This is a genomic window from Streptomyces sp. A18 (assembly GCF_059026065.1).
The window spans coordinates 223927-281597 of sequence record NZ_JBWLKL010000008.1; the positions used below are offsets into that span (position 1 = coordinate 223927).

The 57671-nt window shown below is 71.1% G+C and carries 41 protein-coding genes and 1 riboswitch (1 of these 42 running past the window's edge); of the genes, 14 read left to right on the forward strand and 27 right to left on the reverse strand.

Annotated features, from left to right (window positions below; translation table 11 throughout):
• Positions 1-41: 41 nt before the first annotated feature.
• Positions 42-1601 (reverse strand): cell division protein PerM, encoded by a 1560-nt coding sequence (locus AC5P1C_RS16315; protein WP_493866543.1) that lies wholly within the window; start codon positions 1599-1601, stop codon positions 42-44.
• Between the two features lie 158 nt (positions 1602-1759).
• Between AC5P1C_RS16315 and AC5P1C_RS16320 the strand changes: the two genes are divergently transcribed.
• A complete protein-coding gene (locus tag AC5P1C_RS16320) occupies positions 1760-2989 on the forward strand; it encodes a sigma factor-like helix-turn-helix DNA-binding protein (RefSeq protein ID WP_493866544.1) in 1230 nt (409 codons plus the stop codon).
• Positions 2990-3085: 96 nt separating this feature from the next.
• On the opposite strand, the gene sucD is transcribed toward AC5P1C_RS16320, so the two are convergent.
• The 7 genes from sucD to AC5P1C_RS16355 all read right to left on the reverse strand — a co-directional run bounded on the left by sucD (position 3086) and on the right by AC5P1C_RS16355 (position 12967).
• The gene (gene sucD / locus AC5P1C_RS16325; protein WP_160506736.1) at positions 3086-3970 is read right to left on the reverse strand and encodes a succinate--CoA ligase subunit alpha; all 885 of its coding nucleotides are present in this window, start codon (positions 3968-3970) and stop codon (positions 3086-3088) included.
• Between the two features lie 21 nt (positions 3971-3991).
• On the reverse strand, positions 3992-5170 hold the full coding sequence (gene sucC, locus AC5P1C_RS16330) for an ADP-forming succinate--CoA ligase subunit beta (protein WP_493866545.1): 1179 nt from the start codon (positions 5168-5170) through the stop codon (positions 3992-3994).
• A gap of 352 nt (positions 5171-5522) precedes the next feature.
• Positions 5523-6503, reverse strand: coding sequence for a hypothetical protein (locus AC5P1C_RS16335; RefSeq protein WP_493866546.1), 981 nt, complete (start codon positions 6501-6503; stop codon positions 5523-5525).
• A gap of 129 nt (positions 6504-6632) precedes the next feature.
• Entirely contained in the window at positions 6633-7568 is a 936-nt protein-coding gene (locus AC5P1C_RS16340) for a hypothetical protein (RefSeq protein ID WP_493866547.1), read from the reverse strand.
• A 107-nt stretch (positions 7569-7675) separates the two neighbouring features.
• Positions 7676-8818 (reverse strand): vWA domain-containing protein, encoded by a 1143-nt coding sequence (locus AC5P1C_RS16345; protein WP_493866621.1) that lies wholly within the window; start codon positions 8816-8818, stop codon positions 7676-7678.
• A gap of 413 nt (positions 8819-9231) precedes the next feature.
• Positions 9232-11754, reverse strand: coding sequence for a DUF5682 family protein (locus AC5P1C_RS16350; protein WP_493866548.1), 2523 nt, complete (start codon positions 11752-11754; stop codon positions 9232-9234).
• An 88-nt stretch (positions 11755-11842) separates the two neighbouring features.
• Positions 11843-12967: an ATP-binding protein gene (locus AC5P1C_RS16355; protein ID WP_493866622.1), complete on the reverse strand. Its 1125-nt coding sequence runs from the start codon at positions 12965-12967 to the stop codon at positions 11843-11845.
• Positions 12968-13161: 194 nt separating this feature from the next.
• Here AC5P1C_RS16355 and AC5P1C_RS16360 point away from each other — a divergent pair, with 194 nt between their 5' ends.
• The gene (locus AC5P1C_RS16360) at positions 13162-14544 is read left to right on the forward strand and encodes an SWIM zinc finger family protein (RefSeq protein ID WP_493866549.1); all 1383 of its coding nucleotides are present in this window, start codon (positions 13162-13164) and stop codon (positions 14542-14544) included.
• Positions 14545-14638: 94 nt separating this feature from the next.
• On the forward strand, positions 14639-16303 hold the full coding sequence (locus tag AC5P1C_RS16365) for a DUF5691 domain-containing protein (protein WP_493866550.1): 1665 nt from the start codon (positions 14639-14641) through the stop codon (positions 16301-16303).
• A 77-nt stretch (positions 16304-16380) separates the two neighbouring features.
• Here the strand turns inward: AC5P1C_RS16365 and icmB are convergent, their stop codons facing one another.
• A complete protein-coding gene (icmB, locus tag AC5P1C_RS16370) occupies positions 16381-16797 on the reverse strand; it encodes a coenzyme B12-dependent isobutyryl CoA mutase small subunit (protein ID WP_160506729.1) in 417 nt (138 codons plus the stop codon).
• A gap of 404 nt (positions 16798-17201) precedes the next feature.
• On the opposite strand from icmB, the gene AC5P1C_RS16375 reads away from it, so the two are divergent.
• Both AC5P1C_RS16375 and AC5P1C_RS16380 read left to right on the forward strand, forming a co-directional pair.
• A complete protein-coding gene (locus AC5P1C_RS16375) occupies positions 17202-18056 on the forward strand; it encodes a lipase family alpha/beta hydrolase (protein ID WP_493866551.1) in 855 nt (284 codons plus the stop codon).
• 206 nt (positions 18057-18262) lie between these two features.
• The gene (locus AC5P1C_RS16380) at positions 18263-19921 is read left to right on the forward strand and encodes a M23 family metallopeptidase (protein ID WP_493866552.1); all 1659 of its coding nucleotides are present in this window, start codon (positions 18263-18265) and stop codon (positions 19919-19921) included.
• A gap of 53 nt (positions 19922-19974) precedes the next feature.
• On the opposite strand, the gene pcrA is transcribed toward AC5P1C_RS16380, so the two are convergent.
• Positions 19975-22476 (reverse strand): DNA helicase PcrA, encoded by a 2502-nt coding sequence (gene pcrA, locus AC5P1C_RS16385; protein ID WP_493866553.1) that lies wholly within the window; start codon positions 22474-22476, stop codon positions 19975-19977.
• Between the two features lie 242 nt (positions 22477-22718).
• A riboswitch (cyclic di-AMP (ydaO/yuaA leader) is annotated at positions 22719-22875 on the forward strand.
• Between the two features lie 8 nt (positions 22876-22883).
• On the opposite strand from pcrA, the gene AC5P1C_RS16390 reads away from it, so the two are divergent.
• A complete protein-coding gene (locus AC5P1C_RS16390) occupies positions 22884-24086 on the forward strand; it encodes a C40 family peptidase (RefSeq protein WP_493866554.1) in 1203 nt (400 codons plus the stop codon).
• Positions 24087-24192: 106 nt separating this feature from the next.
• On the opposite strand, the gene AC5P1C_RS16395 is transcribed toward AC5P1C_RS16390, so the two are convergent.
• Positions 24193-24546, reverse strand: a complete 354-nt coding sequence (locus AC5P1C_RS16395; protein WP_190084477.1) for a hypothetical protein — start codon at positions 24544-24546, stop codon at positions 24193-24195.
• Positions 24547-24866: 320 nt separating this feature from the next.
• Between AC5P1C_RS16395 and AC5P1C_RS16400 the strand changes: the two genes are divergently transcribed.
• On the forward strand, positions 24867-25913 hold the full coding sequence (locus AC5P1C_RS16400) for a C40 family peptidase (protein WP_493866555.1): 1047 nt from the start codon (positions 24867-24869) through the stop codon (positions 25911-25913).
• A gap of 39 nt (positions 25914-25952) precedes the next feature.
• On the opposite strand, the gene AC5P1C_RS16405 is transcribed toward AC5P1C_RS16400, so the two are convergent.
• Both AC5P1C_RS16405 and AC5P1C_RS16410 read right to left on the reverse strand, forming a co-directional pair.
• A complete protein-coding gene (locus tag AC5P1C_RS16405; RefSeq protein ID WP_493866556.1) occupies positions 25953-26795 on the reverse strand; it encodes a LuxR C-terminal-related transcriptional regulator in 843 nt (280 codons plus the stop codon).
• On the reverse strand, positions 26792-28081 hold the full coding sequence (locus AC5P1C_RS16410; RefSeq protein WP_493866557.1) for a PspC domain-containing protein: 1290 nt from the start codon (positions 28079-28081) through the stop codon (positions 26792-26794). Before AC5P1C_RS16410 ends, AC5P1C_RS16405 begins: the two co-directional genes overlap by 4 nt.
• A gap of 183 nt (positions 28082-28264) precedes the next feature.
• Here AC5P1C_RS16410 and AC5P1C_RS16415 point away from each other — a divergent pair, with 183 nt between their 5' ends.
• Positions 28265-29602 (forward strand): PspC domain-containing protein, encoded by a 1338-nt coding sequence (locus tag AC5P1C_RS16415; RefSeq protein ID WP_493866558.1) that lies wholly within the window; start codon positions 28265-28267, stop codon positions 29600-29602.
• Positions 29589-29900: a hypothetical protein gene (locus AC5P1C_RS16420; RefSeq protein ID WP_493866559.1), complete on the forward strand. Its 312-nt coding sequence runs from the start codon at positions 29589-29591 to the stop codon at positions 29898-29900. Before AC5P1C_RS16415 ends, AC5P1C_RS16420 begins: the two co-directional genes overlap by 14 nt.
• Before the next feature lie 19 nt (positions 29901-29919).
• Here AC5P1C_RS16420 and AC5P1C_RS16425 read toward each other — a convergent pair whose 3' ends face one another.
• The 3 genes from AC5P1C_RS16425 to AC5P1C_RS16435 form a co-directional block, all read right to left on the reverse strand.
• Entirely contained in the window at positions 29920-30444 is a 525-nt protein-coding gene (locus tag AC5P1C_RS16425) for a DoxX family protein (RefSeq protein WP_493866560.1), read from the reverse strand.
• Between the two features lie 132 nt (positions 30445-30576).
• Positions 30577-31842: a hypothetical protein gene (locus tag AC5P1C_RS16430; RefSeq protein WP_493866561.1), complete on the reverse strand. Its 1266-nt coding sequence runs from the start codon at positions 31840-31842 to the stop codon at positions 30577-30579.
• Positions 31843-32008: 166 nt separating this feature from the next.
• Entirely contained in the window at positions 32009-32794 is a 786-nt protein-coding gene (locus AC5P1C_RS16435) for a class II aldolase/adducin family protein (protein ID WP_493866562.1), read from the reverse strand.
• A 163-nt stretch (positions 32795-32957) separates the two neighbouring features.
• On the opposite strand from AC5P1C_RS16435, the gene AC5P1C_RS16440 reads away from it, so the two are divergent.
• A complete protein-coding gene (locus tag AC5P1C_RS16440; protein WP_493866563.1) occupies positions 32958-33437 on the forward strand; it encodes a pyridoxamine 5'-phosphate oxidase family protein in 480 nt (159 codons plus the stop codon).
• Between the two features lie 95 nt (positions 33438-33532).
• Here the strand turns inward: AC5P1C_RS16440 and guaA are convergent, their stop codons facing one another.
• Entirely contained in the window at positions 33533-35119 is a 1587-nt protein-coding gene (guaA, locus tag AC5P1C_RS16445; RefSeq protein ID WP_493866564.1) for a glutamine-hydrolyzing GMP synthase, read from the reverse strand.
• Between the two features lie 557 nt (positions 35120-35676).
• Between guaA and AC5P1C_RS16450 the strand changes: the two genes are divergently transcribed.
• Positions 35677-35970 (forward strand): chorismate mutase, encoded by a 294-nt coding sequence (locus tag AC5P1C_RS16450; protein ID WP_493866565.1) that lies wholly within the window; start codon positions 35677-35679, stop codon positions 35968-35970.
• A gap of 782 nt (positions 35971-36752) precedes the next feature.
• Here AC5P1C_RS16450 and AC5P1C_RS16455 read toward each other — a convergent pair.
• On the reverse strand, positions 36753-37580 hold the full coding sequence (locus AC5P1C_RS16455; protein WP_493866566.1) for a hypothetical protein: 828 nt from the start codon (positions 37578-37580) through the stop codon (positions 36753-36755).
• 112 nt (positions 37581-37692) lie between these two features.
• A complete protein-coding gene (locus tag AC5P1C_RS16460; protein ID WP_493866567.1) occupies positions 37693-38151 on the reverse strand; it encodes a hypothetical protein in 459 nt (152 codons plus the stop codon).
• Positions 38152-38307: 156 nt separating this feature from the next.
• Here AC5P1C_RS16460 and AC5P1C_RS16465 point away from each other — a divergent pair, with 156 nt between their 5' ends.
• Positions 38308-39414, forward strand: coding sequence for an LAETG motif-containing sortase-dependent surface protein (locus AC5P1C_RS16465; protein WP_493866568.1), 1107 nt, complete (start codon positions 38308-38310; stop codon positions 39412-39414).
• 130 nt (positions 39415-39544) lie between these two features.
• Here AC5P1C_RS16465 and AC5P1C_RS16470 read toward each other — a convergent pair whose 3' ends face one another.
• The 7 genes from AC5P1C_RS16470 to AC5P1C_RS16500 form a co-directional block, all read right to left on the reverse strand.
• Positions 39545-41380 (reverse strand): GMC oxidoreductase, encoded by a 1836-nt coding sequence (locus AC5P1C_RS16470; RefSeq protein ID WP_493866569.1) that lies wholly within the window; start codon positions 41378-41380, stop codon positions 39545-39547.
• 54 nt (positions 41381-41434) lie between these two features.
• Entirely contained in the window at positions 41435-43051 is a 1617-nt protein-coding gene (locus AC5P1C_RS16475) for a succinic semialdehyde dehydrogenase (RefSeq protein ID WP_493866570.1), read from the reverse strand.
• A gap of 153 nt (positions 43052-43204) precedes the next feature.
• On the reverse strand, positions 43205-44941 hold the full coding sequence (locus tag AC5P1C_RS16480; protein WP_493866571.1) for a serine/threonine-protein kinase: 1737 nt from the start codon (positions 44939-44941) through the stop codon (positions 43205-43207).
• 81 nt (positions 44942-45022) lie between these two features.
• Positions 45023-46663: a serine/threonine-protein kinase gene (locus tag AC5P1C_RS16485; protein WP_493866572.1), complete on the reverse strand. Its 1641-nt coding sequence runs from the start codon at positions 46661-46663 to the stop codon at positions 45023-45025.
• A 103-nt stretch (positions 46664-46766) separates the two neighbouring features.
• On the reverse strand, positions 46767-48500 hold the full coding sequence (locus tag AC5P1C_RS16490; RefSeq protein ID WP_493866623.1) for a serine/threonine-protein kinase: 1734 nt from the start codon (positions 48498-48500) through the stop codon (positions 46767-46769).
• Between the two features lie 196 nt (positions 48501-48696).
• Positions 48697-51579 carry a serine/threonine kinase C-terminal domain-containing protein gene (locus tag AC5P1C_RS16495; protein ID WP_493866573.1) on the reverse strand — a complete coding sequence of 961 codons (2883 nt, stop codon included), beginning with the start codon at positions 51577-51579 and terminating at the stop codon, positions 48697-48699.
• 208 nt (positions 51580-51787) lie between these two features.
• Complete coding sequence (locus AC5P1C_RS16500; RefSeq protein ID WP_493866574.1) at positions 51788-53974, reverse strand: serine/threonine-protein kinase; 2187 nt, start codon at positions 53972-53974, stop codon at positions 51788-51790.
• A 135-nt stretch (positions 53975-54109) separates the two neighbouring features.
• On the opposite strand from AC5P1C_RS16500, the gene AC5P1C_RS16505 reads away from it, so the two are divergent.
• Positions 54110-55348 (forward strand): serine hydrolase domain-containing protein, encoded by a 1239-nt coding sequence (locus tag AC5P1C_RS16505; protein ID WP_493866575.1) that lies wholly within the window; start codon positions 54110-54112, stop codon positions 55346-55348.
• A 62-nt stretch (positions 55349-55410) separates the two neighbouring features.
• Here the strand turns inward: AC5P1C_RS16505 and AC5P1C_RS16510 are convergent, their stop codons facing one another.
• Positions 55411-57117: a glycerol-3-phosphate dehydrogenase/oxidase gene (locus AC5P1C_RS16510; protein ID WP_493866576.1), complete on the reverse strand. Its 1707-nt coding sequence runs from the start codon at positions 57115-57117 to the stop codon at positions 55411-55413.
• Positions 57118-57367: 250 nt separating this feature from the next.
• On the opposite strand from AC5P1C_RS16510, the gene AC5P1C_RS16515 reads away from it, so the two are divergent.
• A protein-coding gene (locus AC5P1C_RS16515; RefSeq protein WP_493866577.1) for a nucleotide sugar dehydrogenase crosses the window boundary here: on the forward strand, positions 57368-57671 show its 5' end (the start). 950 nt of this gene lie beyond the right edge of the window; the window shows 304 of its 1254 coding nt (coding positions 1-304); it begins with the start codon at positions 57368-57370; its stop codon lies off the right edge, out of view.

Consider the following 57671-nt stretch of genomic DNA (forward strand, 5'->3'; position numbering starts at 1 on the left):
GATCCGCCGCGGAACGGCGGCGCAGGTCATCCCGGGCCCCCTTACGCCCCCGGTGGTCTCTCCTCCCTGGTCGCGTCCCGCAGCGCTGCCCAGCGGGCCTCTCGGGACGCCTCGTCGTGCCAGTCGCCGGGCTCCCCGACCGGGGCCCGCGGCAGGAAGTCGTACGGTTCGAACTGATCCGGGGGCGACGGCACCGGGGCCGACGGCACCGCAGGGGGCGTGCTGTCTCGGCGGCGCGGGACCCGCAGCCGCAGCCGCGGAACGCGGGGCCTGGGCAGCCGGGCCCACGTCCAGCGCGGCGTCGCCCGGCGGGTCCGCAGGCGCCAGGCCCGCACCAGCAGAGCCCCCGGCACCCCCACCACCGCCATCCACCCCAGCGCCGCAGGCCCCGCCTGCCACCACACAGGACCGAAGTCGGCGAGGGCGGCCACCCCCATCGGGCCGCCCGCCAGCGCCGCGAGCCCCGCCAGAGCCACCCCGCACAGCACCGCCGCCACTCCGGCCACCAGCGCCGTCCGTCCCCGTGACCACGCCTCGTCCCGCTCCCCGTGGGCAGGCGCAGCCGCCCCCGCCGTGAACCACGCGACCGCCATGCCTCCGGCCAACGGCACCGCTCCCGCCGCCCACGTCCACGGCGACCCGGGCCCCTCCGCCGGGACCGCCGCGAGCAGCGGGAACGCGGGCAGCATCGGGCCCGCACCCACCCCGAGCGGCCCCGCCACGCTCCCGGTGCCCAGCGCGAAGCCGGGGCCGAGGCCGTACGCCGCGCCCCACACCGCCGCGTTCGGCACCAGGGCCACGGCGAGGATCAGTACCGCCAAGCGGCCCGACCACACGTCCGTGACCTGCGCGAACGACGCCCTCGCCAGGCCGCCGTGCAGCGCGAGGGAGACCGCGACGAGCAGCGCTCCCCCGCCGACGAGCACCAGCGTGCCCGCCGCCCCGGCCCGCGTGACGGCGCGGATGTATCGACGTACGAAGAAGGGACGTACCCCCGTCGGCAGCGCGCGCAGGCCGCCCCGCACCACGCCCGGCAGCGGCCCCCGAGGCCGCCCGAGCGCCGTCCAGACCCCCACCGCGGCGGCGCCCGCCACGACGACCGACAGGTGCACCGCCGCGCTCGGCCAGGAAGGCCGCAGCTCGCCCCCGGCCGCGTACAGCATCGCGGCGGCGCCGACCAGGAGATAGCCGCCGACCACCCCGCACCACGCGGTCCGCGGCGCCATCGCCCGCCCCTGCGGATCCGCCGCGTCCCGCGCCGCCCGGTGCGCGAGCCAGCCCGGAAGGGCCATCAGGAGCAGGGGCGTGACACCGACCGGCGCCGGCGCCCCGGAGAGCGTGTCCGTCCTGATCAGTTCCGCGCCGTGGGCGATCAGCCAGACGGCCGCCGCGACATGCAGCGCCCCGTCGGGCCCGCTGTCCGGATAGGGCGAGCTGATCCAGAGGACCATCACGAGGACCGCACACGAACCCAGCCCGAGGCCAGCCGCGACAGCCCCTCCGAACAGGCACGTCGCCAGTCCGGGTGAGCGCCCGCGGGCCCGCTCGATCAGCGGTTTCAGGGGCGGCAACGGAGAGCTGCGGTCGGTGATTTGAGTCACGCCGCCATGCTCCCAACGACACGCGCTTTATCCCTGTAACAGGCGAATACCCGATGTGTCGCTCAAGATACGTTTATGTACTTTTTCGTACGACGGATGAGCCGCGCCCGGCTGCCCGCCGCACGAAGGCCCACGGCCCACGGCGCGGAGAGTCCGACATGACCCAGAGCCCTGCCAACCCGCTGCCGTCCCCCAAGGAACGCCGGCGCCTACGCGAGGCGAAGTCCCTGAGCCAGGCCGAGATCGCCGCGAAGGTGGGCGTCACCCGGGACACGGTCCGCTCCTGGGAGTCGGGCCGCTCGACGCCACGCGGCCGTCGGCGCCAGATCTACACGAAACTCCTTGCCGAGATCGCGAACGAGCAGGCCGTGGCGGGCAAGCGCGCCGCACGGCGACCCAGCTGGGCCCGGCAGACGGACCCGGTCCTCGACGTCGACGACACCAAGGGCGAGAAGTCCCCCGCCCGCATCCCGGTGGGCGCCGCCATGAACAGCCACGCCCCACCGCCCCAGCCGCTGGTCCCGAGAACCCCGGCGACGGCCACCGTCGCCGTCCGGGCCGAACCGGAAGAAGCCGCGCCGCCCAGGGGCACGACGCCCGCCGAAGCCTTCGACACGCTCTGCGCCACCTGCGCCCCCGGCCTCGTACGCCAGACCTACCTGCTCACCGGCCGCCGCACCCTCGCCCAGGAATCCGTGGAGCGCGCCTTCCAGCTCGCCTGGCAGCGCTGGCCCGAGGTCGCCGTCGACCGTGACCCGGCGGGCTGGGTGCGCGCGGCGGCGTACGAGTACGCCATGTCCCCCTGGCACCGCCTCCGCCCCACCCAGCGGCAGCCGGACGCCCCGCCCGCCCTGGCGGCGGACCGCGCGTTCCTCGCCGTGCTGATGAGCCTGCCGCCCGCGCAGCGCCGCACTCTCCTGCTCTACGACGGCGTCGGGCTCGACCTGCCCGAGACCGCGGCCGAGACCGAGGCGAGCACGCCCGCGGCGGCCAACCGTCTCCTCAACGCACGCGAGGCCATCGCCTCGAAGCTGCCCGATCAGGCGGCGACGCCCGACGCCCTGCACCAGCGCCTCGGCGAACTCTGCTCCGCGGAGAAACTGCGGCCACCGAACGCGGGCCGGGTACGCACCGGGAGCGAGGACCGCGCCCGCTTCTGGACCCGCGCGGCGATCGCCCTCACGGCGTTGATCATCGGCGCCACGGCGCTGACCCTGCGCACGGCCCCGACGCACTACGAACCGCCGCAGTCCCCGGGCAAGGCCATCAGCGGCGTACCGCCACGGATGGGCCCCGGCCCGCTGACGCACACGGACCAGGCCCTCCACAAGAAGCTCCGCGAGGCCTTGTCGAGCGGCCCGGAACGGCTGACACCCGAGGCCCGTTAGGGGCGCGGGGAACTGCGCGACCAGCCACAGCGGGTCCGCAGACGAACGAAAAGCGGGCCCGCACCTCGGGGAGGTGCGGGCCCGCTTCGAGCACTGCTAGCCCGCGAGAATGGCTCGCGCAAGCTTGGCCGTCTCCGTCGGCGTCTTGCCGACCTTGACGCCCGCGGCCTCAAGGGCCTCCTTCTTGGCGGCAGCCGTGCCGGAGGAGCCGGAGACGATGGCGCCGGCGTGGCCCATGGTCTTGCCCTCGGGCGCGGTGAAGCCGGCGACGTAGCCGACGACCGGCTTCGTCACGTTGGCCTTGATGTAGTCCGCCGCACGCTCCTCGGCGTCGCCGCCGATCTCACCGATCATGACGATCAGGTCGGTGTCGGGGTCGGCCTCGAACGCCTCGAGGGCGTCGATGTGCGTCGTACCGATGACCGGGTCGCCACCGATGCCGACGGCCGACGAGAAGCCGATGTCACGGAGCTCGTACATCATCTGGTACGTCAGCGTGCCGGACTTCGAGACCAGGCCGATGCGGCCCGGCTTCGTGATGTCGCCCGGGATGATGCCGGCGTTCGACTGGCCCGGGGTGATGAGACCGGGGCAGTTCGGGCCGATGATGCGGGTCTTGTTGCCCTTCGACTTCGCGTACGCCCAGAAGGCGGCGGAGTCGTGGACGGCGATGCCCTCGGTGATGACGACCGCGAGGGGGATCTCGGCGTCGATCGCCTCGACGACGGCGGCCTTGGAGAAGGCCGGCGGCACGAAGAGGACGGACACGTTGGCGCCCGTGGCCTCCATGGCCTCCTTGACCGAGCCGAAGACCGGTACCTCGGTGCCGTCGAAGTCGACCTTCGTGCCCGCCTTGCGCGGGTTCACGCCGCCGACGATGTTCGTGCCGTCACCCAGCATGAGCTTGGTGTGCTTCATGCCCGTGGCACCGGTCATGCCCTGGACGATGACCTTGCTGTCCTTGTTGAGGAAGATAGCCATGGCTGTTCTGTCCCTCGTCCCTTACTTCGCGGCCGCGAGCTCGGCGGCCTTGTCGGCCGCGCCGTCCATGGTGTCCACGCGCTGGACCAGCGGGTGGTTGGCGTCGCTCAGGATCTTGCGACCCAGCTCCGCGTTGTTGCCGTCGAGACGCACGACCAGCGGCTTGGTGACTTCCTCGCCCTTGGTCTTGAGCAGCTCGAGCGCCTGGACGATGCCGTTGGCGACCTCGTCGCACGCGGTGATGCCACCGAAGACGTTGACGAAGACGGACTTGACGTCCGGGTCGCCGAGGATGATCTCCAGGCCGTTCGCCATGACCTCGGCCGAAGCGCCGCCGCCGATGTCGAGGAAGTTGGCCGGCTTGACGTTGTCGTGCGCCTCACCGGCGTACGCGACGACGTCAAGGGTGCTCATGACGAGACCCGCGCCGTTGCCGATGATGCCGACCTCGCCGTCGAGCTTCACGTAGTTGAGGTTCTTGGCCTTGGCTGCAGCCTCGAGCGGGTTGGCTGCGTCCTTGTCCTCGAGCGCCTCGTGGTCGGCCTGGCGGAAGTCGGCGTTCTCGTCGAGCGAGACCTTGCCGTCCAGGGCCAGGATGCGGCCGTCCTTGGTCTTCACCAGCGGGTTGACCTCGACGAGGAGCGCGTCCTCGGCGACGAAGGTGTCCCACAGGGTCACCATGGCCTCGGCGACACCCTCGGCCACCTCGGCCGGGAACTTCGCCTGGGCCACGATCTCGCGGGCCTTCTCGATGTCCACGCCTTCGACGGCGTTGACCGGGACCTTCGCGAGGGCCTCGGGGGTCTTCTCCGCGACCTCCTCGATGTCCATGCCGCCCTGCACCGACGCCATGGCGAGGAAGGTGCGGTTGGTGCGGTCGAGGAGGTACGAGACGTAGTACTCCGCCTCGATCTCGGGAGACAGTTCGGCGATCATCACCTTGTGGACCGTGTGGCCCTTGATGTCCATCCCGAGGATGTCCGTCGCGCGAGCGACGGCCTCGTCCGGGGTGTCGGCCAGCTTCACGCCGCCGGCCTTGCCGCGGCCACCGACCTTCACCTGTGCCTTGACGACCGACTTGCCGCCCAGCTTCTCGGTGGCCTCGCGCGCCGCCTCAGGCGTGTCGATGACTTCACCGGCCAGCACCGGTACACCGTGCTTGGCGAAGAGGTCCCTCGCCTGGTACTCGAACAGGTCCACGCGCGTCCGTCCCTTTTCCGTGATCTCGCTGCGATCTCGCTGCTTTGTGGTCAGCTGTCTGCGTGGGCGTGCCGCGGAGGGCAACGTGACTGCGCTGTCACAAGGGAGGCGTAGGACGGAGTCCGATACGCGGCATGTCCGTCTCGCAGGTTATCGCCGCGGGCCGTAGGTCCCTAAATCGCAGATCACATTTGGGCGGTGATGACTGTCACAGATCACCGGGCCGGAACGGATCCCAGGTGGGGAGGGCGGCCCCTGTGGTGACAGGGACCGCCCGTTTGCTCCTGTTACTGCTGGTGCTTCGGCTGGAGCCTCTGCTCGTGCTTCGGCTGGTGCCGGGCTACTGCTTGTGTCAGCCGTTGTACGTCGGCACGTAGGACGGGGTGACCGAGTCGGCCACGCCCTGGACGCCCGAGACGGCGTTCCCGGCGAGGGACTGCGCGTCGGGGGCCACGGTGCCCGTCAGGTCCTGCGCGAACGGCGAGACCTGGCCGACGACGCCACCGGCGAACGGCTGCACCTCGCCCGTCACGCCGTACGCCAGCTGGTCCGCGCTGCCGCCGATCCCCTGCACGGCGGGCCGCACCTGGTCGGTGACGGTCTGCACGAGCGGCGAGACGGAGCCGACGACACCGCCCGCGAAGGGCTCCACGTCGCCGACGACACCCTGCGCGAACGGCGGGACCTCACCGACGACACCACCGGCGAACGGCTGCACGTCGCCGACTACGCCCTGCGCCAGGTAGGTGGCGTCGTTGACCGCCTGCCCGGCGACCGGCTGGACTCCGGCGACGGCGGTGGCGGCGACGGGCGGCAGCACGGCCGTGGCCGTCTCGTCGACGATCGGGCCTGCGGTCTCCGTGGCGCCCTTCGTGGTGCCCTCGATGTCGGGGGCGAAGGCGGAGAGGGGGCCGAAGAGGTAGTCGACGGAGTCCTCGGGGGTGCTGACGTCGGGCGTGGTGACTGCGGGCGTGGTGACTGCGGGCGTGGTGACGTCGGGCGTGGTGACTGCCGGGGCGGCGGGGGCTTCGGCCTGGGGGAGATCGGCCTTGGGGGCGGCGGACTTCGCTTCGGCGACGGTGGACTTGGCCTCGCCCCGGACACCGGCGACGGTGGACTTCGCCTTGCCGCGGACATCGGCGACGGTGGACTTGGCTTCGCCCCGGACATCGGCGACGTCGCCGGTGACATCCGCGACCGCGTCGGACGCGTTGTCCGGCAGGGCGACGGAGTGCTGGGGGAGCTCGTCCGCGCTGGCCACGGCGGAACCGAGGGCCCAGGCGCCCGTGACACCGGCGGCTATGACGATGGAACGACGGAAGTTCTTGTTCATGCGTGCTTCAGATCCTTCGAACTCTGGCTGTGAATCCGACCCGGACACGTCGAAGAGATCGATACGTCCGGTCGGCGGGCAGACCTTTGCCACCCCCGCGCGGCAGGTCTTCGCGGGGAAAGGGCTGCCCTAGCCAGGGAATTCGGGAATGTCCCGGTGCCGTTCGCGGATCGGCGCGAGGACCTGACCGGCCCCGGCACCCTGCAGAAGCCGCACCGGCGCACGGCTGTCGGACGAGGCGGCACCCGGATCGCCGTGCCGCGTCGAACTCCCGTCCCCGACCGACTGACCAGCCAGGGTCCGCCTCGGATCACCGGGCGCGGGCGGGAACGGCTCGTCCCCGGTGCCGTGCGCGGAGTCCGAGGTGCCACGGTCGAAGAGGGAGGCGGCGCTTGCCTGCTGACCGGCCAGGTACGTGATGCCGGTGCCGACACCGGCACCCGTGCCGTACGAGGAATCGGGGCCGTACGAGGAATCGCCCCGCGCCGCGGACGACTTCCGCGCCTCGTGCGCCCGAGCATCCGCGTCGCTGCGGCCATAGCCAGGCTTGTCGCCGCCCTGCGGCGGCTGGGGCTCGGTGCCGGGATCAGGGCGCGGCAGATCGGGCGTCTCGGGAACGCTCGGCACCCCGCGCATCTCAGGAATGTCCGAGGCCCTGCCCTCGGGCAGCACACGCTGCGGCGCACCCTCGAGAACTCCGGTGACCCCATCGACGACCGGCCGCACCACGTCCCGCGCGGTCCGGCCCACGGGCTCGGCGGCATCGGCCACCGGCTCGCCCACGGACTTCCGTACGGGCTCGACGACTCGCTCACGCGCGGGCTCGACGACCTGCTCACGCGCGGGCTCGGCCACCCGCTCACGCACCGGTTCCGACGCGCGCGTCGACTGCGCGCGCTCCGGAGCCGTTGGCACACCGTCCACCGCGTGCGCGCGCTCACCGCAGAGGAAACCCAGCGCGAGCAGCCCGGCCAGCAACAGCACCACTTGCAGCCCACGCCGCCCGGCCACCGCGCGCATCATGCGCACAGCGGCATCGGGCAGAACGATTACTGCGGGAGTCAAGACGAGGGAAATCCTCTGCTGGGCGAGTGGAGGCGCGGAAGGCAAAGCTCCGGGAGTGAAGCCCGCCGATCCTCGCACGGGCGGCCCGCCCTTGCGCAAGTCCCCCGCTACCGATGCGTATTCATGTCCGGTATGGGAAGTGGCCGCTTCTCGATCGCCGCCGCCATCACCTCCGGGAAGAGGTCCGGAGTACACGCGAAGGCCGGCGCGCCGAGCGCCGAGAGCGCCGCCGCGTGCTCCCGGTCGTACGCGGGTGTCCCCTCGTCGGAGAGCGCGAGCAGCGTCACGAACTGCACACCTGACGCCTTCATCGCCGCGACCCGCTTCAGCATCTCGTTGCGGATGCCCCCTTCGTAGAGGTCGCTGATGAGAACGACGATGGTGTCCGCGGGCCGGGTGATCTGCGACTGGCAGTACGCGAGCGCCCGGTTGATGTCGGTCCCGCCCCCCAACTGCGTGCCGAACAGGACGTCCACCGGGTCGTCGAGCTGATCGGTGAGGTCGACGACGTTCGTGTCGAAGACGACGAGCCGCGTGTTGAGCGACCGCATCGAGCCGAGCACGGCGCCGAACACCGAGGCGTAGACGACGGAGGCGGCCATCGAGCCCGACTGGTCTATGCAGAGGATGACCTCCTTCTTCACGGACTGCGACGCCCGCCCGTACCCGACGAGCCGCTCGGGCACGATCGTCTTGTACTCCGGCAGGTAGTTCTTGAGGTTGACCGCGATCGTGCGGTTCCAGTCGATGTCGTGATGGCGCGGCCTGCTGACGCGGGCGCTGCGGTCGAGCGCGCCGGTGAGGGTGGCGCGGGTGCGCGTGGCGAGCCGCTTCTCCAGGTCCTCGACGACCTTGCGTACGACGGCCCGCGCGGTCTCCTTCGTGGTCTCCGGCATGGCCTTGTTGAGGGAGAGAAGGGTCCCCACCAGATGTACGTCGGCCTCCACGGCCTCCAGCATCTCGGGCTCCAGAAGCAATGTGGACAGCCCTAGCCGCTCAATGGCGTCACGCTGCATGACCTGGACGACGGAGGAGGGGAAGTAGGTCCGTATATCCCCGAGCCAACGCGACACGGACGGCGCGGAAGCCCCGAGCCCCGCCGACCGATCCCGCCCCCGGTCCTTCTTCCCCCCGTCCGCTCCCCCGTACAAGGCACCGAGCGCCCCATCCATGGCCGAGTCCCGCCCGGCGAGCTCACACCCCGTTCCATCGGCAGCACCCCCGCCAAGCACAAGCCGCCACCTCCGCATCCGCTCCCCGGCGGAATCCGACCCCTCACGGCGCTCCACATCCACCGAACCCCCCGGCGCCCCCTCGGCCGCCGCCCCCCGCACGGCGCCCGCGGTCTCCCCTTGCCCCACGCCCACTGCCCCTCCTCGCACAACCTCCGCCGTCACATCCCGCGCCGCGCCCGCGGTTTCGTCCCGCCCCGCGGCCACCGCCCGCCCTTGCCCCACGCCCACGACCGCACCCCGAACCATCACGCCTTGCGCCGAGCCCGCGGCCCCACCTGCCGTCGCATCCAGCGCCCCGCCCGCGATCGCGTCACCCGACGCGCCTTGCCTCGCGCCCCCTGTCCCGCTCCGCGCCACCTCCGCCGTCCCGTCCACAGCACCTCCCGCCGTCACATCCCCCGCCTTGCCCTGCACCACATCCCGTGTCATCAGCCCACCCCGACAAGCTCGTCACCGTCACCAACACTGCCCCCGGACTCCGCCCCGTCGCCGGCAGCGGCAGCGGCACCACGCTCCGTCGCGCTTTCGGCCCCGCCCCCGAGCAACAGACTCAGCACCGGCAGCACCGCATCCGCCCGCTCCTCATCCAGCTCCGCACCAAAGCCGGGTATCCCGCCGGCCACAGCCGAGCCGCCGTCGCCCGCCCCCGGCCCGGTCCCACGCCGCACCAGTTCGCCCAGAGTCCGCCGCACTCCCGGTTCGTACGCCGAGAAGGTGCGCCGCAGCAGTGGCAGAACGTCGGTGAAGGCGCGGTCCGGTACGCCGCTCAGCCAGGCGTCGACCAATCCGAGCAGCCGCTCGTCGTGCACGAGCAGCATTCCGCCGCCCGATCCGCCGCCCACGAACCCCTCGATCCAGGCGGCGGCTTCAGCGGGCTCGGTCCCCCGCGACAGGGCGAGCCCCATGTACCGAGCGGCCTCCCCCTCGGCCAACTCACCGGCGTCCAACAGGATCCGCACACATCGACCCCGCACAACCCCGGCAATACTGTCCCTCTCCCCCAGCACCCTCAGCACGGAGTTCCACCGCCCGCGCATACCGGCGGCGCCACCCGCCGCCACACCCGGGGGCCGCGCAGGCCCGGCACCCAACTCCCCCAGCAGGCCCACCGCCTGGTGAACCGCGTCGACATGCCCCCGCATCTCGACCGCCGCGTCCTGATCGAGCCCCGCGCACGCGGGCGGCAGCCCTACGAACACCCGCTCGGCGAGGCCCACCGCCACCTCGGCAAGGGCAGCCGTGTCCGTACCCCGCACATCCCCGTACCGAAGCGACCTCACCAACGCGGGCAACGCCTGCGCCAGATGCCCGACGTCGGCGTCCAGCGCCGCCCGGTCCGCGAGGACCCGCATCACCACCGGCAGCGCGTCCGGCAACTCCGCCAGCAGACACCGCTCGGCCAGCGCGGTGACATCGGCCAGAGCACGGACCCCGACGGCATCGGCCTCGGCCCGAGCGGTAGCCGCCGCCACCACGGTCGTCCCCCACACCCCCGCCTCCGCCACCCGCACGGAGAGCTCCGGCTCCCACCGCAGCCGCCAGGTCTCCCGGAACGTACCCGTACTCCCCCGCGACACGGCGGGCTCGCCCCAGCCGATCCCCAGCAGCCGGAGGCGATGCAGCAGCGTGCTGCGCGCCGCGTCCGTCTCCTTGCGCAGATCCAGCTCCAACTCCCGTTCAAAAGCCTCCGGTTTCAGCCGGAGCTTCCGCTGGAGCCGCGTGAGATCGCGCTGCAACGGCACCGCCGGCGCTGAGTCCGGCACCTCCCCCAGGACGTCCCCGACGACGAGCTTGTCGTGCACGAGGGAGAGCGGCACGTCAGAGCCCTCGCACATCACCGCACGGACCGCGTCCGTCGTCTCGGTGAGCCCCGGCAGCGGACGCCCCCGCATCGCCGCGAGCGTGTCCGCGAGCCGCACCGCCTCGATGACGTGCGCGGACGACACGAGCCTGTCCTCGTCCCTGAGGAGCCGCGCGACCTTGGTCAGCCAGCGCTCGACGGGGCGGTCGGGCGCGCTGAACAGATGCCCGTACCAACCGGGGGACGCGATCCCCGCGCCGTAACCGCTGGCCCGGGAGAGGCGGCGGTGCGTCCAGGGCACCCAGGTCATGTCGACCTTCACCTTGGGCAGCCCCTTGAGCAGCGCCCGGTCGGCCGCCACGGCCGCCTTCTGCCGCAGCGCGGGCACATGCCACGCCCCGCACACCACCGCGACCTCGTCCACCCCGAACTCCCGCTGTGCCGTGCGCACTTGGATCCGCATGTACGCCTCACGCACCAGGTCACGGTCGTGCCCGCCGATCCCGTACTCCTCGCGCAGCGCCCCCATGGCCTCGCCCAGCGCGTCGAACGGCGCGAACGCGTCCGCGCCCGCACCCCGGTGCTCGACGACGTCCTCCCACCACCGCTCGGGGTCGTCGTACCCGGCGGTCTCCGCGAGCACCGCAAGCGGATCGATCCGCACCGCGTCCACGTCGGCGTCGGCGTCGGCGTCGGCGTCGGCGTCTGCGTCTGCGTCTGCGTCTGCGTCTGCGTCGGCATCGGCATCGGCGTCCGCATCCCCGGCGCCTCCGGGATCGCCCGCCTCCTGCTCCGCCCGCGCCAGCGAATGCGCCGCCGGAAGATCCATAAACCGGACTGGAACCCCTGCCTCCGCGGCCCACTTGATCGCGACCCACTCCGGCGAGAACTCGGCCAGCGGCCAGAACGCCGACCGGCCCGGCTCGTCCACCACGTGCGCGAGCAGCGCGACCGGCGGCCGCATCCCCTCGTCCGCCGCGAGCGCCACCAACGCGTCGGCCTCCGGCGGCCCCTCGATCAGCACCACGCGCGGCGCGCCCTGCTCAAGCGCGGCCCGCACCGCACGCGCCGACCCCGGCCCGTGATGCCGCACCCCGAGCAGCAACGGCCCTCCGCGAGCCCGTGTCGCTCCCCGCACCTCGTCGCTCATGTCCGCCCCCTCTCCGTCCCGCGCGAACCCGCCACCGTCACACCCGCACCCGCACCCACACCCGAAACCGCCTCCAGCACCGCACCCGTCACACACTCACCTCGCGGCACGCGCGGTAGAAGTCCTTCCAGCCGTCACGCTCACGGACCACCGCCTCCAAGTACTCCTGCCAGATCACCCGGTCCGCCGCCGGGTCGCGGACGACCGCGCCGAGGATTCCCGCGGCGACATCGCCCGGTCGCAGCACGCCGTCCCCGAAGTGGGCGGCCAGCGCGAGGCCGTTGGTCACGACGGATATCGCCTCGGCCGTCGAGAGCGTGCCGCTCGGCGACTTCACCTTCGTACGCCCGTCGGCCGTGACCCCGGCGCGCAGCTCACGGAAGACGGTGACGACGCGGCGTATCTCGTCGATGCCCTCGGGCCCGGTCGGCAGGTCGAGCGAGCGCCCGATCTGGTCGACGCGGCGCGAGACGATGTCGACCTCGGCGTCGGCGCTCTCCGGCAGCGGCAGGACCACCGTGTTGAAACGGCGGCGCAGCGCGCTCGACAGGTCGTTCACCCCGCGGTCGCGGTTGTTGGCCGTGGCGATCAGATTGAAGCCGCGGACGGCCTGCACCTCCTGGCCCAACTCCGGTATGGGAAGGGTCTTTTCCGACAAGATCGTGATCAGCGTGTCCTGCACGTCGGCAGGGATGCGAGTCAGCTCCTCGACCCGCGCCGTCATGCCGTCGGACATGGCCCGCATCACGGGACTCGGCACGAGCGCGTCGCGGCTGGGGCCGTGCGCGAGCAGCTGCGCGTAGTTCCAGCCGTACCGGATCGCTTCCTCCGGCGTCCCCGCCGTGCCCTGCACGAGCAGCGTCGAGTCTCCGCTGACGGCGGCCGCCAGATGCTCGGACACCCACGTCTTCGCGGTGCCGGGAACTCCTAGCAGGAGCAGGGCGCGGTCCGTGGCGAGGGTGGTGACGGCGACCTCGACGATCCGGCGCGGCCCCACGTACTTCGGCGATATCACCGTCCCGTCGGGCAGCGTGCCACCGAGCAGATACGTCGCGACCGCCCACGGCGAGAGCCGCCAGCGGGCGGGGCGCGGGCGGTCGTCCTGCGCGGCGAGCGCGGCCAGTTCGGCGGCGAAGGCGTGCTCGGCGTGCGGCCGCAGCGCCTCCGACTCACCCGCGGGCTGGTTCCCGGCCGTAGAGCTCGTCGAGGTCATCGAGGCCGTTGAGGCCGTTGAGGCGACGGACACGGTCATGGAGCGATCCCCCTCCAACTCGTCCGGGCGCATCTGGCCCGGATGTGGTTCCAACCGTGCACCACGCCACTGACAATCGACCCTCGCATCCCTCTGACCTGCACTGACACCGCGTGCGGGGCCGATTGTCAGTGGTGGGATCTACCTTCGATGACATGACTCAGCAGGGGGTGCGCTGGACGGCGGATCAGGTGCTGGCATTGGCGCCTGACGCCCCGTCACGCAAGGCGGGAAGCAAACTCGGCGTCGCCGGCCCATGGTCGGAGGCAGGCAGTTCGGGCGAGGGGACGGTATGGGGACTGTGCAAGGGAAGTGGCAGCAAGCCGTATCAGACGGTCGTCGACATCGCGGACATCACCGGCGCGGCCGGCCCTGCGTACAAATGCAGCTGCCCGAGCCGGAAGTTCCCGTGCAAACACGCGCTCGGGCTGCTGCTGCTCTGGGCGGGTGGCGAGGAGCCATCTGCCCCGATGCCGGACGCGAGGCCGCCGGTATGGGCGGAGGAGTGGCTGGCTGGGCGCCGTAAGAGAGCGGGGACGAAGCGGACTTCGGACGCGGCGCCGGGCTCGGCGCCAGCTGATCCCGAGGCCGCGCGCCACAGAGCGGAGCGGCGGGCCGAGCGGGTCACCGCGGGGGTCGCGGAGCTGGAGCAGCGCCTCTCCGATCTGCTGCGCGGCGGCATAGCCTCCGCAGAGCAGACGGGGTACGGGCTGTGGGAGGAGACCGCGGCCCGCATGGTCGACGCACAGGCGCCCGGACTGGCCTCGCGCGTGCGGGAGTTGGGGGCCATCCCCTCCTCTGGACCCGGCTGGCCGGTGCGGATGCTGGAGGAGTGCGCGCTCCTCCACCTCCTCGACCAGGGCTGGCTGCACCGCGAGCAGCTGCCGGAGGCCCTTGCTGCCACGGTCCGCTCCCGCATAGGCCTGCCTTCGTCGACGCAGGGCCCTGCGGTGCGGGACCACTGGCTGGTGCTCGCGCAGTACGACACGGCGGACAGCAAGCTGACCACCCGCCGGATATGGCTGCACGGCGCGGAGTCGGGCCGGACGGCCCTGCTCCTGTCGTACGGAGCCGCGGGGCGCGCACCCGCGCTCGCGCTCCCGGTAGGCCTGGCACTTGACGCCGAGCTGACCGCGTATCCGGGCGCCGGACAGCTGCGGGCCGACCTGGGCGAGCAGTTCGGCGCCCCCGCCCCGACGACCGCCCGGCCGCCGGGCGTTCGGACGGAGCAGGCCGCGCACCGCTACGGCGAGGTGCTGCGGGACGACCCCTGGCTGGATTCCTGGCCGGTGACGTTGAGCGAGGTGATACCGACCCCGCAACAGGGTCCCGCCTCCGACGGCTGGCAACTGGCGGACGCGGAAGGGGACATGGCCCTGCCCATCACGCCTTCCGCGGCCTCTCGAGCGGGCCTGTGGCGGCTCGTGGCACTCTCCGGAGGCGGTCCGGTGACGGTCTTCGGCGAATGTGGTCACGAGGGCTTCACCCCTCTGACGGCCTGGCCGCGCGGAGCGGGAGAGGCGGTGCCCCTGTGCTGACCATCACGTCTCACGGCTTCGCGCGCGCGAACGTGATCCGCCCGAGAGCCTCCAGAGCCACGACAGCCCCGACAGCCCCGAGAGGGGAGTTCACATGACCGGCACCACCGCACTCACCGAAGCGACCACCGAAGCGACCGTCACCGCCTGGGAAGAGCTGGTCACCGCCGCGCTCCTCGGCACCGACCGCCGCACACCTCCCGTACACGGCCAGGACAAGGACGCACCGACCGCCCTGCTGGACGCCGCCGCCGTGCAGACCGTCCGGCGCAGAGCCGGTCTTCGCCCCGCGCCCGCGGCGACACCTCCCGAGCCGGCCGCGGCCGATCCCAGGCCCCTTGTGCCGCCCACGGCGCGGCGCAGGCTCGCCACGCTGCTCACCGACCACCCCGGTGCGGGCAGCGGCGGGCGTCGAGGCGCGGTGCCCGACCTGATGGAACTGCTGCCGCAATGGCTGGCGCTGGCCAACGAACGCGGCTTCGCGGCGCCGCCCGAGTTGCTTCCGGCCCTCCTGAACGCGGCCCGCGGGCGTACGGACCTCCGGCCCCAGGCCCTCGCCTTCGCGGGCCCGCGGGCGCTGTGGCTCGCGCGGCTCAACCCTGACTGGAAGTTCGCCCTTCGCTCCACTCCTGGCGGCGGGGTGGCCCTGCCCGCCCCCGATGACACGGCTCAGGTCCAGCAACTCTGGGAGGAGGGCCTGTTCGCCGAGCGCGTCGCGCTGCTCGGCGCGGTGCGCGCGCACGCCCCGGCCGCCGCTCGGGAACTGCTCGCCACCACTTGGAGCACGGAACGGGCCGAGGACCGCCTGATGTTCCTCGACTCCCTCCGCACCCTGTGCGGTGCCGACGAGCCGTTCCTGGAACAGGCCCTCACCGACCGCAGCCGCAACGTCCGCGCCACGGCGGCCGAGCTCCTCTCCGCGCTCCCCTCGTCCGCCCTAGCCGCACGGATGGCGGCCCGTGCCGCCTCCTGCGTGGCCATCGACCACGCACAGGGCACGAAGAGCACGCCGACGCTCACGGTCGAGGCGCCGCATGAGTGCGACGCGGGCATGGAGCGGGACGGCGTCACCCCGAAGCCGCCCACTGGGCGGGGCGAACGCTCCTGGTGGCTGGGCCAGTTGGTGGAGTCTGCCCCGCTCAGCACCTGGCCGGAGCGGCTCGGCGGCCGTACCCCCGCCGAGATCGTGGCACTGCCTGTGGCGGACGACTGGCGGAGCGAACTGCACGCCGCGTGGTGCCGCGCGGCCGTGCGGCAGCGCGACGCGGTCTGGTCCCGGGCGCTGCTCGGGGCTCCGTCGTCACCCGACGCGGCGGGTCCCGGCGCGGCGTCACTGGCCGAGCGCGCGAAGCTCCTCGCCGCGCTGCCGGCCGGGGAGCGGGCCGACTGGGTCGCGGGGTTCATCGCGACGCACGGCCTCTCGGAGGCGTTCCAGCTGCTCGGCGTGTGTGCGCTGCCCTGGTCGGGGCCGCTGGGGCGGGCCGTGGTGGATGCGCTGAACATCGCGCGGGACGCCGGGAGTTACCCCTGGAGCTTCAGTGGGGTGATGGGCCTTGCGGAGCGCTGCCTCGACCTGGCGGAGGCGGTCCGTCTCGACGTACTGACCGCGGTTCCGGACGAGCCGGAGGACGCGTCCCCCGGCGCGGGCGGCTACTGGTCGGAGGCCTTCCAGCGCCTGGTCAGTACGTTGCGTCTCCGCGCGGCGATGCGGGCGGAGCTGGGCGCGGCGCCGGAAGATCAGGAGGTGCCGTCATCCTAGGCACCCCCAGTGAGCAGCCGAGGCCGTCGGCCGCCCCTACCGACGAGGCCCCGGCCCCCGACGCGGCGCGGACGCCGTCAGGCCCCCGCCGGCTGGCGGACGTTCGCCCGGACCCAGTCCACGATCGATGCCGTCGTCGCCCCGGGAGTGAAGATCTCCGCGACGCCCTTCTCCTTGAGCGGCGCGATGTCCGCCTCGGGGATGATGCCGCCGCCGAAGACCTTGATGTCCTCCGCGTCGCGCTCCTTGAGGAGCTCGATCACGCGCGCGAACAGCGTGTTGTGGGCCCCGGACAGGATGGACAGACCGATCGCGTCGGCGTCTTCCTGGATCGCGGTGTCCACCACCTGCTCGGGCGTCTGATGCAGGCCGGTGTAGATGACCTCCATACCCGCGTCACGCAGTGCCCTCGCGATCACCTTGGCTCCGCGATCATGACCGTCGAGACCCGGCTTCGCCACCACCACGCGGATCGGACCGGCTGCCACACCCATCACTGCCTCCATGTACCGATATCCATCTGTCCAAGCACTGGCACCCCGTGCCGCACCGGCCGGGGAAGTGAACGAACGTTATCCCCAGCATCTCGCACCCGGCAGTTTCACGGTGGAGAGCGAGGGGGAAATCACACGATGGGACACGTTCGCTGCGCGCCATTCCCGTATCCAGCGGTATACGGACCGCTTCCGGGACGGCGCAAGGGGAGCCGCAACGAGGTCGCCGTACCACCGCGCCGTCAGCTGCGCGCCGGGGTGATGCGGCACATCGGCGATCGCGCCGGTATGCGGGGCGCCACAGGCGCTGACCACGCGCCGTCGTACGGCCTCGCTCACGCCTCCCCACTACGGGCACACGGGGGACAGAGCCGCCCCCTCGCGTGCCGACCGGGAGGTCGACCATGACCATCACGAGGGTCCTGCCCTTTCGCCCGCCCTGCCTCACCCTGCCCGCCAGACTGGCGGGACTCTCCATGGCCCTTCTGAAGGCGACCGCCCTGGAGATGGCGATCCTCGCCGGCCACCTCCTCCTGTACCCCTCGGGCATCGTCCAGGAACGCAGGATCGCCGCCGAACTCCCGCCCACCGACACCCCTCGGCTCCCCGCCGATAGCAGGCCACCGGTCGTCCTCCTGCACGGCTTCATCGACAACCGCTCGGTCTTCGTCCTCCTGCGCCGCTCCCTGGCCCAGCACGGCGGCCAGCACGTGGAGTCCCTCAACTACTCCCCCTTGACGTGCGACATCCGCACCGCCGCCGAGCTGCTCGGCCGCCACATAGAGGAGATCTGCGAGCGCACGGGCCACCGCCAGGTGGACGTCGTCGGGCACAGCCTCGGCGGCCTGATAGCCCGCTATTACGCGCAACGCCTGGGCGGCGACGAACGCGTCCGCACGCTGGTCACCCTCGGCACCCCGCACGAGGGGACCCGTGTCGTGCCGCTGGCCGACGCGCACCCGATCGTGCGCCAGATGCGCCCCGGCTCGGACGTGATCGAAGAGCTGCGCGAGCCCGCGCCCGGCTGCCGGACCCGCTTCGTGAGCTTCTGGAGCGACCTGGACCAGCTGATGGACCCTCTCGAAACGGCCTGCGTCAACCACCCCGACCTGATCGCACAGAACGTACGTGTCTCCGGTATCGGTCATCTCGCCCTGCCGGTGCACCCCGCGGTCGCCGCCGGAATCCGCCAGGCCCTCGACCAGCCTGCTCCGGGGACCACCGCGGCGAACTCCGAAAACGGACAAACGGTGGCCTGAGGAGCGGCGTCCGCACCCCGCGGTGTGGACGTTTTGTCGAACGAACCTCGAACGCAGGGCCAAAGCTGTGCCCACAGTCCGCCGAAAGGCGGCCGAATGCCCGTTTCCTGAGGGCGGGAAACCTGCCGAAGATTGTCGCGCCCGCATACCGCCGGGTACAGTCACCGCACTGCTCTGCCCCTGCTGCCGAGGCGAAAGAGAAGTTGGTGAACGACCGTCACCCGTCGGGGAGCTCGACACCCCCGGCCTCGGCACCCGCCGACTATGCGCCCTACGCGGCGTACGACCAGCAGAGCACCCAGCACGGCGCCTATGGGTACGACGGCTACTCCACCGGAAGCTTCGACACCACAGGCAGCTATGCGCCGGCCGGCCCCGACACCGGAAGCTTCGCGTCCGACCCGCTCTTCGGCGACATGCCCGGCAGTCAGTACGACACCGGCCAGTGGTCCACCACGGGTACTCAACAGACGCTGAACTACGACCCGTACGCAGCCCAGCACCAGACCGCGTACGACACCAGTGGCTACGAGACCGGCAGTTACGACACCAGCGCCATGTGGTCGACCGGCGGATATCAGCACCTGTCCGCCGACATCCCGGCCCAGCCGAGCCCCCACTCCACCGGGCAGTGGGAAGCAGGCGCCTGGGACCAGCCGCAGCAGACGGGCCAGTGGGAGGCCCAGGCCTTCGACACCGGCGCGTACGACGCGACCGCGTGGAACTCCGGCGGTCAGGACCTCCCGCAGGACATCCTGACGCAGGACATGCCGTACGGAGCCGCCGGGACGCACGAGGCGTACGGCACCCCGGAGACACACGAGGCGTACGAGGCACTCGGGACGTACGCGGCGCAGGCTCAGGACACGCCCGGAGCGCACGATACGTACGACACGTACGAGGCGCCCGAAACGTACGAGCATTCGCCTTACGACACCGGGTCCTACGCGTCCGATTCCTACGCCTCCGGTTCTCACTCCTCCGAGGCCTACGCCCAACCCGCTCCTGCCGAGCACGAGTTCACTCCCGACGAGGCTCCCGCCGATTCACTCGGTCCGGTCGAGCCGAGCCGCACCGCCGTCGACGACGAGCCGCCGGTCATGGACCGTTCGCACGGCTCCCGCTCTCGGGCCCGCCGCCGCTCCCCCGCCAAGCGCTCCGCGCTCTTCACCGTCGCCGTGCCCTCCGCCTGCGTGATGGGCGTCGCGGGCATCGCCGCCGCGTCCGTGGGCGACTTCGGCGGCGGCGACGAGAAGGAGGCGCAGGCGGCGACGGCCCCGGACCCGACGTCGGTGCAGCCCTCCGCCGCCAACAACAAGCTGGACACGCAGCTGGCTAACCTCTCCGCGGACGCCGGTGACTTCGCCGACCGCGCGAGCCGCACCCAGGAGCGCATCGACCTCAAGGCGGAGAAGGTCGCCGCCGAGAAGAAGGCCGCCGAGGAAGCCGCGCGCAAGGAGCGCCTGCGCCCCAAGTTCGCGCTGCCGGTGAAGCAGCACGGTCTGAGCGCCTACTACGGACAGGCCGGCATCAACTGGATGTCCGCGCACTCCGGGATCGACTTCCCGGTGTCGTACGGCACCGAGGTGCTCGCCGCGACCGACGGCACCGTCTCCACGAAGTGGAACAGCGCCTACGGCAACATGGCGATCGTGACCGCCAAGGACGGCACGGAGACGTGGTACTGCCACCTTTCCACGCACAAGATCTCCAGCGGCCCCGTCAAGGCGGGTGACCCCATCGCCTTCTCCGGGAACTCCGGCAACTCCACTGGCCCGCACCTGCACTTCGAGGTGCGCCCCGGCGGCGGCTCGGCGATCGACCCGCTGCCGTGGCTGCGCAGCCACGGCCTCGACCCGACGTAATTCAGGGCGCCGCCCGCGGCGACCCGACGTAACTCGGGCCGCCGCTCCCGGCGTTAGAGCTTCTCCACCGGCGCGTACCGCAGCAGGAGCCGCTTCGGCTTGGGCTCTCCGAAGTCCACCGTCGCCTCGGCGTTCGCGCCCGTGCCCTTCACTCCGACCACGGTCCCGAGACCGAACTGGTCGTGCGTGACCCGGTCCCCGACGGCCAGCGCGACCACCGGTTTCTCCGTGGCACGGCGTGTGGCGAAGCCCTGCGCGCCCCCGGTGCGCGAGCGCGACGACGACAAGGAGGAGGCGATTGAGGCCGCGGGCCCAGAGGATGCCGGTGCGCCGATCGAACCCTTCCGCTTCCAGTCCAGGTGGGCCTCAGGGATCTCCTCCAGGAAGCGCGACGGCGGGTTGTACGAAGGCTGTCCCCAGGCGCTGCGCATCGAGGACCTCGTCAGGTAGAGCCGCTCACGCGCGCGCGTGATGCCCACGTACGCGAGGCGGCGCTCCTCCTCCAGCTCCTTGACCTGGCCGAGGGAGCGCATGTGCGGGAAGACGCCGTCCTCCATGCCGGTCAGGAAGACGACAGGGAACTCCAGGCCCTTGGCGGTGTGCAGCGTCATGAGGGTGATGACTCCGGAGCCGTCGTCCTCCTCGTCAGGGATCTGGTCCGAGTCGGCGACGAGCGCGACCCGCTCCAGGAACTCGGAGAGCGTGCCCGACACGCCTGTGCCCGCGCCTTCGGCTGCGCCCTCGCCCTCGCCCTCGGAAGCTGCCTCACCGCTGTCCGACTCGAACTCCAGGGCTACTGCGGCGAGTTCCTGGAGGTTCTCGATACGCGTCTCGTCCTGCGGGTCGGTCGAGGACTGCAACTCGGCGAGGTACCCGGTCCGTTCGAGCACGGCCTCCAGGACCACGGCGGGACCCGCGCCGGACTCGACGATGGTCCGCAGCTCCTCCATCAGCACGTTGAACCGCTTGACCGCGTTCGCCGAGCGGGCCGCCATTCCGTACGCCTCGTCGACACGCTTCAGCGCCTGCGGGAACGAGATCTTCTCGCGCTGCGAGAGGGCGTCGATCATCGCCTCCGCGCGGTCACCGATGCCCCTCTTGGGTACGTTCAGAATGCGCCGCAGCGGGACGGAGTCCTCCGGGTTGGCGAGCACGCGCAGATACGCGAGGACGTCCCGGACCTCCTTGCGCTCGTAGAAGCGGACGCCGCCGACGACCTTGTAGGGCAGGCCGACGCGGATGAAGATCTCTTCGAAGACACGGGACTGCGCGTTCGTCCGGTAGAAGATCGCGACGTCGCCCGCCTTCGCGTCGCCCGCGTCGGTGAGCCGGTCGATCTCGTCGGCGACGAACTGCGCCTCGTCGTGCTCGGTGTCGGCGACATAGCCGGTGATGCCCGCGCCCGCGCCCGCGTTGGTCCACAGGTTCTTGGGGCGGCGGCTTTCGTTGCGCTCGATGACGGCGTTGGCCGCGGTCAGGATCGTTTGCGTGGAGCGGTAGTTCTGCTCGAGGAGGATCGTCGTCGCGTTCGGGTAGTCCTCCTCGAACTGGAGGATGTTGCGGATCGTGGCGCCGCGGAAGGCGTAGATCGACTGGTCCGCGTCACCCACGACGCACAGCTCGGCCGGGTCGTCACCCTCGCCCCCGGAGGGGCCCACCAGCTCGCGCACCAGGGCGTACTGCGCGTGGTTGGTGTCCTGGTACTCGTCGACCATCACGTGCCGGAAGCGGCGGCGGTAGTGCGCGGCGACGTCCGGGAAGGCGCGGAGCATGTTGACCGTCGTCATGATCAGGTCGTCGAAGTCGAGGGCGTTCGCCTCGCGCAGCCGCGACTGGTACATCGCGTACGCCTGGGCGAGCGTCTTCTCGAAGCCGTCGGCGGCCTGGCCGGCGAAGGTCTCCTCGTCGATCAGCTCGTTCTTCAGGTTCGAGATCTTGGCGCTGAAGGACTTCGGCGGGAACTTCTTCGGGTCGATGTCCAGATCGCGGCAGACCAGCGCCATCAGGCGCTTGGAGTCGGCGGCGTCGTAGATCGAGAAGGAGGAGGTGAAGCCGATCGTCTTCGACTCGCGGCGCAGTATCCGCACGCACGCACTGTGGAACGTCGACACCCACATCGCGTTGGCCCGCGGACCGACGAGCTGCTCGACGCGCTCCTTCATCTCGCCCGCGGCCTTGTTCGTGAACGTGATCGCCAGGATCTGCCCCGGGTGCACGTGCCGCTCGGCCAGGAGATACGCGATGCGGTGCGTCAGGACCCGGGTCTTTCCGGAGCCCGCGCCGGCGACGATGAGCAGCGGGGAACCCGCGTGCACGACGGCCGCGCGCTGGTTCTCGTTCAGCCCGTCGAGGAGGGCCGCCGGGTCGATCACGGGGCGCGGGGCCCCGCCGCGGTAGTGCGCGTCCCTGGGCACGGGCGCGTCGAACTTCCCGTCGAACAGATCATCCGGAACGGACTCCGGAGCACTGTCCTCGGGCGGCGGCGGGTGCTCTTCCTCCGAAGCCCGCGAGGGCTTGAGGTCCGCCAGGAAGCTGTCATCAAAGAGGCTGCTCATCGCCTCCCGAGTCTAGGCGGCCCCACTGACAACCCGCCCCGGGTTCCGACCACTCTCCTCGCCTACGCCCCGCCCGCGGACGGTCACACTCCGCCACGGCACGGCGTGCCCGCGTCAAGAGCTTCGCAAAGTAACGAAAATGTATCGGGCATATCGAACATCAACCTTCACACGGGCCACACGAGTTGGCTAGCGTGCTCCGCGGGCTGCTCGTACTCCCACCGGCGAACCCCGCCGGGAACGGGCGGCCTCCGCCGAGTTCGATCTCCTCGGAGCCGGGGACCCACGATGAACTTGGGGTGAATCGGTCCCGTACGAAGTACGGGACCGTAGGGCAACCTTCCGGAACCACCCGCCCGAACCCGACAGCTAACCCGGTAGGCGGTCTACGGAAGGAGTCGCCTCCCTTGGCGTCGCACCGCAAGCCGCGGACCCGCATTGCCGGCCTACGCACCGCCCCCGCCCTCGGCATCACGACGGCGGCCCTCACCTCCGTGGCCCTGCTGTCACAGAGCGCGCAGGCCGCACCCTCCGCGCCGCAGAAGCCCAGCCTCGAAGAGGTGCAGAAGAAGGTCGACGACCTCTACCACCAGGCGGGCGTGGCCACACAGAAGTACAACTCGGCCAAGGAGCGCACCGACAAGCAGCGCAAGAAGGTCGACACCCTCCTCGACGACGTGGCCAAGCGCACCGACAAGCTGAACGAGGCCCGCCAGGAGCTGGGCACGTTCGCCGCGGCCCAGTACCGCACCGGCGGAGTCTCCGAGACCGCCACGATGATGCTCGCCGACGACCCGCAGGGGTACTTCGACCAGAACCACCTGTCGGACCGGCTGACCGCGCGCCAGAAGAAGGCGGTCGACGAGTACCAGACGCAGCAGGCATCGGCGACGAAGCAGCGCACGAAGGCCGCCAAGAGCCTGGAGACGCTGAGCGACTCGCGGGACGAGCTCAGGACGAGCAAGCAGACCGTCCAGAAGAAGCTGGGCCAGGCGCGCACGATGCTCTCGGAGCTCACGGCCGAGGAGAAGGCGCGGCTCGCGGCGATCGAGAAGAAGAAGGAAGAAGAGGCCAAGCGCAAGGCCGCCGAGCTGGCCCGCAAGCAGGAGGCCGAGGCGGAGGCCAAGCGCAAGGCGGCGGAAGAGGCCGCGGCGAAGGAGCGTGAGAAGAACAAGGAGACCCCGGACTCCGGCTCCGGTTCTGACACCGGCTCCGGCACTGGTTCGGGCTCCGGCTCCGGTGACACGGACAGCGGGTACGCGACGAAGGCAGCGAAGGTCATCGACTTCGCCGAGGCACAGATCGGCAAGCCGTACGTATGGGGCGCCACCGGCCCGGACTCCTACGACTGCTCCGGGCTCACCCAGGACGCGTGGAAGGCCGCGGGGATCTCCCTGCCGCGTACGACGTGGGACCAGGTGAAGGTCGGCACGACCGTGAAGACCGCCGATGCCAAGCCAGGTGACCTGGTCTTCTTCTACGACGACATCAGCCACGTAGGGATCTACATCGGCGACGGCAAGATGATCCACGCCCCGAAGCCGGGCACGAACGTCCGCGTCGAATCGATCTACTACATGCCGATCCACAGCGTCGTGCGGCCCGCGTAACCACCTCACCCGTAAGCGCCCTACGAGAAAACGGCCCTCCACGTGCGCGTGGAGGGCCGTTTTCTGCGGGCAAGTCTTCTACAGCGTCTTCTGCGGGCAGGCGGGATCAGGTCCAGAGCACCGCGATGAAGATGTTCACGACGGTCAGCAGCCCGACGGCGCCGAACATCCCTTTGTCCACCTTCTCCTCGTCCCGTTTCACGTAGACCAGGGCGAGGATCACGATCAGCACCGCCATCTTGATGCCGATCTTGAGGTTGTTGACCGGGTTGTCGTCCGCCTGGTTGAGACCCACCAGGATCACACCGGTGACGAGCATCGTCAGCGCGCCGTGCAGCATCGCGGGGTTGAAGCGGGCCGTGCCCTGGCCCATCTGCTTCATCTGGGTGAGGAAGCCGCCCAGGAGCGAGGCGATGCCGATGATGTGCAGGCCGACGAAGAGGTGGGTGAGAACGTCCATGGTTCCGGAGCCTAGCCGGGGCCTTATCACCGCTCCGTGGCCAGGTGGGCCACAAGCGCCGCATCGGTCACGCGCGTACGCGAAGGGCGCACGGTCCGGCGGATCGCCCAGTCACATACAGCTGCCGTCCGGAACACTTCCGCCAGTTGCGCACAATCCGTCACCAAGCCGTGACGGCCAGGTTTAGCGTCCTTCGTCAGGTGACCGGCTCCCCACCGCCGCTCGGACCAGGGGCGGCAGTCGGACACCACCGCCGAGAATCCGGTGGCGGTCCGCTCCCCCTGTGCGGGCCGCCGCCGGAACCTTAAGGAGCTCCCTTCGTGGCAGCGCACCGCAAGCCCAAGCAGCGCTCGCTCAGCGGCCATACGGCCCGTACCGCCGCCACCATCGCCTTCGCCGGGGCCGCCACGGCAACCGCCCTGGACGGCACAGGACATGCCGATCCGCGACTCGGCCCGGCCGAGGTGAAGTCCAAGGTCGACGCGCTCTACCGCGAGGCTGAGATCGCCACCGAGAAGTACAACGGCGCCAAGGAGAAGGCCGACAGCGCCGAGAAGTCCCTCGGTGAACTGCGTGACGAGGCGGCCCGCAAGACGGAGAAGCTCAACTCGGCGCGCGAGGGCCTCGGTTCGATCGCCGCCGCGCAGTACCGCAGCGGCGGCATCGACCCGTCCGTCCAGCTCGCGCTCTCCTCCGACCCCGACCAGTATCTCGAGCGCGCCGCGCTCGCCGACCGGGCCGACAGCCGCCAGGCCGCGACGGTCAGCGCCGTACAGAAGCAGCTCCAGGAGATCGACCAGCTGCGCACCGAGGCCGACGACACCCTCGCGCACCTCAAGTCCCGCCAGGCGGAGCTGAAGAAGCACAAGAAGACCGTCAACGGAAAGCTGGACGCGGCCAAGCGGCTCCTGTCTCAGCTGACCGACGACCAGCGCACGGACCTCTCGGGCGACGGCACACAGGAGAGGGCGTCCCGCGACGCGGCCCGCGATGGCTCGCCGGACACACCGGCCGCCAACTCCCGTGCCTCAGCGGCCGTCTCGTACGCCTACAAGGCGCTCGGCAGCCCCTACGTATGGGGCGCCACCGGCCCGGACTCCTACGACTGCTCCGGGCTCACCCAGGCCGCCTACCGGTCGGCTGGGGTCGACCTGCCGCGCACGACGTACGCCCAGATCGCCGCGGGCGAACGGGTCCCGCGCTCCCAACTCCAGCCCGGCGACCTGGTCTTCTTCTACCAGGGCATCAGCCACGTCGGCCTCTACGTGGGCAACGGCCAGATGATCCACGCCCCGAACCCGAGCGCACCGGTACGCCTCGCGCCGATCAGCCAGATGCCGTTCGCGGGGGCGACGCGGGTGGCGTGAAGGCCATCGGGGGCCGCCACGGTGGGCGACGGCACGGCGTCAGACGAGCCGCCGTGCCGTCGCCCACCGTGTCAGCTCGTGCCGGTTGGACAGCTGGAGCTTCCTCAGCACTGCCGACACATGCGACTCGACCGTCTTCACCGAGATGAAGAGCTGCTTGGCGATCTCCTTGTACGCGTACCCCCGCGCGATGAGCCGCAGCACCTCGCGCTCGCGCTGCGTGAGGCGGTCCAGGTCCTCGTCGACCGGGGGCGCGTCGGTCGACGCGAAGGCGTCGAGGACGAACCCGGCCAGGCGCGGCGAGAACACCGCGTCGCCGTCCTGCACACGGAAGATGGAGTCCACCAGATCGGTGCCGGTGATCGTCTTGGTGACATAGCCGCGGGCGCCACCACGGATGACTCCGATGACGTCCTCGGCGGCGTCCGAGACGGACAGTGCGAGGAACCGCACGGGGCGCTCGGCATCGGACATCAACGGCGCGCAGCGGCGCAGCACTTCGACCCCGCCGCCGCCTGGGAGATGCACGTCGAGGAGCACGACCTCGGGGCGCGTCGCCGTGATGACCGTGACCGCCTGGTCGACGTCCGCGGCCTCACCGACGACCTCGACGCCGGTGATCGCGGTCCTGCCGATCTCCGCCTGGACGCCCGTGCGGAACATCCGGTGGTCGTCGACGAGGACGACGCGCGCACGGCGACCCTCCTGGTCACCTCCGACGGCAGCACCGGCCGCTTCGGGTGCGTCAGCCGCATCCGCCGCGTCGGCGGGCTGAGCCGATTCGGTCGCACCGGCCGGCGTGGTCGCTTCGGCCGCGGACGGCTCAGCCGCATCGTCGTCCGGTCCACCCCTGGGCCCCACGGGCTCACTCGCGTCGCTCATGTCGTCGCCGTCCTCTCCATCTCCAGCTCGACTTCCGTGCCGCCCCCCGGCACCGCGCGCAGCCGCGCCGTGCCGCCGTTGCGCTGCATACGGCCGATGATCGATTCTCGTACGCCCATGCGGTCGTCCGGCACGGAATCCAGATCGAAGCCGGGGCCACGGTCCCGGACGGACACGAACACCGTCTCCCCCTCGACTTCGGCGAAGACCTGCACCGCACCGCCCTCGCCACCGTACTTGGCGGCGTTCACCATCGCTTCCCGCGCGGCCTGCGTCTGCGCCGTCAGCCGGTCATCGAGCGGGCAGTCGCCGACTATGACGACCTCGATGGGGACGCCGTGCTTGTCCTCCACCTCCGCGGCGTCGCGCCGGACCGCTTCGGCGAGGGTGTCGGGCTCGTCCGCCTCGTCCTTGCCCGTGCCCTCCGGTTTGTAGAGCCATTGGCGCAGGTCACGCTCCTGGGCGCGGGCCAGGCGGCGCACCTCTGAGGCGTTCTCGGCGTTGCGCTGGATCAGCGTCAGAGTGTGCAGTACCGAGTCGTGCACATGGGCGGCGACCTCGGCCCTCTCCTGGGCGCGGATACGCATCAGCCGCTCCTCGGAGAGGTCCTGCATCATGCGCACGAGATAGGGGCCGGCGAGCAAAGCGACGCCGACGAGCACCGCGAGCGCGGCCTGCAGCACGGAGCTGAGGTGCGAGGTGGAGCCCTGCAGCACGAAGATGCCGGAGACACCGGCGCCGACGAGCAGCACCCCGGCCCCCGCACGGGCGATGGTCAGGGTGCGCCTGCGGCGGCCGACGGCCATCCAGCGGGCCCGCCGGGCGTTGTCGGCCTGGCGCCAGACCAGGGCGACACCGGCGGCGACGAGCAGGGTCGGGATGAGATAGGCCTTCGTCGAGCTGCCCAGATCCACGTTGCCGACGAAGACCATGGCGACGACGACCATCGCGATCAGCGCGACGAGCTGGCCCTTGTCCGGCTTGCGGGCCACGAGTCTGCGGCGTCCGTCGGGCGCCGTCTCGCTCGTGACGGCGGAGGGCGGGCGCTCGGCGTCGACCCCGCCTACGCCGAGGGGCACGAAGAACCAGAACGCCGCGTACAGCAACGCGCCGAGTCCGTCCGCCGTGAACAGGCCGACGAAGATCAGCCGCACCCAGATGACGGGCAGCCCGAGATGACCGGCGAGGCCGCGCGCGACACCGCCGAGCCAACGGCCGTCACCGCTGCGATAGAGCTTTCGCAGCGGCCGCTCGTCTTCGATGGATACTGCTGCGGCTTCCGGCATGTCTCCGATATTCACACGCGTACGCGGGCGCGGGCATCAGGGTCGACCCCCGAGACGTCCCTGATCTCCGACCCGGACGACGGGGCGTGGACGTCGGGGCAGGGACGTGTCAGGGCCGATCTCAGGGTTCGGCCAGGGTTGTCCCGACTGCCGCGGCGGCCTCCGGCCCGTCACCATGGACACATGACAGACGAGCAGCCCGCCGGGACGGGCCCGCAGGCCGCGCCGCGCGATCCCTTTTCCGCCACGGCGCAGGAGCCGGGCGGGCCGACGGTCGTGCGGGCCTTCCGCCGCGACCGGCGGCACAAAAAGCTGGGCGGCGTGTGCGCGGGGCTCGGTCAGCACTGCGACATGGACCCGGTGATCTTCCGGATCGGGCTCGCGATCCTCTCCCTCACCAGCGGACTGGGCCTTGTCTTTTACGGCTTCGCGTGGCTGTTCGTCCCCTTCGAGGACGAGGAGGAGAACGAGGCGCGCAGGCTCCTCTCCGGCCGTGTGGACGGCCAGGCCCTGACGGCCGTGCTCTTCGCGCTCGTCGGCTGCGGCGTCTTCCTCTCTTTGCTGAACAACGGCGGGGCGCTCACTTTCGCGGCCGTCCTCGCCCTGCTCCTCGCGGGCGCGGGGTACTGGTCGCAGCAGCGCGGCACGACCGCTCCCGACCCGGTGGCGGCCCAGGCCGTGGCGGACGCCCCGCCCGAGGCGAAGGCGCCGCCGGTGGCCGGTGCCCCTTCGTGGTGGCGGGACCCGATCGTCAAGGACGGCACGCATGACGGGATCTCGGGGTATTTCTGGGGGCCTGAGGGCGTGGCCGTCGAGTATCGGCCCGACCCCCCGCACGGGCGGATACGGCCGCGGGAGCCCGCAGCGCCCCCGCGGCCCGAGCAGCGGGGTCCGCGCTGGATCGGCGGCTCCGTCTTCCTGGGAGCGCTGCTGGCGGGTGGCCTGGGCACGGGCCTCACGTGGGAGGAGCAGTCGCTCAGCACCAGCCTGCAGACCGGCCTCGCCCTCGCGCTCGCCGTGTTCGGGATCGGCATCGCTCTCAGTGCCTTCCTCGGGCGCACCGGTGTCGGCTCGATCGTGCTCGCGGTGCTCACGGCCGGGCTGCTCGCCGGCTCGGCCGCACTGCCCAAGGACATCAGCACCACCTGGGCGGAGACGGAGTGGAGGCCGACCGCGGCGGACCAGGTCAGGCCCCAGTACGAGCTGGGGACGGGCCTCGGCACACTCGACCTGACCCGCGCCGGCCCCGGCAAGGACCGGACGCTGAGCACCAGCGCCGAAGTGGGGGCGGGACAGATGAAGGTGATCCTGCCGAAGGACAGCACGGTGAAGCTGGACGTGGAAGTGGGCGTGGGTGACATCCAGTTGCCGGACGACCGAAAGGGAGACGTGGACATCGCTCCGGGCAAGGAGAAGACGGTGACGCTGAACCCACCGGAGGGCAACAAGGACGGCGGCACGCTCGAGCTGCGCGTCGAAGTAGGAATCGGACAGGTGGAGGTGACCCGTGCTACGTCATGAGTTCCATCCCGGCAAGCTGGTCCTTGGCCTGTTCCTGCTGCTGACGGCACTTGCCTACGCGGGCGACGCGGGCGGCCTCTGGGACACACCGTGGTTCGTGGCGTTCCCCCTCATGCTGGCGGGCCTGTTGCTCGGCGGCGCGGCGGCCGCCGTGTCCTACGGCATACGCGGCAGGCCCACAGCCCGCACGGCGAACCGCGTCTCGGACCGCACCTCGAGCCGCACATCGGACAGCACCCCCGACAGCACGGCGGACCGGATACCCGACCACCCGGTCGACGGCTCCAGGGACGCCTAGCGTCGGCTGGTCCAGCGGCTCAGCCGAGCCCCGAACCGTACTTGCGACGGCTTCCGATCATCGCGTCGGCCGAGAAGATGGGTGCCCCCGCGAGGATCATCGGGAGCCAGGCCATCAGGTAGGCCAGGTCGTTGCCGTAGTAGTACGGCTCGGTGGACCAGCTCACGGTGAGCCAGAGGCTGAGCGAGATCAGCGCCCCGCCGAGCGCCGCGATCCGGGCGAACAGGCCGACGAGGGTGCCGATGCCGACGGCCAGTTCGCCCAGGGCGATGGCGTAGCCGAAGCCGACGGGGCTCTTGAGCGAGAGGTCGACGAGGGCCGGGATGGCGGAAAGGTCACGGACGCCTTCCATCATCTCGCCGATGGACCCCGCGCCGGTGGCCGACATGAAGGCGCTGTCGGTGAGCTTGTCCAGGCCCGCGTAGATGAAGGTGACGCCGAGGAAGACCCGGAGCGGGAGCAGGGCATATCGGGAAGCGCTCTCCCGCCAGCCGCCGCTTCTGACGTAGCTGGTGTGGCTGTCGGTGCGCATGCCGTGAGCCATCGCTCTCGCCGCCTCTCCCGTTGACCCGCTTCACCCGTGGACCCGTCATCTGACGATACGTACGAACAGGGGGGCCTGCTCAGTGGCTTGCACCGAATTCGCGAGGATCGGCCCGTTGCCTGGCCAGGGGGTTCAGTCCGTGACGTCGATCGTGCAGCGGTTCGTCTCGAAGCCCGCGGCGGTGATCACCTGGACGTCGACGCGCCCCGGCTCGACGTCGACCGGAACGGGCACGGTCAGGGCCGCATCCGTCGGGTTGGTGAAACCGCCCGGCACGGGGACGAGCGGTACATGGACGTGCACGGTTCCGATGCGAACGACCATACGGGCGAGGCGATCGGCGGTCTGCGCTCCGGGGGGCACGAATCCGGCGCCGCGGATCTCGATGTCGTCGCCCGTGCGGATGGGGGCGTCGAGGTCTCCCGCCTCGCGGGCGCGCACCACGGAGAGGATCATGGGCCGGCCACCTTCGGCGTACTTGCCCGCGAGGTACGTCGCCGCAGACACCAGGACGAGGAGGGCGAGACCCCACGGCAGGTCGGGCAGCTGCTCGGGGCGGCGCGCGAGGCGTACGGCGGCGAAGACCATGGCGGCGGCGCTGACCAGGACGTACTGCGCGTCCGCGAAGCTGCCGCGGCCCGCGTCGTCGGTGAGCAGGTCGGCGGCCCGAGGGCGGTCGGCGGGCACCTTCTGCAGCCGCTGGCCGAGGACGCGCAGGCCCACCACGCGGCGTACGAGCACGGCGACCCCGCAGGCGACGGCGAGGACGGTCACGGCACCGGCGGCACGTGCGAGGTCGAGCCCTGCGATCAGCTCGTCCCGCTCGCGGTGCCCCGACGCCCCGGCGAGCTCGCCCACGAGGACGAGCACGGCGAAGACGACGAGGAGCACCCAACAGGCGGCCACCGCGCGGGAGGTGGAGAGGCGGTTGTCCTCGCCGATCAGCGGCGCGAGGATGCCGCCGCGGGCCCGGTGCGCGTATCCGGCGCCGGTCAGCAGGCCGCCGACGACGACGGCCGCGAGCAGCCCGCCGGTGCGGGCGAGGGTCCAGCCGGTGCCGATCGCGGTGAGCGCCTGGACCAGGAGCAGGACGCCCACGGCCACCCAGACGACGCCGACCGTGCGCCGCCACAGCAGGCCCAGCCAGGCCTCGCCCTCGGCACGGCCGCGTTCGGCGACGGCACGCGCGGACTGGGTGAGCTCGTCCGACACCCACTGCCGGGAAGCGCCCGCCGAGTGGGCGACCGCTGCGGGCAGCCCTTGCCCCGCCGCCAGCTCGTCCCTCTTGGCGAGGAACGCGGCCACGGCACGCCGATGCCCCTCGCGCGCACCGTGCGGGCAGTCGCCGCATGTGCAGCCGCCCCCGTGTGCGCCCTGCCGCGCCTCCTGCACCGCCACCGCGTACGCCGCCTTCCCCGCCCTCGTTCGAGCACCGAAACGTGAACTTCCTTGCGATGAAAGGGGATTGTGCCGTACTAGAAGACGATCAGCTGCCTCGGGTCAGGTCAGCGAGGGTGAATTCCCCGCGCGCCGGTTGACGGCGGGGGTGGCGAGGGCGGTCGGTTCAGGCCAGCAGATCCGGTTCGCTGCGGCTGATGTCCTGCCAGAGGGACTGGTAGTTGATCCACGCGACGAGATCGCTGCCGAGTTGCTCGCGCGTCGCCACCGCCTGCTTGTGGCCGATGAGGATCGGTCGGCCGGCGGCCCGCGCGCTCAGCTGGACCTGGCAGGAGCGCTCCATCGTGAGGAACCACCAGGCGGCGGCGTCGACGGAGTCGCCGACGGTGAGCAGCCCGTGATTGCGCAGGATGACGGCCTTGTGGTCGCCGAGCGCGGTGGCGATCCGGCGGCCCTCGTCCGAGTCGACGACGACGCCCGTGTAGCCGTCGTACAGCGCGTGGCTCTCGTAGAAGGCGCAGGACTCCTGGGTGATCGGGTCCAGGAGTTCACCGAGTGTGGACAAGGCGCGGCCGTGCAGCGAGTGGCAGTGCGCGACGGCGACGACGTCGGGCCGCGCCAGGTGCGCCTGCGCGTGGACGGTGAAGGCGGCCTGATTGACGTGGTGGCGGCCTTCGACGACCTGCCCCTCCGCGTTGGCGAGGACCAGGTCGCCCACGGTGACGTGCTTGAAGGGCATCCCGAAGGGGTTCACCCAGAAACAGTCCTCGTGCTCCGGGTCGCGCGCCGTGATGTGCCCGGACACCCCGTCCTCGTAGCCGAGCCGCCCGAAGATCCGCAGGGCCCCGGCGAGCCGTTCCTTGCGGTATCGCCGTTCGTCCGCCGGCGAGTCGTGCACCGGTGGCATCGCGAACTGCAACCGCTCGACGGGTATCGGTGTGGGCGCCTGCATATGTCCTCCATCCCTGGCTGTACGGAGCGGAAGTTACCGCCGGTCAGCGCAGGAAGACAGGGGTCCCCTGTGAAGAGAGTGCGCAATCGGGGCGCGGGGCCTGACAGAGAACGGCGCAGCAAACCGGACAGCAGGTGTCGGGTATCGGCGGGACACTCGCCGTATGACGACGAACTGGGCAGCCTTCAGCGCAGCAGAACCCACCTTCGCGCGGACCGCCGAGGAGCGGTTCGGCCTGTTCACTCACCACATCCTCGCCACACTCCGCAAGGACGGATCTCCGCGCACGACCGGGCTCGAAGTCCGTTTCCTGCACGGGGAGTTCTGGCTCGGTATGATGCCGGGCTCGATGAAGGCGCTCGACCTGCGCCGCGACCCGCGCTTCTCGGTCCAGGCGAACCCGGGGCCGGGCACGGAGATGGCCGGCGGCGACATCCGGATCTCCGGGCGGGCGATCGAGGTCGAGGACCCCGAGGTCATCGCGCGGTACGTGGGCGAGGTGCAGCCACCGGACCCGGGCTCGTTCCACCTCTTCCGCACGGAGCTGACGGAGGTGGTCCGGACGTACATCGAGGACGAGAAGTATCTGGCGGTGCAGCTGTGGCAGCCGGGCGCGCCGACGCGGACGACCAGGCGGACATGAGAAAACGCCGGTGCCGCCGCCCCTCGCGGGGGACGACGGCACCGGCGTTCGGACCTCGGCCAAGCCTGGAGCAGGCGTCGGTCAGGCCCTGCGGACTACTCCCACTCGATGGTGCCCGGCGGCTTGCTCGTCACGTCGAGGACGACGCGGTTCACGTCGGCGACCTCGTTCGTGATGCGCGTGGAGATCTTCGCGAGGACGTCGTACGGAAGGCGCGACCAGTCGGCCGTCATGGCGTCCTCGGACGAGACGGGCCGCAGGACGATCGGGTGGCCGTACGTCCGGCCGTCGCCCTGCACGCCCACGCTGCGCACGTCGGCGAGCAGCACGACGGGACACTGCCAGATCTCACGGTCGAGACCGGCAGCCGTCAGCTCCTCGCGGGCGATCGCGTCGGCCTCGCGGAGCAGGTCCAGACGCTCCTTGGTGACATCGCCGACGATGCGGATGCCGAGGCCGGGGCCCGGGAAGGGCTGGCGCTGGACGATCTCGTCCGGCAGACCGAGCTCCTGCCCGACCATCCGCACCTCGTCCTTGAAGAGCTGGCGCAGCGGCTCGATCAGCTGGAACTCGAGGTCCTCGGGGAGGCCGCCCACGTTGTGGTGGGACTTGATGTTGGCGGTGCCGGAGCCGCCGCCGGACTCGACGACGTCGGGGTAGAGCGTGCCCTGGACGAGGAACTCGACAGGCTGGTCACCGGGCGCCTCGGCGACGATCTCCGCCTGGGCCTGCTCGAAGACGCGGATGAACTCGCGGCCGATGATCTTCCGCTTCTGCTCGGGGTCGGAGACCCCGGCAAGGGCGGTCAGGAAGCGCTCCTGCGCGTCGACGACCTTGAGCTGCACGCCCGTGGCCGCGACGAAGTCCTTCTCGACCTGCTCGGTCTCGCCCTTGCGCATCAGGCCGTGGTCGACGTACACGCAGGTCAGCTGCGAGCCGATGGCCTTCTGCACGAGGGCTGCGGCCACGGCGGAGTCGACGCCGCCGGAGAGACCGCAGATCGCGCGCTTGGTGCCGACCTGCTCACGGATCGCGGTGAGCTGCTCCTCGACGATGTTGCCGGTGGTCCAGTCGGGCTTCAGGCCCGCGCCCCGGTAGAGGAAGTGCTCGAGCACCTGCTGGCCGTGCGTGGAGTGCATGACCTCGGGGTGGTACTGCACTCCGTACAGCTTCTTCTCGTCGTTCTCGAAGGCCGCGACCGGCACGACGTCCGTGGACGCGGTGACGGTGAAGCCCTCGGGCGCCGCGCTGCACGCGTCGCCGTGCGACATCCACACGGGCTGCTCGGCCGGGGTGCCCTCGAAGAGGGTCGAGCCGGACTTGGAGACATGCAGGGGCGTGCGTCCGTACTCCCGCGCGCCCGTGTTGTCGACGGTGCCGCCGAGGGTGGTCGCCATCAGCTGGAAGCCGTAGCACATGCCGAAGACGGGGACACCGGCCTCGAAGATCGCGCGGTCCAGGCGCGGGGCCTCGTCCGCGTACACCGACGAGGGGCCGCCGGAGAGGATGATCGCGGCGGGGTTCTTCGCGAGCATCTCGGAGACCGGCATGGTGCTCGGCACGATCTCGCTGTAGACCCGGGCCTCGCGGACGCGTCGGGCGATGAGCTGGGCGTACTGCGCTCCGAAGTCGACGACCAGAACGGTGTCGGGGGCGGCGGCAGCGGGGGACGCTGATGGCACGGCGGCGGCCTTCCGGCGTTGAGCGTGAGCTTGAGCGTGAGCTGGGGCTCGTGCGTGAGCAGGGGGTCTGTTTTGTCGATTCTAACGGGCCCGCGGACACCCCTTTCGTCGCATCCGACGGAGCCCGCCCCCGCACCGGCCTCGCGCCGTACCCTCGTCGACCTCGCGCCGTACCCACACCGGCCTCGCGCCGTACCCGCGGCGGTCTTCGGCGCAGGTGGCGATGCGGGGCGTCTCAGCATCCGGGCCACGGCGGAACCCGTGTTGACCCGGCACGCACGCGTGGGGGCATACTGGCCCCGTGACCAAGCACCTCAGCTTCCTCTTTACCTATGGCAACCGGCCCGCCGGCTGCCATGGTCGAGCTGCTTGATCCACTGACAAGCGACTTCCCAGGCGCCCCGGGCCGACAAGGCCCGGGGCGTTCTGTCATTTCCGGGCCTTGTCGCTCCGGGGCACTCCACCAGATCCACCAGATCCACCGGACCCACCGGACCCACCGGGTCCACCGGGTCCACCGAGATCCGCCGAGATCCACATCCGACGAGGAGCCCCAGATGAGCATCACCACCACGACGACCGACAAGACAGGCGCCCGCACCCCCGAGGCCGCCGATGTGATCGAGGGTGCGCGCGACCGCATCGACGCACTCGACGACCGCATCATCGGCCTCGTACAGGAACGGATGGCCGTGTCGGCCGTCATCCAGGAGGCCCGGATCGGGTCGGGCGGCCGTCGCGTCAATCTCTCGCGCGAGATGGAGGTTCTCGCCCACTACAGGGACGCGCTCGGCAAGCCCGGTACCTCGCTGGCGATGACGCTCCTCGAGCTGTGCAGGGGGCGGGTCTGACCCCCCTCGCCCCTCGCCCCTCGCCCTCCATCGGCCCCCTCTGTGATCCCGTCGGCGCCCCTGCCGATGGCGCCCTTGTGCCACCGGACCTGAGTTCGGATCCGGTCTCACCCGTACGGCGCGTGACCGGGTCCGGAGCGGCTTCGTTGGTCCCGATGTCCGTGCCAGCCAGGGGCGGGCACGGAAAACCACGCGTGGCTCCGCTGGAGCGATGAGGCGCACACATCGTGTACGCCGTGGGACCTCGCTCCAGAGACGTGACCGGACGGCAGGGGACAGCAGCCCGGTCACCCAGGGAACGGTCGGCTTCGGGGACGCCCGGAGCCGACCGGCCTCCGTCCCGTCCCCCTCCCGTCCTCTCCCGTCCCCCCCCTGTCGCCTCCCTCGACCGCCCCCCACGGAATGACCCGACTGTCCCTGTTCGTCTGGATCACGTCGAACCGGTTGCGCGGGTCACGGCGCATCCAGCACGATGCCTAGCAGGACAGCCGCACGTCCGGCACTGCACAACTCCATTGCCATTGGTCGAGACCACTAGTGCGCCCCTCGTGCGCCGGGTCGGCCACCGGCGCCCCCAGACCCGCGGCGCACTCCCCCCGGCGCCGCTCCGCGGCACCGACGCTGCCCTGACGTCGGTGCTGACAGCCAAGGGCCCCGCGGATCCGTCCCGCGGGGCCCTTCGGTCTTCCGTGTCTCCAAGAGCCGCCACTCCAGAGCCGCCGCCCCCTGAGGCGCCACCCCCAGAGCCGCCACCCCGAGAGCGGCGCTCCGACGGGCAGCGCCTACTTCGCCTCGGCCACCTTCGCGAGCTGTGCGTCGACGATCGCGTCGGCCACCTTCGGGTCGGCCGTCACCCCGTCACGGAACTTCTCCGGCAGCCCACCGGCCCCGTCCTCCTCGTCGGCCTGGGCCGACTCCGGGTCGAAGACGTTCGAGGCGCGGAAAGCGATCAGCGTCGAGCCGCTGCGTACGACCGTGACGCGGTCCCGGTCGAGGAACTCACCGGCACGGCTCGCGAGCTTGTACGAGACGGCCTCGTCGCCCCCGACCGGCGCGGGCTGCGGCCTGACGCCGAAGTAGCGGCGGCCCCCACCGTCCCCACTCCCGCCCCCGAAGGTGGCGCACTTCTTCGACTTCGTCGCCGTGCGCAGCGTGTCCATGGTGTTCTCGGCGTCGGCCTGGCCGTACGCGAACAGGACGACCTCGGTCGTCGTGGTGTCCGCGACGTCGGTGCTGGTCAGCGTGCGACTGACGTGGGCCTTCGACTTCGGCGGGGCAGCGGCCGTGAGCATCTCCGACAGCGGACGGCACTCGGCCGGGTTCACGCGCCCCCCGGAATCCGCAGGCCCCCTGGAATCCGCAGGCCCCTCGGACTCCTTGGACCCCTCGGGCTCCTTCGCGACCTTGTACTTCCTCACGTCACCCGAGGCGAGAGCCGCCTTCTCCAGCTCCGCCGCCACCGAGGACGTGCCGGCATCCGTGGACTTCTCGCCCTTGCCGCCGCCACCGCTTCCGCCGCCGCTCCCGCCGCTTCCGCTGCACGCCGCCGTAAGCCCCAGCACCGCCACCGCCGACACAGCCACCACGCCACGCGACACAGCTGACTTCACGTTCCCGCTCCCCCACTCTCGTCTCACGCCGTGCGGAGTCACCCGCTCATGCGGAGTCACCCGCACCCCTCCTACGACGGAAGATCATCACGCCCGGTTCCGCGTCACCCCGCTACGACCAGATCCAGAACCGGAACGGACTCAGGAACACGATCGCCAGCGCCATGCCGCCCACCACGATCACCCCGCTCCACGCCCGGCGGCTGCGCTCCGAACGCGCGCTGCGCCGCGGCCCGGTCGGCGCGGCCCGCCACTCGTCGGGCCGCCACGCCCCGGCGGCGCCCTCCCCCCGAGCCGCCCTGCGCTTCCTGCGCCTGCGGCCCAACGCCCTGCTGTCCGCGGCCTTCTGGCGTGCCGCCTCCTCGTCGAGGCGTCGCAGCCGCTCGGCCACCATGCGCGCCCGCGCGGACGGCTCCTTCGGCGCCGAGGCACGGATGTCACGCAGACTGTCGCGCTCGAACCGCTCCCACACGTCGTCGGTCATCTCGGCCGTCTCGTCCATCCCGGCCGTCTCGGCCGTCTCGGCCGTCCCGTCCGGTATTCCATCCGGTCTCTCATCCGGCTCCGCCACGCCGCCCCCTCCTGACGCCCCTCGCTCCCGGCGGATCACCGGAGAGCGGAGGAATTTCTACGGCACCCGGAGACGGCCGCACAAGCTCTGTGATCCAAGCCACATAAGAATTCTGTGAGTTCGAGGACAACCATTCGCAAGGGACGCAGGTCATGCATGCGTAACAACGGCCACACCCGCGTCCCCACCGCGGAGGCCTCCACCTCCGTACCGCTCACCAGGTGGTACGCCGGACTCACTGAGGTCTTCATGAAGCTTCGACGTGTCATGGCCGCCGCGGCCGCGACCGCTGCCATAGCCCCGATCGCGCTGCTGTCGGCCCCTGCCGCCTACGCGACCCCGGACACCAGCCCGTCCCCGAGCGCGACGGCCACCGAGTCGGCCACGCCTCCCGCGACGCCTACGCCGACCGAGACGGAATCCGCCACGGCGACGCCGGGCGCGACGGAATCCGAGTCGGCCAGCCCGGCACCGACCGAGACGGAATCCGAGTCGGCCACGCCCACGGAGAAGCCCACCGAGTCGGCCACGCCGCCCGATGAGCCCACCGAGGCGCCCACGGACTGCCCGGTCGACGAGGACGGCGAGGACGCCGACTCGAAGCTGGAGATCGGGCTCTCGGGCCTGCCCGGCAAGATCGTCGCGGGCAGCGGCTGGCACCAGTTCAAGCTGACCGCCTCCAACCCGAGCGACGACGACCTCGGTGAGGTCCAGTGGCTCGCCGCCGTGGACAACTACACGGAGAGCGAGGACGAGAAGGACTGGCTCGCCAACTACGCGCAGATCCAGTACTTCAACCCCGAGACCAAGACCTGGGAGTCCATCGCGGACGAGGTCTCGGGCGGCCTCTACTTCGGCACCACCGAGCTGGGCGCCAAGGAGAAGGTCGACATCAAGCTGCGCGTCAACGTCAGCGCCAAGGCCCCGGCCGGCGACGGCTACGCGCTCGGCCTCGGCGGCTACCTGGACTCCGAGGAGAACTGCGTGCGCAGCGCGTTCTCCTTCTACGAGTTCACGGTCCTGAAGGCCGGCAGCGACAACGAGAACCCGGGCGAGGCCGACAAGAACGAGGGCGGCAAGACGCCCACCGGTGGCAAGACGCCGCAGGGCGGTGCCAAGGAGATCGCGGCCACCGGCAACCTCGCCGAGACCGGCTCAAGCTCCATGCTGCCGACCATCGGCCTCGTCGGCGGTGTCGCCGTCATCGCCGGTGCGGGCGCGGTCTTCGTCGTCCGACGCAAGAAGGCCGACGCCACCGCGTAAGCACGCGCGTCAGCACGCCGGCGACGGCACGCCGCTCAGCGGCGCCTGAACACGCGAAAGGACCTGCGCTCGGAGGGGGGCGCAGGTCCTTTCGCGTACGCGGGGGAAGTCGCCGCCCGGCGCCGCCCGGCTACTTCTTCGTCGGCATCGCGGGCATCCCCAGGAACGGAAGCCGCAGCGCGCCGAACGCGTCCGCCGGTACCGCCGGGGACTTCGGCTCGACGGCGGCCAGACGCACGTACTCCGCGCCCTGCGAAGGACGCGTGTCCTCGGCGCCCTTGTTGGGCCAGAACGACATCGCGCGCTCGGCCTGCGCGGTGATCGTCAGGGAGGGGTTCACGCCGAGGTTCGCGGAGACCGCGGCGCCGTCGACGACCGAGATGCCGGGGTGGCCGTACAGGCGGTGGTAGGGGTCGATGACCCCGGAGTCCGCCGAGTCGCCGATCGGACAGCCGCCCAGGAAGTGCGCGGTCAGCGGGGTGCCCATCAGCTCGCCCACGTTCGACCCGGCAAAGCCGTTGATCTCCTCGGCGAGCAGCGACGCGGCCTCGGTGGCCTCGGGGATCTGCGTCGGGTTGGGCGCGCCGTGGCCCTGCCGTGCGGTCAGCAGGCCCTTGCCGATGCCCTTCTCCTTGCGGTACGTGGTCAGGGAGTTGTCGAGCGTCTGCATGACCAGGCCGATGATGGTCCGCTCCGACCAGCGCCGGTTGGAGAGCGAACGGACCGTAAGCCATGGGTGCTTGGCCACGTTGCCGAGCCATCCGGCGACACGCGCCTTGCCGCCCTTGATGCTGTACGGCACCTGGAGGATCGTCATGCCGCCCATCGCGTTGGACTTCTTGCCGTAGCGGACCGGCTCGATGTGCGTGGAGGCGTTGGGGTGGATCGACGAGGTGATCGCGACGCCCTTGGTGAAGTCCACCTTCTCGGCGCCGTGCTGCTTGCGGTAGCGGCGGTCGGTGGTCTGGGAGCCCACCAGGGCCTCGGAGTTGGTGCGGGTCAGCGCGCCGAGCCGTCCCGATATGCGCGGAAGCAGGCCGGTGTCCTTCATGCGGTGCAGGAGCGTCTGCGTGCCGTAGGTGCCCGCCGCGACGACGACCTCGCGCGCCGTGAACGTACGCCCGTTGCCCTTGCGCTTGTTGTCGGTGGGCAGGGTGGCGACGGCGTACCCGCCCCGCGAGTCCTCGGTGACGGTGACGACGGACGTCATCGGGTGGATGACGGCGCCGGCCTTCTCCGCCAGGTAGAGGTAGTTCTCGTTGAGGGTGTTCTTCGCGCCGTGCCGGCAGCCCGTCATGCACTCGCCGCATTCGCTGCAGGCCTTGCGCGAAGGACCCGCGCCGCCGAAGTAGGGGTCGGGAACTTCCTCGCCGGGCTTGGCCGTTGAAGTACCTGAGGCGTCCTGCTCGTCGCCGAAGAAGACACCGACCGGTGCCATGTGGAAGCTGTCGCCCACTCCCATGGCCTGGGCGGTCGCCTTCAGGTGGACGTCGGACGGAGTCGTGGTCGGGTTGAGCCGCACCCCGAGCATGCGTTTGGCCTGCTCGTAGTAGGGGGCCAGCTCGTTCTGCCAGTCCGTGATGTCCTTCCACTGCGGGTCGTTGAAGAACGGCGCGGGGGGCACGTAGAGCGTGTTCGCGTAGTTCAGCGAACCTCCGCCGACGCCCGCCCCCGCGAGCACCATGACGTTGCCGAGCAGATGGATGCGCTGGATGCCGTAGAGGCCGAGTGCCGGTGCCCAGAGGTAGTTCTTGAGGTCCCAGGAGTTCTTCGGGAGCGACTCGCGGCTGAAGCGGCGCCCCGCTTCGAGCACGCCGACGCGGTAGCCCTTCTCCGTCAGACGCAGGGCGGAGACGGAGCCGCCGAAGCCGGACCCGACGACGATGACGTCGTAGTCGTACGACGCGTCGTCGTGCCCGCCCGCTTCACTGTCCGGCTGTTTCTGGACAGAGCTCTCCTGTGACATCGACTCTCCTCGTTGAGAATTAGCCCGTTCGTAGGGATCCGGCGGCCGGGGGAACTAGCGCAGACGCAGCGACTTCATGACCTTCAGGCTCAGGCTCATGAACGCCGCGTACTTCTCGTCGTCCATGCCGAAGGACGGCGCGAGCGGCATCAGGCGCTGGTGCGCGACGGTCTGCGCCTCCGTGTACTTCAGGATGCCCTCGGAGCCGTGGCGGCGGCCGAGGCCCGAGTCCTTCATGCCGCCCATCGGCGACTGCACGCTGCCGTAGGCGGGCGCGAAGCCCTCGTTCACGTTCACGGTGCCGGTGCGCAGGCGGGCCGCGATCTTACGGCCGCGGCTGCCGTCCTTCGTCCAGACCGAGGAATTGAGGCCGTACGACGTGGAGTTGGCGAGCTCGACCGCTTCGTTCTCGTCGGTGAAGCGGTAGATGGAGACGACCGGGCCGAAGGTCTCCTCGCCGCACACCGCCATCGGGGACTCGACGCCGTCCAGGATCGTCGGCTCGAAGAAGAACGGGCCGATGTCGGGCCGTGCGACTCCGCCCGCGATCAGTGTGGCGCCCTTGGCCACCGCCTCGTCGACGTGCCGCTTGGTGGTCTCCAGCTGCCGCTCGCCGACCAGCGAGCCCATCTCGGCGCCGTACGCGAGGGAGCGGCCGAGGCGCATCGCCTTCGTCCGCGCCGCGAAGCGCTCCACGAACTCGTCCGCGATCGACTCGTGGACGTACAGCCGCTCGATGGAGATGCACAGCTGCCCCGCGGACGAGAAGCAGGCACGCACAGCGCCCGCGGCGGCCTTCTCTATGTCGGCGTCGTGCAGCACCAACATCGCGTTCTTGCCGCCCAGTTCGAGCGAGACGCCGACGAGACGGCCCGCGGCGCCCTGCGCGACCTCGCGGCCGGTGCGGGTGGATCCGGTGAAGGAGACGTAGTCGGCGTGCTTGACGATCTCGGGTCCGACGACGGGCCCGTCACCGATGACGACCTGGAAGACCTCGGCGGGCAGCCCGGCCTCGATGATCAGGTCCCGCGCCCACAGGGCGGTCAGGCAGGTCTCCGTGTCGGGCTTCATCACCAGGGCGTTGCCCGCGACGAGCGCGGGAAGGGCGTCACCGATGGACAGCTCGAAGGGGTAGTTCCAGGGCGCGATCTGGCCGACGACACCGCGCGGCTGCCGGTTCTCGGTGACCTTCGTGAGGGTCGGTACGACGCCGGTGTGCCGCTTGGGGTTCAGATACGCGGGGGCCTTGCGGCCGTAGTGCCGGGCGGCGACGGCGACGGCCTGCAGCTCCTCGTGCGCGTGCAGCCGGGCCTTGCCGGTCTCCAGCTGGATGAGGTCGAGGACCTCGGCCTGGCGCTGGAGCACCAGGTCGTGGAAGCGCAGCAGCACCGCGGCGCGGCGGCGGACCGGCGTACGCTCCCAGGCGACCTGGGCCACGCGGGCGCGCTCGAAGGCGGTGGCCACGTCCTCGGGGGTGGACTCGGGCAGGTCGGCCAGCTTCTCGCCGGTGAACGGCGCGTGGTTGGCGGTCCGCCCCGAACCGATCACGTCGCGCGTGAGCTGCGCGATCAGCTCGGGAGTCACCACGTCGGCGGCGGTGCGCGCGCCTTCGGGGGCGTTGGCGATGGGGTTCGTTCCGAGGGGCGCTGCGGTGGCCTGCGAGTCCGTCATGGTGGTGAGCGTAGGCCCAGGTCAAGGTTTTGGGTACCCGTCGGTAATCAGCTTTCACCGGGCACACACACGCTGCCAGCGATCGCTGGCGACAAAGCCCCTGATCAGGGGCTTAACCGGAGTTGATCAAGTTGATCAACTCCGGGTCAGGGATCAGGGCTTCGCGATCTCCAGTTCGGCGATCGCGGTCTCGGCGACCTCGCGGCCACGCTCGACGAAGTCGCCCTTGCCCGGGTAGTCGATCCAGAGCTTGTACATGTCGCCGGACTTGCTGGTCTTGTAGTAGAAGACCTTCGCCTCGCGCGGCTTCAATGTCTCCGAGTCCGAATCGTCGACGTAGGTGACCGTGTTCTCGGCGGACTCCCGATCCTTGTACGAGGTCTTCGCCGTCTTGCTCCGGGGAGCGGGCGTCTCGGCCATGTTGCTCTGGTCGCCGCCCTCGATCCCGTCACTGTCGCTGTAGGCCTGCGCGGCCGCGGACCCCGCCATCTCTCCGGTGGTGTCCTCCGACTTCTTCGCCAGGTACAGAGTGATCGAGATGGCGGTGCTCGGATCGGTGTAACTGACCCAGTGCTCGGTCTTGTTGATGCCGTCGGGCACGGACTTCACGTAGTCCGGTGGCGCCGCCAACGTCGCGCCAAGGTCCTTCTCGTCGTGCTGCTTCCAACTGTCCGCCTCGGTGGCCTCGAACGGGTTCATGACCACGAGGACGCCCGCGACCACGGCTGCGACGACCACCGCACCGATGCCCAGGAGCCCCTTGCGGCCGATCGTGACGCCCTTGCCACCGCCGCTGCCGCCGCCACCGATCTGCACGACCTGAGTCGGCGCCGCCTGCGGCGGCTTCGCCGCTTCCTCCAGGAGCGTGCGGACCTGCGCCGCGCGCGGGCGCTGGCCCGGCTCCTTGATGAGGAGTCCGTTGATCGCCTGCGCCAGCGGGCCCGAGGCCGAAGCCGGTGCCGCCGGTGTCGCGTTCAGGACCGACTGCAGCGTCGCGGGGGTGTTGTTGCGGCGGAACGGCGATACGCCCTCCGTCGCCGCGTAGAGGACCACGCCGAGCGACCAGAGGTCCGACGCCGGTCCTGGACGCTGGCCGAGGACCCGCTCCGGGGCGATGAACTCGGGCGAACCGACGAAGCCGCCCGTGTCCGTCAGGTTCGTCTCGCCCTCGATCTGGGCGATGCCGAAGTCGGTGAGGATGACCCGGTCGTGCTGCCCCAGCATCACGTTGTCCGGCTTCACGTCACGGTGCAGGATGCCCGCCTGGTGGGCGGCGTCCAGGGCGCCGAGCACCTCCAGGCCGATCCGCGCGGCGTCGCGGGCGCCCAGGGTGCCCTCCTGGAGCGCGGCGCCGAGCGAGCGGCCCTGGACGAGCTCCATGACGATCCACGGCTGGCCGTCCTCCACCGCCACGTCGTGGACGTTGACCACGGCCGGGTGGTCGAGGCGCGCCGCGGCGCGCGCCTCACGGCGCATCCGCTCGAAGACGTTGGTGCGCTCGCGCTCGGGCAGGTGGTCGGGGATGCGGGGTTCCTTGACGGCGACCTCCCGGTCCACCGTCTCGTCCTTCGCGCGCCAGACCGTGCCCATGCCGCCGTGGCCGAGCTTGGACAGGAGGCGGTAGCGGCCCGCGATCAGGCGGCCCGCGCCGGGGTCCTGCTCGGATGGCTGGTTCGGGACCACCTGGGTGGGCTGCGCGTACGGCGACGGGGGCGGCGTCGGCGGACCGGGCTGCTGGTGCGGGGACTGCTGATGCGGCGGCTGCTGGGCGTACGGGTTTCCGTCCTGCCCCTGCTGCCCACCTTGCCCCGGTACGGACGACTGTGGCGGCTGCAGTCCGAAACTGGTGGGTTCGTACGGGCCGTAGTTGGCTCCCCCGTCATTACTCATGCCCACATCAGTACCTTGCCCAGGGCCCCCGGTTCCACTGGGGTCACTGACTTGTGACAGGGGCGATGCCCCAGGGGTGTCTCAGCGGCGCACGAACGAGTCCACCGCCGTGTCGAAGTACCGCCTGCCCTCCTTGGTCATGCCGACCGGCGCCGAGACCCACACGTCGTACATCCGGCCGCCCTCCTCCCAGCAGAGGTCGTACGTGTGCCGGGCGCCCTCTGCCTCCGTGAAGCCGTCCCAGCTGAACTGCCAGAGGGCGGCGGGCCGTCCGTTGTGCGAGGTCTCGGTGACCTCGCCGTCCCGGTAACCGGGGTTGTTCTCGGGTCCTTTGGCGTCGGAGCGGCGCTGCACGGCGAGCGGGCCGCCCGGCTCCGGGGCCGACTCCTTGATGCCGATGCGGAACGTTTCCCCCGGCGACATGTAGAAGGTGCGGGGCCCATCCACCTCGCGCCTGAATCCGTCCGGAACGGCGAGCGTGAAGCCCCTGGGGTCCTTCGCGACGCGGTACCCGTCGGGTGCCTCGGGCGTCGAGGGCTTCGGGGTGCGGGAGCCGCGCGTGACCGTCACCGTGGGAGTCGGGGACGGGCTCGCCGACTGCGTCCGCGCGGTCTGCGAACTCTGCGAGGCCGGCGTCGTCGGCGTACCGCCGCCCCCGTCGCCGTCCCTGCCCATCAGGAGCGCGGCGGCGGAGACCCCGGCCCCGGCCACCGCGGCGACGAGCGCGGCGGCGATCAGCATGACCCGGCGACGGCCGCGGGACGGCCCCGCCTGGTGCGCGGGCGGACGGCTGGGCAGGTCACGGAAGGTGGGCGTATAGCCGCCGAGCCGCCCGCCCGGCAGCGCCGACGGCTGCCCGCCGGCCCGCCCCGCCGGCGTCGACGGCATCCGCCCCGTATCGACGTACGTCCGCAGCAGCCGCTCCGCCTCCGTCACGCCGAGCCGCCGGTCCGGGTCGCGTTCGAGGAGGCCGAGGATGACGGGCAGCAGCGGTGCGGCGGCGGGCGGCGGGCGGATCTCGTCGAAGACGACGGCGTGCAGCACACCGCTGATCGAATCCCGGCGGAAGGGCGACTCGCCGGTCAGGGCGGCGACGAGGAGCGCGCCGAGCGACCAGAGGTCGGACTCGGGCCCCGTCCGCTCGCCCGACATCCGCTCGGGCGCGGTGTATTCGGGAGAGCCCACGAACGACCCGATCTCCGTGAGCGTCGTCGCCCCGCTGACCTGGGCGATCCCGAAGTCGGTGAGGACGACACGCCCGGTCGTCTCCTCCATGAGGACGTTCGCGGGCTTGATGTCACGGTGCAGGACCCCGGCGGCGTGCGCGACGCGCAGCGCGCCGAGCAGGGCGATGCCCATCCGGGCGACTTCCCGGGCGCTCATCGGGCCCGCCCGCGCGATCCGCCCGGCCAGTGAACCGCCCTCGATCAGCTCCATGACGATGTACGGATGGTCGCTCTGCACGACGACGTCGTGGACGACGATGATGTGCGGATGCCGCAGCTGCGCCGCCGCCCGCGCCTCGCGCAGGGTGCGCTCGCTCTGCTGCATGGCGTCAGATTCGGAGAGCGTGTCATCCAGGACGAGTTCCTTGACGGCCACCCGGCGGCCGAGGAACTGATCCGTGGCCTGCCAGACCACGCCCATGCCACCCCTGCCGAGCCGCGCATCCAGGCGGTAACGGCCAGCTATGACCCGGGCGTTGTCCCCCACGCTCCCCATGCGGCCATCATGCCCCACACGTGTGCGGTCGGACCCTGTCGGCCTGTGCGGCGGACTGGTTCCGGCCGCTCACCCCAGCCATCCCGCCCGCGCGCGAGCGCGTTCAGTACTCCCGCCAGCCCCGGAGTATCGCGTCGAACTGCTCACGCGCCGTGCTCCAGTCGCCCTCGGGGGACGACATGTAAATCACGTACTCGACGCCGTCACGGCTGAGATAGCTCTGCGAGATGGCGCGGCGCGGGCCCGCCGTCGTGTCGTTCGCGCCCGCCGTCCAGCTGAACTCCCAGAGCGCGCCCGGCCGGTCGCGGTAGGTGTTCTGGTCGAGCTGCAGGCGCTTGTAGGCGGGCAGCTTGGCCTTCAGGTTCCTCTCCAGGTCCAGCTGGTGCGTGTAGGGGCTCTCCCACGTGGAGTTGCGGTCGACGCTGATGCGTACGAAGTGCCGTCCGTGGTCGGGGGTGTAGTCGATCTGGTTGCCGTCGACCTCACGCTTCCAGTCCTTGGGCAGCCTGAGACTGAAGCCCTCGGCGTCCTTCGTCCGCGGCCAGTCCTTGGGGATGCCGCCGACGACCTCGCCCGGCTTCTCCTCACCGGACTGTTCCGTACGGCCGTCGTCGCCGTCCGCGAAGTACAGGTAGCCGGCGGTTCCGCCGCCGAGCAGCACGACGGCAGCGACCGCCGCGACGATCGCGGGCCACTTCCGGCGCTTCCGGAGGGCCGGGGTGTGGTGCGAGGGTTGATGGGTGCCGCCCTCGCTGACGGTGCCGGAGTTGTGGGGTGCGGAGTAGGGACCGGAGCCGTATCGGCCTCCGCCTCCGCCGCCGCTTCCGTGTCCGTGCCCGTATCCGTGCTCGTTTCCGCTTCCGCTGCCGCTTCCGTTTCCGTTTCCGGGGACGACGGTGTTGGGCTCGACGGGGTGGTGACCGTACTGCGGGGTGCGGTGATCGTGCTGGGGCTGCGGGGCCTGCGGCGGCTGGGACGTGGCGTGGATCTGCGTCGGCACGTACGCCTGCGCCGCGCTCGGCCGCCGGCCCTCCGCCGCCTCGGCCAGCATCAGCTCGGCGAGCTCGGCGGTCGGCCGGGTCTCCGGGTCCTTGCGGAGGAGAGCGTCGATCACAGGGGCGAGCGCCCCCGCGTACTCGGCCGGTGCGGGCTCCTCCGTGACCACGGCCTGCATGGTGCCGAGCGGCGACGTGCGCCGGAACGGGGAGTTCCCCTCGACCGCCGTGTACAGCGTGGCCCCGAGCGCCCACAGGTCGGAAGCGGGACCGGGGTTGGCGCCGCTGACCCGCTCGGGCGCCAGGTAGTCGACGGAGCCGACGACCTCGCCGGTCCGCGTGATCGTCGAGTCCCCCTCGATCGCGGCGATCCCGAAGTCGGTGAGCAGGATGCGCCGGTCGTTCGAGAGAAGTACGTTGCCGGGCTTGACGTCACGGTGCAGGACCCCGGCGGCATGCGCGGCACGCAGGGCCTTCAGGGTCCACAGGCCGATGCGGGCGGCCTCGACGGGGTCGATGCGGCCCTGCTCCTTGACGGCGTCCGCGAGCGACCGGCCCTCGACCAGCTCCATCACGATCCAGGGCCGGTCGTCGTACTCGAGGACGTCGTGGACGGTGACGACCGCGGGGTGGTTGATCCGCGCCGCGGCCCGTGCCTCCGCGTGCGTGCGGGCGAGCAGGATCGCGCGGTCGGCCTCCTGCACGTACTGCGCGGCCGTCAGCTCCTTGACGGCGACGACCCGGTGCAGCACCTCGTCCCGCGCGCGCCACACCCGTCCCATGCCGCCACGGCCGATGGACTCTCCGAGCCGGTAGCGGCCCGCGAGGAGCAGGCCCTGCATCTGATTCACGTTCCCCCGCAATGGTCTTGACAGGCCAAGGTTAGGTAGCGGGTGGCGTGCGGGGAACCTCCGGGGGTCCTCGGAGACCTCACTGTGACGCGTGACGCAACGAGACGGAGCCGCTCATCGCGTCCGAAGCCCGGTCAAATCCCGCACTGGAATGGGCAGATGACGACCGTCAGACGATCGAGTGGCGTCAATCGGTGACTTGGTAGGTCGCCGAGGCCTGCTCGTAGAGCCGGTCCACTTCGTCCCGCTCGGCCTCGGGCCCGCGGATCTGCACGACGTGGTACTTCCCGCCGACGATCATCGCGAGATTGCGCACGAAGACTTCGCCGCCGCCCGGCCCCTGCCAAGTGAACTGCCCCTCGCCCATGACCCGTCCGCCCACGTCGATCCTGCGCATCCCGGAGGACTCCGCCCAGGTCGAGTCGCGGAACGGCTGCAGCTCGCGCTCGTGTTCGCGCTGGTACTTCATGGGGTCGCTGCCGTACTCGTCCGTGCCGTCCCGCCCCGGCACGACGATCAGCTCGAAGTCGCCCTTCGTGTAAACGACCTGCCCACGCCCGTTCTTGGGCTGCCGGTCCCAGCCGCTGGCCACGGCCACGCGGAAGCCCTCGGCGTCCTTGCGGAGCGTGAAGCCCTGCGGCAGCTCGGGCCCGCTGGTCTGCGGCTGCTGCGAGTCGGGGCTCTTGTCCGGCTTGTCGCTGGCCTTGTCGCTCGGCTCGTCGGACTTGCCGTCCTCGCTGGGCCGGGCGCTGGAACTGCTGCCGGGGTCGGGCGCCTGACTGGTGCCGGGGTCCCCGGCGGAGCCGGCGCCCTCGCTGCCTTCGTTCTCACCCGACTTGGGCATGAAGACCATGGCGTACGCGACCGCCGCGACGAGCCCGGCCAGAATGAGCAGGAGCAGGAGGCGCCCCAGGGAACGCGGCCTTCCCGCCCCGCTGCGCTCGCTTCGCTTGGGCGGGCGCGGGGGCGCGGGTGCGGAGGCGGACATGTGCGGGGGCGCGGCGGCTGCGGCAGCCGCCGGGCGGGCTTCTCGACCACGCTTGGACTGCTGCTTGTGCTTGCGGCGCCCGTTCGGGTCGGGGGCGGTGGCGGTGCGCGCGGGGGAGCGCCGCTTCTTGCGACGTACGAGATCGCCGCGACGGCGTACGACGGGCAGCCGCCGGGCGTCGAAGGGCGGTGCGGGCACGACGTTGACGCCTGCCTCCGCCTCGGGCGCCGAACGGACGAGCGACCGCAGCCAGCCGTTCAGCTCCTCGAAGTCGAGCCGCTCGGTGGGGTCCTGACGCAGCAACGACTCGACGACGGGCCGGAGCGGACCGCACTCCTCCGCAAAGGCGGGCGGCTCGGCGCAGACCAGCTGGACGAGCTCGAAGGTGCTGTCCTCCGGGTAGGGCGCGTGGCCCTGCACGGCCCGGAACAGCAGGGCACCGAGCGCCCAGAGGTCAGTGGCGGGCCCGATGGGCGGAGCGAGCTGCCAGTTCTCGTGCACGGGCCCCGCCTGCTCGGGCGCCCATCGCTCGGTCACGCACCCGACCACGGTCATACGCGCATGCCGGGCCCGCTCAGCGGCAAGCGCGGTAGCGGGCCCACGCCGGGCCCCACTTCGCTCGGCCACGAGGGCGTCCCAGTAGCTGTGGCCGGATGCGGGGGGTTCGGAGGCGGGGGTGGCGTTACTGGGGGCGGGTGCGGCGTTGCTGAGGGCGGGGCTGGGGGCCGTCTCACCGCGGCTCAGCGCGGAGCCTGGCGTTTCGCGACGTGGGGCGGGGCTTGGTGCTTCGCGACGCGAGGAGGGGCTTGGTGCTTCGCGACGCGAGGCGGGGCTGGGCACACCGGGGCCGTGCCCGCTGGGGGCCGATGGTCCGTAGGGAGAGCCTTCCTCCGCGCGGCCCGACACAGGGCCGGGCCCGCCGGAGCCCGAAGCGCCGTAGCCGGACCCGGGGTCGTGGCCAGGGCGGCCACCCCTCGGCACGGCCCCGTGCCACTGCTTCTTTGCCCCGACGCCGTACGGGTCCAGGATGCGCCCGGTAGCCGCAGCCTCACCGCTGCTTCCGTCACCACCGCGCGAACCCTCATCGCCGTACCCCTCGCGCCCCTCGTACCCGTCGCGCCCCTCGTACCCGTCGCGCCCCTCGTATCCCCCGTACGACCCGCCATCCCGGGGCCCAGGCAACTCCGCGCCCGTCGGCTCCGAACCCCGGCCCCGACGGCCCTCCGGACGCCCCTCGTCCTCGCTCACCCGCGCCGCGGCCCGCGTCCCGGCGCGGTACGCGGCTATCGCGCTGGTCCGCGGCGCCCGCACATCGCCCCCCGGTTGCGCCTCCGGGGTGGCCTCGATCGCGGCATGCTCACGCGAACGGTCAACCTCATCGACCTCACGGGCCTCGGCGTAGGCCTCGTCAGCCTCGGGCCCGGCAGTGGCCTCGAACCCCGCAAGGAACTCCTCGGGCCGAGGGTCGTACCCGCACAGCGCCTCTTCCGCCGCGCCCGCCGCGAGGCCCGTGAGGACCACTCGGCCGTCGTCGCAGACCAGGACCGTGCGAGCGGTGATGTTCCGGTGTACCCAGCCGTGCGCATGCAGCACCCGCAGCGCCGTCACCACGTCCGCCGCGACCTCCGCCGCGCGGTACGGACTCAGCGGCCGGTCCGCGAGCAGCGCCGCCAGCGGCCTCGCCGCCACCAACTCGCTGACTATCCACAGCGAGCCTCCTTCGGCGAACACGTCGAAGACCTGGTCGAGCCGGGGGTGGTCGGGAATCTGCGCGGCGGCCTGCGCCGCCTCTATCGCGCGCCGCACCGCCGGATCCGACGGCCTCCGCGTCGTTCGCGCCGACGGCCTCCGCACCGCTCCCGCGCTCACGAACCCCGCCGGAAGCTCCCCGTCCGGAAGGTCCCGCTCGTCGAGCTCAAGCACTTCCGCGTCGACGACCTCGGGCAACGGAACCTGCCTGACCAGGACTTCCTGCCCGCTGTACGTGTCGAAGGCGCGGGTCTCGGCCAGTTCGTACTCGTCCGCGGGCGGCAACGGCAGGCGATAGCGGTCGGCGAGTACCCGCCCCGCGTATTCGTCCACGACGCCTCCCCCGTCCGCCCGGTGGTCAATTCCGTTCGTCTTACGCCCTGTTGTGGCTGCGTACGGTCCTCAGGCACTCACGATACGTGCCGGAGGCAAACCACATTGAGGGGATGCCAGATCTCACCGGGACCTGTTCCGCGGACTCCCCCGCTGCTCCCCCGCTGCTCCCCGACTGCGCCCCCGCTGCCCCTCCGCTACTTCTTCGCTACTTCTTCGGCTTGAACGACTTCGTGAACGTCCGCCACGCGTCCTTGCGCTCGGCGCTGCCCCACTTGTCGGCCTTGGCCGTGTACATCATTCCGTAGCCGAGACCACCGTTGACGACGAACCCACGGTCTATCGAGCGGTACTTCGTGCCGCCGTCGACGTACGTGAACTCCCAGTCGGCCGCGTTCCACCCGCGGTAGTCGACCTTCTCTATCCGGATCCGCTTGTACTGCGACCGGACCATGTACCTCTCCTGGTCCTTCCAGTCGCCCACGGGGTCGGACTTCGGAGTGGGCGTCCAGCCGATCAGCAGCTTCTGTCCGTCCGGCCCGGTGAAACGCGCGCCCGCGGCAGCCGTGGACTGGTACTTCCACCCCTTGGGCAGGCCCACCGAGAAACCTTGGGCGTGCTTGTACGTCGACTCGGCACCGTCACCCGGCTCCTTGCCGGGGTCATTGCCGCTGCCTTCGTCGCTGTCGCCCGGATCCTTGCTCTCGTCCGCGCCGGGGCTTGCTCCCGTGCCCTTGTCCTCGTCGCCCTCGTCCTTCTCTGCGCCGTCGTCCTGTCCGGCGCCCTTCTCGTTGTCCTTCTCGCCGCTGCCCGCGGTCGCCCCGCTGGATGCGGCCTTGTCGCCGCCGTTCTTGTTGTCCCGCGGCCCGCTGTCGTCCCCGCCGTTCAGCGCGAAGGCCAGCACGGTCCCGAGCACCGCAAGGACGAGGGCAACCGAGATGACCACGAGCGTGCGCCGCGGCACCACGTCGGTGAGCGAGGCCTTGGCAGGCGTCGGGCGCGGCGGCGTCACGGGAACCGGCGGAGTGCTCGAACCCCCGCCCCCAGCCACAGATTTCGAACCGGAACCGGAGCCAGAACCGGAACCGGAGCCGGAACCGGAGCCAGGCACGGAAGGAGACGAAGCAGGAGCCGTCGCAGGAGCCGACGCAGCCGCCCCGGCAGGCGACGGCTTCTCCGCCACCGCACCAGAAGCAGAACCGGAAGCCCCCGCCCCCCGCGCAGTAGCCGCAGCCGCGGCCTTCCGCACCGACCGGAGCGCACCCTTCAGCCGCTCAGCGGCCTCCTCGCCCTTGCCGCCACCGGAGCCCACAGAGGAACCAGCAGTCCCGGCGGAGGCACTGGCAGAGGCACCGGCGGACCCAGAAGTCGCCGCGGCACCAGCCACACCCGCGGCACCCGCAGCGCCACCCTTGCTCTTGTCCCTGCCCTTGTCCTTGTTCCTGCCCTTGTCCTTGCCGAACCGCTTCCCCAAGGCCGGCGGCACCGGAGGCAACGGCACGACCTTCGTCGCGTCGACCGGCTCCGGCTCGTCCTTGACCTCGGGCGCGTGGATCACGTCGAGCAGCAGCGTCCGCGCCCCCGCGTCGTCGAGTCGCTGCTCGGGGTCCTTGGCGAGCAGGCCGTAGATGACCTTCTCCAACGGACCCGCGTTCGTCGGCTGTTCGACGTCCTCGGTCATCACCGCGGTGAGGGTCGCGATCGCCGACCCCTTGTCGTACGGAGGAACGCCTTCCACGGACGCGTACAGCAGCCCGCCGAGCGACCACAGGTCGGCCGCGGGACCCGGCTTGTGCCCACGCGCCCGCTCCGGCGAAATATACGAGGGGGCGCCGACGAGCATGCCGGTGGACGTGATCGACGGGTCGCCCTCGACCTGCGCGATGCCGAAGTCCGTCAGGACGACGCGCCCGTCCTCGGCGATCAGCACATTGGACGGCTTCACGTCGCGGTGCAGAATTCCCTCGCGGTGCGCGGACCGCAGTACGTCGAGCACCGCGAGGCCGACCTCGGCGGCGCGCCGCGGCGTGAGCAGCCCGTCCTCGCGGATGGCCTCGGCGAGCGACTTGCCCTCGACCAACTCCATCACGATCCACGGGCGGTCGTCCTCGTCGACCACGTCGTACACGGTCACCGCGCTGGTGTTGCGGATCCGCGCGATCGCCTTGGCCTCACGCAACGTACGCGTGATGAGCCGTCGCTTCTCTTCCTCGTCGATGCTCGAGGGAAAGCGCAGTTCCTTCACGGCCACCGTCCGGCCGAGAGTCTCGTCCTTGGCGCGCCAGACGGTTCCCATTCCGCCGCGGCCGAGCACCTCTCCCAGCCGGTAGCGCCCGGAGAGGAGACGTTCGCTCTTGTCCTGACGGGACTGACCCGCCTGCTCCGCGTCCGACATGCGTCCCCTCTGCTGCTACCGCTGCTACCCGCGCAACCCGCCCTGACAGAGCCTCCATTGTCCCTCACTTCGGGACCGGTCTACGCCCAGGGTCCAACGTCCCTCATGATGGGCTCCGCACAAGGAGGGACCGCCATGCCCATTCCAAGGACACTGCTGGCCATACCCCTTGCGGTGACCCTCATCGGCCTGACGTCCGCCAGTGCGCCATTGGCCGCGAAACCGGCCACGGACGCCACTCTTCCGCTGCTCGTCACCCGAGGCAAGGCCCCCGCCGCGGCTCTGTTGGCCCGCGAAGCCCCATGGTCAACGACCGAGCCGGGCGCCCCGCACATCGAACCCGGCGGACAGCCGGCCCCACGGCCCCTCTGGCACTTCGCCCACGTCAACCAGCCCCCGACGGACGACACCACCCCAGGTGCGGACAGAGACCATTCACGCGGCAGGAGCAGTGGCACCGACACCGCCACAGGCGTCAGCGCGGACGGCGAAGACGACGAAGACGGCAAAGCCAGCAAAGACGGTGAAGCCACCCGCATCCGCCGCACCGACCACTTCCGCGCCGGCAGCATCACCAAGACGTTCATCGCGACGGTCGTACTCCAACTCGTCGCCGAACGCCGCCTGTCCCTGTCCGACCCCGTGGAACACCACCTGCCCGGCCTCATCCGCGGCAAGGATCTCGACGGTCGCGCCCTCACCCTGCGCGCCCTTCTCACCCACACCAGCGGCCTCGCGGACTACGCCACCGACACCAAAGGCCTCGTCCCCCTCACTCCGACGGAGGCGGTCCGCACCGCCCTCGCCCACCCCGCGACCACACCCGGCCGCTGGTCGTACTCCAACACCAACTACGTCGTCCTCGGCATGGTGATCAAGCAGGTCACCGGCCGCTCGTACGCCACCGAGACCGAACGCCGCATCATCACCCCCCTCCGTCTGACCGGCACCTCCTTCCCCGGCACCCGCACCACGCTCCCGTCCCCGCACGGCCGCGCGTACACGAGCGAGGGCCGGGACATCACCGCCCTCAACCCCGGAGTCGCGGGCGCCGCGGGCGAGCTGATCTCCACGCTCGCCGACCTGGACCACTTCTACGCCGCCCTCCTCGGCGGCCGGCTGCTCCCCGCACCCCAGCTCCGCCAGATGCTCAGCACCCGCGCCACGGACGGCTCCTACGGCATGGGCCTCTATCCGCAGAAGCTCGCCTGTGGCACCACGGTCTGGGGCCACAACGGCCGCATAGCCGGAAGCTACGTACGCACGGCCGCCACCCGCGACGGCGACCGCGTCCTCACCTTCCGGGTCAACACGGACGAGATAGCGGACCCGAAACTCGAACGCGCCCTCCTAGCAGCCGAGTTCTGCGTATAGCGCGGGGGCCAACCAGCGGAGCGTCAAAGCAAGGCCTCAAACCGGAGCCTCAAACCGGAGCCTCAAAGCGGCACGATGTCCGGCGCCCCCAGCCTCGCCGCGTCCGCCGTCAGGTCGTCCGGCTGCCGCTGCGACTCCCGCTCCGCCTCCACCCGCTTCTCGTAGTGCTGGACCTCCCGCTCGACCTGGTCCTTGTCCCAGCCGAGGACCGGCGCCATCAACTCGGCACACACCCGCGCACTGCGTGTGCCCCGGTCGAACGTCTCGATCGAGATGCGCGTGCGCCGGGTCAGCACGTCGTCCAGGTGCCGTGCTCCCTCATGCGACGCGGCGTAGACGATCTCGGCGCGCAGATAGTCGTCCGCCGCCTGCAGCGGCTCGCCCAGCGTGGGATCGGCCGTGATGAGGGCGAGGACTTCCTCCGCCAGCGAGCCGTACCGGTTCAACAGGTGTTCCACGCGCACCACATGGAGGCCGGTGCGGGCCGCGATCCTGGCGCGCGCGTTCCACAGCGCCTTGTACCCCTCCGCGCCGACCAGCGGGATGTCCTCGGTGACACAGTCGGCGACCCGCTGGTCGAGGCCGTGCACCGCCTCGTCCACCGCGTCCTTCGCCATCACGCGGTACGTCGTGTACTTGCCGCCCGCGATGACCACCAGGCCCGGCGCCGGATGCGCCACCGTGTGCTCGCGCGACAGCTTGCTCGTGGCGTCCGACTCCCCGGCGAGCAGCGGCCGGAGGCCCGCGTACACCCCTTGGACGTCGTCCCGTGAGAGGGGCACCCTGAGCACCGAGTTCACGTGCTCGAGGAGGTAGTCGATGTCGGCGCTGGACGCCGCCGGGTGCGCCTTGTCCAGGTCCCAGTCGGTGTCGGTCGTCCCGACGATCCAGTGCCGCCCCCACGGGATGACGAAGAGAACGCTCTTCTCGGTCCGCAGGATCAGGCCGGTCGTCGAGTTGATCCGGTCCTTGGGCACGACCAGATGGATGCCCTTGGACGCCCTGACGTGGAACTGACCCCGCTCCCCGACCATCGCCTGGGTGTCATCGGTCCACACACCGGTGGCGTTGACCACCTGCTTGGCCCGGACCTCGTACTCCCCGCCGCCCTCGACGTCTTGTACCCGAGCACCGACAACCCGCTCGCCCTCCCGCAGGAAGCCCATCACGCGCGCGCGGTTGGCGACCTTCGCACCGTACGCCGACGCCGTGCGCACCAGCGTGGCCACGTAGCGTGCGTCGTCCATCTGCGCGTCGTAGTACTGCATCGCCCCCACCAGCGCGTCCTTCTTCAGGCACGGGGCGACGCGCAGGGCATGGCGCTGCGTCAGATGGCGGTGCATGGGCAGGCCTCGGCCGTGTCCGCGCGACATCGACATGGCGTCGTACAACGCGACGCCCGAACCGGCATAGATCCGCTCCCAGCCCTTGTGCTGCAAGGGGTACAGGAACGGCACCGGCTTCACGAGGTGCGGGGCGAGCCGCTCCAGGAGCAGGCCGCGCTCCTTCAGCGCCTCCCGCACCAGCGCGAAGTCGAGCATCTCCAGATAACGCAGCCCGCCGTGGATCAGTTTGCTCGACCGACTCGACGTGCCCGACGCCCAGTCACGCGCCTCGACGAGGCCCGTGGACAGGCCGCGGGTCACGGCGTCGAGTGCGGTGCCCGCACCGACCACTCCCGCGCCCACGACCAGGACATCCAGCTCCCGCTCGGCCATTCCCGCAAGTGACTCGGCACGCTCCGCCGGTCCCAAGGTCGCTGTCCTCACCGCTGCCTCCCGTTAGCTGTCGGGTGTGGTCGCGCTCACATCATGCCCAGATTCTGGTCGGGTCCGCTGAGTTCGGCCGCCGCCTGTGGACAACCTGCGGCCAACCCGAGGCCAACACTCCGACGCCCGGCGCAGCGCAATGCCGCATAACGGTCATATTTACTCCTAGTCTGACATTGCGCTGGTCCACCTTGTCCACAGGACTTGCGTACTCGTCCCACTCCGGCTACTGGGAGGACGGCCCACCGCCATGCCCGCAGATCTCGCCGTCATCGGCCTCGGCCACCTCGGCCTGCCCCTGGCCCAGGCCGCCGTCTCCGGCGGCATCGCCACCATCGGCTACGACCCCGCCCGCGCCGTCGACCTGGCAAGCGGCCGCCTGCCCTGCGACGGCGCCGAGGGAATCCTCACCGCCGCCGATGTCCGCCGGATGCTCTCGGGCGGCTTCAGGCCCACCACCGACCCGGTCGAGCTCGGCCGTGTCCGCACCGCGGTCATCTGCGCTCCCACCCCTCCGGCGGCCGACCGCACCCTCGACCTGAGCCAAGTGGCCG

Excerpts from the sequence above, each read along its gene's own strand:
- AC5P1C_RS16435 (WP_493866562.1), bottom strand. The coding sequence starts at position 32,794 with ATGCAGGCGCCCACACCGATACCCGTCGAGCGGTTGCAGTTCGCGATG.
- AC5P1C_RS16350 (WP_493866548.1), bottom strand. The coding sequence starts at position 11,754 with ATGAGCGACGAGGTGCGGGGAGCGACACGGGCTCGCGGAGGGCCGTTG.
- AC5P1C_RS16450 (WP_493866565.1), top strand. The coding sequence starts at position 35,677 with ATGAGCATCACCACCACGACGACCGACAAGACAGGCGCCCGCACCCCC.
- AC5P1C_RS16425 (WP_493866560.1), bottom strand. The coding sequence starts at position 30,444 with ATGGCTCACGGCATGCGCACCGACAGCCACACCAGCTACGTCAGAAGC.
- AC5P1C_RS16395 (WP_190084477.1), bottom strand. The coding sequence starts at position 24,546 with ATGGACGTTCTCACCCACCTCTTCGTCGGCCTGCACATCATCGGCATC.
- AC5P1C_RS16355 (WP_493866622.1), bottom strand. The coding sequence starts at position 12,967 with ATGACCTCGACGAGCTCTACGGCCGGGAACCAGCCCGCGGGTGAGTCG.
- pcrA (WP_493866553.1), bottom strand. The coding sequence starts at position 22,476 with ATGAGCAGCCTCTTTGATGACAGCTTCCTGGCGGACCTCAAGCCCTCG.
- AC5P1C_RS16335 (WP_493866546.1), bottom strand. The coding sequence starts at position 6,503 with ATGAACAAGAACTTCCGTCGTTCCATCGTCATAGCCGCCGGTGTCACG.
- AC5P1C_RS16375 (WP_493866551.1), top strand. The coding sequence starts at position 17,202 with ATGACCATCACGAGGGTCCTGCCCTTTCGCCCGCCCTGCCTCACCCTG.
- AC5P1C_RS16365 (WP_493866550.1), top strand. The coding sequence starts at position 14,639 with ATGACCGGCACCACCGCACTCACCGAAGCGACCACCGAAGCGACCGTC.
- AC5P1C_RS16465 (WP_493866568.1), top strand. The coding sequence starts at position 38,308 with ATGCGTAACAACGGCCACACCCGCGTCCCCACCGCGGAGGCCTCCACC.
- AC5P1C_RS16360 (WP_493866549.1), top strand. The coding sequence starts at position 13,162 with ATGACTCAGCAGGGGGTGCGCTGGACGGCGGATCAGGTGCTGGCATTG.
- icmB (WP_160506729.1), bottom strand. The coding sequence starts at position 16,797 with ATGGGTGTGGCAGCCGGTCCGATCCGCGTGGTGGTGGCGAAGCCGGGT.
- AC5P1C_RS16485 (WP_493866572.1), bottom strand. The coding sequence starts at position 46,663 with ATGGGGAGCGTGGGGGACAACGCCCGGGTCATAGCTGGCCGTTACCGC.
- AC5P1C_RS16490 (WP_493866623.1), bottom strand. The coding sequence starts at position 48,500 with ATGCAGGGCCTGCTCCTCGCGGGCCGCTACCGGCTCGGAGAGTCCATC.
- AC5P1C_RS16345 (WP_493866621.1), bottom strand. The coding sequence starts at position 8,818 with ATGCGGAGGTGGCGGCTTGTGCTTGGCGGGGGTGCTGCCGATGGAACG.
- AC5P1C_RS16505 (WP_493866575.1), top strand. The coding sequence starts at position 54,110 with ATGCCCATTCCAAGGACACTGCTGGCCATACCCCTTGCGGTGACCCTC.
- AC5P1C_RS16405 (WP_493866556.1), bottom strand. The coding sequence starts at position 26,795 with ATGAGCGACGCGAGTGAGCCCGTGGGGCCCAGGGGTGGACCGGACGAC.
- sucD (WP_160506736.1), bottom strand. The coding sequence starts at position 3,970 with ATGGCTATCTTCCTCAACAAGGACAGCAAGGTCATCGTCCAGGGCATG.
- AC5P1C_RS16500 (WP_493866574.1), bottom strand. The coding sequence starts at position 53,974 with ATGTCGGACGCGGAGCAGGCGGGTCAGTCCCGTCAGGACAAGAGCGAA.
- AC5P1C_RS16415 (WP_493866558.1), top strand. The coding sequence starts at position 28,265 with ATGACAGACGAGCAGCCCGCCGGGACGGGCCCGCAGGCCGCGCCGCGC.
- AC5P1C_RS16470 (WP_493866569.1), bottom strand. The coding sequence starts at position 41,380 with ATGTCACAGGAGAGCTCTGTCCAGAAACAGCCGGACAGTGAAGCGGGC.
- AC5P1C_RS16440 (WP_493866563.1), top strand. The coding sequence starts at position 32,958 with ATGACGACGAACTGGGCAGCCTTCAGCGCAGCAGAACCCACCTTCGCG.
- AC5P1C_RS16480 (WP_493866571.1), bottom strand. The coding sequence starts at position 44,941 with ATGAGTAATGACGGGGGAGCCAACTACGGCCCGTACGAACCCACCAGT.
- AC5P1C_RS16410 (WP_493866557.1), bottom strand. The coding sequence starts at position 28,081 with ATGCCGGAAGCCGCAGCAGTATCCATCGAAGACGAGCGGCCGCTGCGA.
- AC5P1C_RS16475 (WP_493866570.1), bottom strand. The coding sequence starts at position 43,051 with ATGACGGACTCGCAGGCCACCGCAGCGCCCCTCGGAACGAACCCCATC.
- AC5P1C_RS16320 (WP_493866544.1), top strand. The coding sequence starts at position 1,760 with ATGACCCAGAGCCCTGCCAACCCGCTGCCGTCCCCCAAGGAACGCCGG.